Annotated in this window: 61 protein-coding genes (2 of these 61 running past the window's edge); 34 read left to right on the top strand and 27 right to left on the bottom strand. The window is 66.4% G+C overall.

Annotated features, from left to right (window positions below; genetic code table 11):
• On the top strand, nt 1-123 hold the 3' end of the coding sequence (locus U9J41_RS19760; RefSeq protein ID WP_322403873.1) for a hypothetical protein. The gene continues 345 nt to the left of window position 1, outside the view; 123 of the gene's 468 nt are visible here — the last part of the coding sequence; its start codon lies beyond the left edge, outside the window; it ends in the stop codon at nt 121-123.
• Between the two features lie 315 nt (nt 124-438).
• Here the strand turns inward: U9J41_RS19760 and U9J41_RS19755 are convergent, their stop codons facing one another.
• The 7 genes from U9J41_RS19755 to U9J41_RS19725 form a co-directional block, all read right to left on the bottom strand.
• Nucleotides 439-1,002 (bottom strand): sigma-70 family RNA polymerase sigma factor, encoded by a 564-nt coding sequence (locus U9J41_RS19755; RefSeq protein WP_322403872.1) that lies wholly within the window; start codon nt 1,000-1,002, stop codon nt 439-441.
• A gap of 74 nt (nt 1,003-1,076) precedes the next feature.
• Nucleotides 1,077-1,718 (bottom strand): DUF1109 domain-containing protein, encoded by a 642-nt coding sequence (locus U9J41_RS19750; RefSeq protein WP_322403871.1) that lies wholly within the window; start codon nt 1,716-1,718, stop codon nt 1,077-1,079.
• A gap of 112 nt (nt 1,719-1,830) precedes the next feature.
• Nucleotides 1,831-2,121, bottom strand: coding sequence for a pentapeptide MXKDX repeat protein (locus U9J41_RS19745; protein ID WP_322403870.1), 291 nt, complete (start codon nt 2,119-2,121; stop codon nt 1,831-1,833).
• A gap of 52 nt (nt 2,122-2,173) precedes the next feature.
• A complete protein-coding gene (locus tag U9J41_RS19740; protein WP_425260775.1) occupies nt 2,174-2,932 on the bottom strand; it encodes a molybdopterin-dependent oxidoreductase in 759 nt (252 codons plus the stop codon).
• 45 nt (nt 2,933-2,977) lie between these two features.
• Nucleotides 2,978-3,574: a cytochrome b/b6 domain-containing protein gene (locus tag U9J41_RS19735; protein WP_322403868.1), complete on the bottom strand. Its 597-nt coding sequence runs from the start codon at nt 3,572-3,574 to the stop codon at nt 2,978-2,980.
• A 352-nt stretch (nt 3,575-3,926) separates the two neighbouring features.
• On the bottom strand, nt 3,927-6,422 hold the full coding sequence (locus U9J41_RS19730; RefSeq protein WP_322403867.1) for a glycoside hydrolase family 31 protein: 2,496 nt from the start codon (nt 6,420-6,422) through the stop codon (nt 3,927-3,929).
• A 125-nt stretch (nt 6,423-6,547) separates the two neighbouring features.
• Nucleotides 6,548-7,555 carry a sulfate ABC transporter substrate-binding protein gene (locus U9J41_RS19725; protein WP_322403866.1) on the bottom strand — a complete coding sequence of 336 codons (1,008 nt, stop codon included), beginning with the start codon at nt 7,553-7,555 and terminating at the stop codon, nt 6,548-6,550.
• A gap of 242 nt (nt 7,556-7,797) precedes the next feature.
• Between U9J41_RS19725 and U9J41_RS19720 the strand changes: the two genes are divergently transcribed.
• Nucleotides 7,798-8,694, top strand: coding sequence for a flagellin N-terminal helical domain-containing protein (locus U9J41_RS19720; RefSeq protein WP_322403865.1), 897 nt, complete (start codon nt 7,798-7,800; stop codon nt 8,692-8,694).
• A 98-nt stretch (nt 8,695-8,792) separates the two neighbouring features.
• A complete protein-coding gene (locus U9J41_RS19715; RefSeq protein WP_322403864.1) occupies nt 8,793-9,650 on the top strand; it encodes a hypothetical protein in 858 nt (285 codons plus the stop codon).
• Between the two features lie 85 nt (nt 9,651-9,735).
• Here U9J41_RS19715 and U9J41_RS19710 read toward each other — a convergent pair whose 3' ends face one another.
• The 7 genes from U9J41_RS19710 to U9J41_RS19680 are packed head-to-tail and all read right to left on the bottom strand — an operon-like array spanning nt 9,736 to nt 16,054.
• Complete coding sequence (locus tag U9J41_RS19710) at nt 9,736-11,832, bottom strand: flagellar biosynthesis protein FlhA (protein ID WP_322403863.1); 2,097 nt, start codon at nt 11,830-11,832, stop codon at nt 9,736-9,738.
• Entirely contained in the window at nt 11,829-12,968 is a 1,140-nt protein-coding gene (locus U9J41_RS19705) for an EscU/YscU/HrcU family type III secretion system export apparatus switch protein (RefSeq protein WP_322403862.1), read from the bottom strand. The genes U9J41_RS19710 and U9J41_RS19705 overlap by 4 nt, the downstream gene beginning before the upstream one ends.
• Nucleotides 12,961-13,752 (bottom strand): flagellar biosynthetic protein FliR, encoded by a 792-nt coding sequence (fliR, locus tag U9J41_RS19700; RefSeq protein ID WP_322403861.1) that lies wholly within the window; start codon nt 13,750-13,752, stop codon nt 12,961-12,963. Before fliR ends, U9J41_RS19705 begins: the two co-directional genes overlap by 8 nt.
• Nucleotides 13,752-14,021, bottom strand: coding sequence for a flagellar biosynthesis protein FliQ (gene fliQ, locus U9J41_RS19695; protein WP_322403860.1), 270 nt, complete (start codon nt 14,019-14,021; stop codon nt 13,752-13,754). Before fliQ ends, fliR begins: the two co-directional genes overlap by 1 nt.
• Before the next feature lie 19 nt (nt 14,022-14,040).
• A complete protein-coding gene (fliP, locus tag U9J41_RS19690; protein WP_322403859.1) occupies nt 14,041-14,832 on the bottom strand; it encodes a flagellar type III secretion system pore protein FliP in 792 nt (263 codons plus the stop codon).
• Complete coding sequence (locus U9J41_RS19685) at nt 14,829-15,140, bottom strand: FliM/FliN family flagellar motor switch protein (RefSeq protein WP_322403891.1); 312 nt, start codon at nt 15,138-15,140, stop codon at nt 14,829-14,831. Before U9J41_RS19685 ends, fliP begins: the two co-directional genes overlap by 4 nt.
• Nucleotides 15,141-15,199: 59 nt before the next feature.
• On the bottom strand, nt 15,200-16,054 hold the full coding sequence (locus U9J41_RS19680; protein ID WP_322403858.1) for a FliM/FliN family flagellar motor switch protein: 855 nt from the start codon (nt 16,052-16,054) through the stop codon (nt 15,200-15,202).
• 353 nt (nt 16,055-16,407) lie between these two features.
• Here U9J41_RS19680 and fliE point away from each other — a divergent pair, with 353 nt between their 5' ends.
• From fliE to U9J41_RS19595, 17 genes are read left to right on the top strand one after another with little or no spacing between them, the layout of a single operon-like run.
• Nucleotides 16,408-16,755 carry a flagellar hook-basal body complex protein FliE gene (fliE, locus tag U9J41_RS19675; protein WP_322403857.1) on the top strand — a complete coding sequence of 116 codons (348 nt, stop codon included), beginning with the start codon at nt 16,408-16,410 and terminating at the stop codon, nt 16,753-16,755.
• Between the two features lie 17 nt (nt 16,756-16,772).
• The gene (fliF, locus tag U9J41_RS19670) at nt 16,773-18,527 is read left to right on the top strand and encodes a flagellar basal-body MS-ring/collar protein FliF (RefSeq protein WP_322403856.1); all 1,755 of its coding nucleotides are present in this window, start codon (nt 16,773-16,775) and stop codon (nt 18,525-18,527) included.
• Nucleotides 18,508-19,530 (top strand): flagellar motor switch protein FliG, encoded by a 1,023-nt coding sequence (locus U9J41_RS19665; RefSeq protein ID WP_056439161.1) that lies wholly within the window; start codon nt 18,508-18,510, stop codon nt 19,528-19,530. Before fliF ends, U9J41_RS19665 begins: the two co-directional genes overlap by 20 nt.
• Nucleotides 19,527-20,219, top strand: coding sequence for a flagellar assembly protein FliH (fliH, locus tag U9J41_RS19660; RefSeq protein ID WP_322403855.1), 693 nt, complete (start codon nt 19,527-19,529; stop codon nt 20,217-20,219). Before U9J41_RS19665 ends, fliH begins: the two co-directional genes overlap by 4 nt.
• Nucleotides 20,216-21,532: a flagellar protein export ATPase FliI gene (gene fliI / locus U9J41_RS19655; RefSeq protein ID WP_322403854.1), complete on the top strand. Its 1,317-nt coding sequence runs from the start codon at nt 20,216-20,218 to the stop codon at nt 21,530-21,532. The genes fliH and fliI overlap by 4 nt, the downstream gene beginning before the upstream one ends.
• Complete coding sequence (gene fliJ, locus U9J41_RS19650; protein ID WP_322403853.1) at nt 21,529-21,981, top strand: flagellar export protein FliJ; 453 nt, start codon at nt 21,529-21,531, stop codon at nt 21,979-21,981. The genes fliI and fliJ overlap by 4 nt, the downstream gene beginning before the upstream one ends.
• Nucleotides 21,982-21,995: 14 nt before the next feature.
• Nucleotides 21,996-23,414, top strand: coding sequence for a flagellar filament capping protein FliD (gene fliD, locus U9J41_RS19645; RefSeq protein ID WP_322403852.1), 1,419 nt, complete (start codon nt 21,996-21,998; stop codon nt 23,412-23,414).
• Between the two features lie 10 nt (nt 23,415-23,424).
• Nucleotides 23,425-23,814, top strand: coding sequence for a flagellar export chaperone FliS (gene fliS / locus U9J41_RS19640; RefSeq protein ID WP_322403851.1), 390 nt, complete (start codon nt 23,425-23,427; stop codon nt 23,812-23,814).
• Complete coding sequence (locus tag U9J41_RS19635) at nt 23,807-24,145, top strand: hypothetical protein (RefSeq protein ID WP_322403850.1); 339 nt, start codon at nt 23,807-23,809, stop codon at nt 24,143-24,145. Before fliS ends, U9J41_RS19635 begins: the two co-directional genes overlap by 8 nt.
• A 2-nt stretch (nt 24,146-24,147) precedes the next feature.
• On the top strand, nt 24,148-25,368 hold the full coding sequence (locus tag U9J41_RS19630; RefSeq protein WP_322403849.1) for a flagellar hook-length control protein FliK: 1,221 nt from the start codon (nt 24,148-24,150) through the stop codon (nt 25,366-25,368).
• Nucleotides 25,369-25,419: 51 nt separating this feature from the next.
• Nucleotides 25,420-25,881, top strand: a complete 462-nt coding sequence (locus tag U9J41_RS19625) for a flagellar basal body-associated FliL family protein (RefSeq protein WP_307188978.1) — start codon at nt 25,420-25,422, stop codon at nt 25,879-25,881.
• 23 nt (nt 25,882-25,904) lie between these two features.
• Nucleotides 25,905-26,636, top strand: a complete 732-nt coding sequence (locus tag U9J41_RS19620; RefSeq protein ID WP_322403848.1) for a FliA/WhiG family RNA polymerase sigma factor — start codon at nt 25,905-25,907, stop codon at nt 26,634-26,636.
• 24 nt (nt 26,637-26,660) lie between these two features.
• Nucleotides 26,661-27,551, top strand: a complete 891-nt coding sequence (gene motA / locus U9J41_RS19615) for a flagellar motor stator protein MotA (RefSeq protein ID WP_056439133.1) — start codon at nt 26,661-26,663, stop codon at nt 27,549-27,551.
• A complete protein-coding gene (locus U9J41_RS19610) occupies nt 27,526-28,539 on the top strand; it encodes a flagellar motor protein MotB (protein WP_322403847.1) in 1,014 nt (337 codons plus the stop codon). Before motA ends, U9J41_RS19610 begins: the two co-directional genes overlap by 26 nt.
• A gap of 29 nt (nt 28,540-28,568) precedes the next feature.
• A complete protein-coding gene (gene flgM / locus U9J41_RS19605; RefSeq protein WP_322403846.1) occupies nt 28,569-28,847 on the top strand; it encodes a flagellar biosynthesis anti-sigma factor FlgM in 279 nt (92 codons plus the stop codon).
• 4 nt (nt 28,848-28,851) lie between these two features.
• Nucleotides 28,852-29,280: a flagellar export chaperone FlgN gene (gene flgN, locus U9J41_RS19600; RefSeq protein WP_322403845.1), complete on the top strand. Its 429-nt coding sequence runs from the start codon at nt 28,852-28,854 to the stop codon at nt 29,278-29,280.
• Nucleotides 29,267-29,989: a glycoside hydrolase family 73 protein gene (locus U9J41_RS19595; protein WP_322403844.1), complete on the top strand. Its 723-nt coding sequence runs from the start codon at nt 29,267-29,269 to the stop codon at nt 29,987-29,989. The genes flgN and U9J41_RS19595 overlap by 14 nt, the downstream gene beginning before the upstream one ends.
• Here U9J41_RS19595 and flgA read toward each other — a convergent pair.
• Nucleotides 29,979-30,650 (bottom strand): flagellar basal body P-ring formation chaperone FlgA, encoded by a 672-nt coding sequence (flgA, locus tag U9J41_RS19590; protein ID WP_322403843.1) that lies wholly within the window; start codon nt 30,648-30,650, stop codon nt 29,979-29,981. The genes U9J41_RS19595 and flgA overlap by 11 nt on opposite strands.
• 114 nt (nt 30,651-30,764) lie before the next feature.
• Here flgA and flgB point away from each other — a divergent pair, with 114 nt between their 5' ends.
• From flgB to U9J41_RS19530, 12 genes are read left to right on the top strand one after another with little or no spacing between them, the layout of a single operon-like run.
• Entirely contained in the window at nt 30,765-31,124 is a 360-nt protein-coding gene (flgB, locus tag U9J41_RS19585) for a flagellar basal body rod protein FlgB (protein WP_322403842.1), read from the top strand.
• 10 nt (nt 31,125-31,134) lie between these two features.
• Nucleotides 31,135-31,539 (top strand): flagellar basal body rod protein FlgC, encoded by a 405-nt coding sequence (flgC, locus tag U9J41_RS19580; RefSeq protein WP_322403841.1) that lies wholly within the window; start codon nt 31,135-31,137, stop codon nt 31,537-31,539.
• A gap of 2 nt (nt 31,540-31,541) precedes the next feature.
• Nucleotides 31,542-32,207 carry a flagellar hook capping FlgD N-terminal domain-containing protein gene (locus U9J41_RS19575; RefSeq protein ID WP_322403840.1) on the top strand — a complete coding sequence of 222 codons (666 nt, stop codon included), beginning with the start codon at nt 31,542-31,544 and terminating at the stop codon, nt 32,205-32,207.
• A 41-nt stretch (nt 32,208-32,248) separates the two neighbouring features.
• The gene (locus tag U9J41_RS19570) at nt 32,249-33,433 is read left to right on the top strand and encodes a flagellar hook protein FlgE (protein ID WP_322403839.1); all 1,185 of its coding nucleotides are present in this window, start codon (nt 32,249-32,251) and stop codon (nt 33,431-33,433) included.
• A gap of 12 nt (nt 33,434-33,445) precedes the next feature.
• A complete protein-coding gene (locus U9J41_RS19565; RefSeq protein WP_322403838.1) occupies nt 33,446-34,171 on the top strand; it encodes a flagellar basal body rod protein FlgF in 726 nt (241 codons plus the stop codon).
• A gap of 34 nt (nt 34,172-34,205) precedes the next feature.
• Nucleotides 34,206-34,991: a flagellar basal-body rod protein FlgG gene (gene flgG, locus U9J41_RS19560; protein ID WP_322403837.1), complete on the top strand. Its 786-nt coding sequence runs from the start codon at nt 34,206-34,208 to the stop codon at nt 34,989-34,991.
• Nucleotides 34,992-34,993: 2 nt separating this feature from the next.
• A complete protein-coding gene (gene flgH / locus U9J41_RS19555) occupies nt 34,994-35,662 on the top strand; it encodes a flagellar basal body L-ring protein FlgH (protein ID WP_322403836.1) in 669 nt (222 codons plus the stop codon).
• Nucleotides 35,663-35,669: 7 nt separating this feature from the next.
• Nucleotides 35,670-36,839 carry a flagellar basal body P-ring protein FlgI gene (locus tag U9J41_RS19550; protein ID WP_322403835.1) on the top strand — a complete coding sequence of 390 codons (1,170 nt, stop codon included), beginning with the start codon at nt 35,670-35,672 and terminating at the stop codon, nt 36,837-36,839.
• On the top strand, nt 36,839-37,177 hold the full coding sequence (locus tag U9J41_RS19545; RefSeq protein ID WP_322403834.1) for a rod-binding protein: 339 nt from the start codon (nt 36,839-36,841) through the stop codon (nt 37,175-37,177). The genes U9J41_RS19550 and U9J41_RS19545 overlap by 1 nt, the downstream gene beginning before the upstream one ends.
• A 45-nt stretch (nt 37,178-37,222) precedes the next feature.
• Nucleotides 37,223-38,593 (top strand): flagellar hook-associated protein FlgK, encoded by a 1,371-nt coding sequence (gene flgK / locus U9J41_RS19540; RefSeq protein ID WP_322403833.1) that lies wholly within the window; start codon nt 37,223-37,225, stop codon nt 38,591-38,593.
• A gap of 11 nt (nt 38,594-38,604) precedes the next feature.
• The gene (gene flgL, locus U9J41_RS19535) at nt 38,605-39,516 is read left to right on the top strand and encodes a flagellar hook-associated protein FlgL (protein ID WP_322403832.1); all 912 of its coding nucleotides are present in this window, start codon (nt 38,605-38,607) and stop codon (nt 39,514-39,516) included.
• A 5-nt stretch (nt 39,517-39,521) separates the two neighbouring features.
• On the top strand, nt 39,522-40,559 hold the full coding sequence (locus U9J41_RS19530; RefSeq protein ID WP_322403831.1) for a hypothetical protein: 1,038 nt from the start codon (nt 39,522-39,524) through the stop codon (nt 40,557-40,559).
• A 143-nt stretch (nt 40,560-40,702) separates the two neighbouring features.
• Here the strand turns inward: U9J41_RS19530 and U9J41_RS19525 are convergent, their stop codons facing one another.
• Genes U9J41_RS19525 through U9J41_RS19505 form a run of 5 tightly spaced genes read right to left on the bottom strand, consistent with a single transcriptional unit; the run spans nt 40,703 to nt 45,550 of the window.
• Nucleotides 40,703-41,491, bottom strand: a complete 789-nt coding sequence (locus tag U9J41_RS19525; RefSeq protein ID WP_322403830.1) for a cyclic di-GMP-binding domain-containing protein, MshE-related — start codon at nt 41,489-41,491, stop codon at nt 40,703-40,705.
• Between the two features lie 24 nt (nt 41,492-41,515).
• Nucleotides 41,516-42,067 (bottom strand): DUF2059 domain-containing protein, encoded by a 552-nt coding sequence (locus tag U9J41_RS19520; RefSeq protein WP_322403829.1) that lies wholly within the window; start codon nt 42,065-42,067, stop codon nt 41,516-41,518.
• A 31-nt stretch (nt 42,068-42,098) separates the two neighbouring features.
• Complete coding sequence (locus tag U9J41_RS19515) at nt 42,099-43,718, bottom strand: OmpP1/FadL family transporter (protein ID WP_322403828.1); 1,620 nt, start codon at nt 43,716-43,718, stop codon at nt 42,099-42,101.
• 10 nt (nt 43,719-43,728) lie between these two features.
• Nucleotides 43,729-44,769: a transporter gene (locus U9J41_RS19510; protein WP_322403827.1), complete on the bottom strand. Its 1,041-nt coding sequence runs from the start codon at nt 44,767-44,769 to the stop codon at nt 43,729-43,731.
• 19 nt (nt 44,770-44,788) lie between these two features.
• Nucleotides 44,789-45,550, bottom strand: coding sequence for a C39 family peptidase (locus U9J41_RS19505; protein WP_322403826.1), 762 nt, complete (start codon nt 45,548-45,550; stop codon nt 44,789-44,791).
• 210 nt (nt 45,551-45,760) lie between these two features.
• On the opposite strand from U9J41_RS19505, the gene U9J41_RS19500 reads away from it, so the two are divergent.
• Complete coding sequence (locus U9J41_RS19500; RefSeq protein ID WP_322403825.1) at nt 45,761-46,612, top strand: helix-turn-helix domain-containing protein; 852 nt, start codon at nt 45,761-45,763, stop codon at nt 46,610-46,612.
• Between the two features lie 191 nt (nt 46,613-46,803).
• Entirely contained in the window at nt 46,804-47,961 is a 1,158-nt protein-coding gene (locus U9J41_RS19495; RefSeq protein WP_322403824.1) for an AraC family transcriptional regulator, read from the top strand.
• Here the strand turns inward: U9J41_RS19495 and U9J41_RS19490 are convergent.
• From U9J41_RS19490 to truB, 7 genes are all read right to left on the bottom strand, one after another.
• Nucleotides 47,906-48,373, bottom strand: coding sequence for a hypothetical protein (locus U9J41_RS19490; protein ID WP_322403823.1), 468 nt, complete (start codon nt 48,371-48,373; stop codon nt 47,906-47,908). The genes U9J41_RS19495 and U9J41_RS19490 overlap by 56 nt on opposite strands.
• Nucleotides 48,370-49,215: a hypothetical protein gene (locus U9J41_RS19485; protein ID WP_322403822.1), complete on the bottom strand. Its 846-nt coding sequence runs from the start codon at nt 49,213-49,215 to the stop codon at nt 48,370-48,372. The genes U9J41_RS19490 and U9J41_RS19485 overlap by 4 nt, the downstream gene beginning before the upstream one ends.
• Nucleotides 49,215-49,982, bottom strand: coding sequence for a hypothetical protein (locus tag U9J41_RS19480; protein WP_322403821.1), 768 nt, complete (start codon nt 49,980-49,982; stop codon nt 49,215-49,217). Before U9J41_RS19480 ends, U9J41_RS19485 begins: the two co-directional genes overlap by 1 nt.
• A gap of 139 nt (nt 49,983-50,121) precedes the next feature.
• Entirely contained in the window at nt 50,122-50,631 is a 510-nt protein-coding gene (locus U9J41_RS19475) for a DUF6160 family protein (protein ID WP_056439053.1), read from the bottom strand.
• A gap of 276 nt (nt 50,632-50,907) precedes the next feature.
• Nucleotides 50,908-51,453 carry a DUF6160 family protein gene (locus U9J41_RS19470; RefSeq protein ID WP_322403820.1) on the bottom strand — a complete coding sequence of 182 codons (546 nt, stop codon included), beginning with the start codon at nt 51,451-51,453 and terminating at the stop codon, nt 50,908-50,910.
• 221 nt (nt 51,454-51,674) lie between these two features.
• Complete coding sequence (typA, locus tag U9J41_RS19465; protein ID WP_322403819.1) at nt 51,675-53,510, bottom strand: translational GTPase TypA; 1,836 nt, start codon at nt 53,508-53,510, stop codon at nt 51,675-51,677.
• 191 nt (nt 53,511-53,701) lie between these two features.
• On the bottom strand, nt 53,702-53,748 hold the final stretch of the coding sequence (truB, locus tag U9J41_RS19460; protein ID WP_322403818.1) for a tRNA pseudouridine(55) synthase TruB. The gene runs 877 nt beyond the window's last position; the window shows 47 of its 924 coding nt (coding positions 878-924); its start codon lies off the right edge, out of view — the gene reads right to left on this strand; its stop codon occupies nt 53,702-53,704.

The raw sequence follows: 53,748 nt of genomic DNA, 5'->3' as shown, positions 1-53,748 counted from the left end.
GGTACGTCTGGGGTTACGATCAAACGGGACTGGACACACCCGGCGCTGCGCGCGGACGCGCGCCGCCATGCCGGCCTGGCGCTGCGCCGCGCCGCGCCGAGCGGGCGCTCGATTCCCGGATGACCTCGAACACGTGCGCGCACGCCATGCAGCCTACTGGAGCGGGGCCGGCCCCGCCGGCAATCACCCGGCGTCACCTGCCGGGACAGGCTTTACGGCAGCGCGGCGATGACGCCGCCGGCCGCCGGAACGAAGCCCCGCGTGAGCAGCATCCGCAGCCGGTCATGCCTTGCTGTCGGCGCGCCCGGGCGGGGCGCCGGCCTGCGTGAAGTACACGGTCTGGGTGGGATGCGCGAATCCGGTGTCTTCGTGCGCGAAGCGGTCAATCAGGGCCATATTGACTGCCTGCCGGATGTCCATGTACACCGCGTAGTCCGCTCAGCGTTCACCGCGGATACGGGCGGCCAGCGCCTTCAGTCCGCGGTGCACGCCGACCTTCACGGCCGATTCCGACATGCCGATGCGGCGAGCCGTCTCGGTGACGGACAATCCCTGCAGCTTCACCATGTCGATGGGCAGGCGCTGGTGGTCGGGCAACGCGTCGAGCAGCGCCGTGACATCGCGGCGCGCATCGCAGGCCTCCTCGGCCGACGCTTCGAACAAGTCAGCCGCATCGTCGAGCGGATCGTTGAGCGCGTCATGGCGCATGCGCGCGCGCAGGAAGTCCATCAGCTTGTAGCGCGCGATCGCATACACCCAGGCCGTCACCGGTTGATCGCGGCGGTAGGTCTGGCGGGCATTGTGCACGGCCAACAGCGTTTCCTGCACGATGTCTTCCACATGGTCCTGCATGTCGAACAAGCGCTTGCGCAGGAAGGCGCGCAGGCGTTTGGCCAACTCGTCGAGGAAGCGCCGGTACGCGCGCGCGTCACCGTCGAGGCCGGCAAGCAGCCAGGCTTGTAATTGCTCCTCGACGGGAGACCGTGGTCCGGTATCGTGCATCTGCGTGGGACGCGCCTGTTTTAGATCGATCGTTTCATCCGGCGTGCGCTGCCGGGCACGCTGAGCACGATACGCTACCACCGCAGCAGCACCTTGCCGAGCGCGGCGCCCAGCGTCGCCGGCACCAGCATGCCGAGCACGTACCAGACGCCCCAGAACGGCAAGGTCGTCTCCGGGCAATGCAGGCAATACACGAGCAATCCCTGCGCCCCCGCCAGCAACCCAGCCGCCGCCCCCGCCTGATGCAGCCTGGTCGGCGCCAGCCCGCGCAACGCCCAGAATACCGCGCAGAACGCAGGGATCGACAACACCGTCACGCATAGCGTGCACACGCGCCAGGTTTCGCCGAGCACCATGTGCGCCCGCAGTGCGGGCGGGACGGCGACCAGCGCGGCGCCCGCGCCGAGCCACAGCGCGGCCAGCGCCAGCGCCGACAACAGCCATCCGGTGCCGGCGCCGTACCCCGGACGGGCCAGGCGCATCGTCACCGACAATGCCGCACCCAGCACGGCCGCAGGGAAGGCCAGTTTCAGCCAGAACATCCCGGTCATTGCCACTTGCGCGAGATCGCGACGTACGCCCAGCAGCGCCACCATCAGGATGCCTGCGCCCGACAGGCCGAGCGCCAGCGCCAACGCGAAGCGCTTCTCGACCACGCGCGGGTCGACCGCATCCACGCCGGTCGCAAGCATCGCCACCAAATCATCCGTTTTCATGCCACTCCCTGATCACCACCGGCGGCGCGCAAGACTCATTGCCGGTCATTCGTCGCGCAGCGCGGACGTGTATTAGATCACAGCGCATGCGCGGAGGTGAGGCCCGGATCGGTCAATGGCCCATGGCATCCTTCGACATGCCGTCCTTCGACATGCCATCCTTTTTCATCCCATCCTTGCCCATGGCGTCTTTCTTCATGGCGTCTTTCTTCATGGCGTCTTTCTTCATGGCGTCCTTCTTCATGGCGTCCTTGCCCATGGCATCCTTTTGCATCGCCGGTTTCTTCATGGCGTCCTTGGCCATCGTGTCGTGAGCCATCGCGTCCTTCTTCATGGCGTCCTGGGCAAAGGCGGCGCCTGAGAGGAGGCTGGCCGCGATCAGGGTGGTGACGAATGCTTTCATGGTATTTCCTTTCTGGTGGATAAAACGTGAGGATGGTGCGAAAGTTGGGCGCTCAGCTGCCGCCGAACCAGTTGTAACCCTGGTCTTCCCAGTAACCGCCCGGATACGTGTTGGTCACGAAGATGGCCTGGATATGCTTGGGATTCTTGTAGCCGAGCTTGGTCGGCATGCGCAGTTTCATCGGATAGCCGTACCGCGGCGGCAGCGTTTGTCCGTCATAGGTCAACGCCATCAGCGTTTGCGGATGCAGCGCCGTCGCCATGTCGATGCTGGTGAAGTAATCGTCGGCGCACTTGAAGCCGACGTATTTGGCGCCCAGGTCGGCGCCGACCCGGCGCAAAAAATACGAGAACGGCACGCCGCCCCATTTGCCGATGGCGCTCCAGCCTTCCACGCAGATATGCCGCGTGACCTGCGATTGCTGCGGCATGGCGCGCAGCTCGGCCAGGGTCCATGGCTTGCGGTCAGCGATCAGGCCGGAGAGCTCGAGGCGCCAAGCATCGCCGTCGACGACCCGCACCTCGTCCTCGCCATAGTAGGCGTTGAACGGGAACGGGCGTGTGATCATGCTGTCCGGATACGTCGGCGCGAGGCGCGTCGGATCGAACAGGGCCGCCTGGGCCCGGTCGTTGAAGCGGGAAATCGATGCCAGCGCGCGCTCGATACTCGCTTCGCTGTCCGGCGTGCATCCGGTCAAGAGGCTGAGTCCGCCGAGCGTCAAGGTGCGCTGGAGAAAAGCGCGGCGCGATGGCTGGGCGACGCGCCGGATCGCGTCGGCCAGCATGTCGGCGCCGTCTCCGGGCACGGCCATGGTGCGGGGTTTGTCGGTTGTCATGTCGATGTCCTTGATCGGGAGTCAGCGGCCGCGCAGCATGGCCAGCAGCGTGCGGGGCACCAGGGCGACCATCGCCACATGCACCAGGACGAAGCCGCACAGGCCGGCCATGGCGAAGAAATGCACACGCCGCGCGCCCTCGTAGCCACCCACGAGCGTGCGCAGCAGCGGGAACTGCACCGACTTCCACAGCACGAGGCCGGACACCACCAGCACGATACTGTCCACCATGACGAACACGTAGGCCAGCCGTTGGACACTGTTGTAATGGCGCGGATCGGCATGGGAAAGACGGCCGCGCAGCGCGGCGGCCAGGTCGCGCCACACCTGGCGCGGCGCAATCGGGAAAAACCGGCGGCGGAGACGTCCCGACGCCAGGTTGAGCGCCAGATACAACAGACCGTTTCCGACCAGCAGCCACATGGCGGCGAAATGCCAGGCGAGCGCGCCGCCCAGCCAACCGCCCAGCGTCGCGGCGGGAGGAATGGTCACGCCCAGGAAACCGGTCGCGTCGTAGATGCGCCAGCCGCTGGTCACCAGCACCGACACGGCCGCGGCGTTCAGCCAGTGCGTCATCCGTAGCCAGGCGGGATGAATGACGGCGTCCGGGCTGGTCATTGCATCCTCCCTGTCCGGGCGAACGGCGTCAGGCAGGCGGTGGACGCAGCGGTCGAAGGCAGGCCGGCTGCCGGCCGTATGCTGCCGGCAAGCGCGGCAGAGAAACGCATGGTGGACATGTCGGGACGCTCATTTGATGATCACCATGGTTAGTTCGCGCGCGCCGCGCATCCGGTTACACCGTATCCGAAAAAAATTTGCGCGGCCCCATCGAGGGAGCGCACGCGCTGAATGGCGGGCTGGCGAAATCAGCCTTGAAACAGCGCGGCGACTGGCACGTCGAGGGGATCGGTAGCATCGACCCCATCGGAAAGGACAGGACCGGACGGCGCCGAACGCGTGCGGCCTGCGCTTACTGCCTGCGCACCACCACCGTCGCGGGTTGCGCCACATCGTCCAGCGTAAAGCTCACGGTGCGCGTGGCCGCATCGGCCCGGCCCGCCAGCGCGCGCCCGCCGGCGCGCACGTCGGCCTTGCCCTGCCAGCCGTGCACGGTGACGGCCACCTGGCGCCACCACGGCGCGAAGCGGCCTTCGCGCGGGCCGAACGCGATGGCGACGCCGTCCGGCTTCACGGTGCAGCTCACGGTCTGGCGCAGATAGCCGCCCTTCTCGAAGTCCATCGAATGGCCGTCGTCGAGATACAGCTCGCCCGTGCAGTCGGGGCCCGGATACACGTCCAGCATCAGCGGGCCGCGCGGCGTGTCGGCCGTGGACTGCACGACGTTCTGGCGCGGCAGGATCGTCCCCGCGCGCACGTACACGGGCAGGTGCGCGAGGCGCACGGTCTCCGTCACGAACGAACCGCCGCCGTGCGCCTCGCCCGTGGCCTGCGTGGCGGACTGGATCACCTGGTCTTGCGCGGCCGGCGCCGGCTGGCCGACGGGCAGTCCCGTCCAGTAATCGAACCAGCCGCCCTCCGGCAGGCAGGTGCGATAGGACTGGGGCGATTCGGGATGCGGCGGCGGCGACACGAGCAGCGCACGGCCCAGCGTGAAGGTCCACGACTGCTCGCACGGCAGGTTCAACGCCGACGGGTAGTCGTAGAACACGGGCCGCAGGATCGGGTCGCCGGTGCGCGCGTTCTGCTCGGCCAGCGCGTACAGGTACGGCATCAGCTTGTAGCGCTCCTCGACGAATTTGCGCCGGATCGCCAGGTGTTCCGGACCGTCGACCCACGGCTCCACGCGCGGCGTGCCCTTGGCCGAGTGATCGCGGAACAGCGGGTAGAACGCGCCGATCTCGAACCAGCGCGTGAGCAGGTCGGGACCCGGTCCGCCGGTGAAGCCGCTGACGTCGGCCGCGCCGTACGAAAAGCCGGACAGGCCCAGGTTGATGATCTGCTGGACCGACAGCTTCAGGTGGTCCCAGGTGGCGCTGTTGTCGCCGGTCCAGGTGACGGCATAGCGCTGGCCGCCGGCATAACTGGCGCGCGTCATCACGACGGCGCGCTCGCCCGGCGCCAGCTTGCGCAGCCCGTCGTAGGTGGCGCGCGTGTTCTGCATGCCGTACACGTTGTGGATCTCGCGGTGGTCGGCGGTTCTCGGCGCGAAATCGTCGGACGCGATGCGGTGGCGCGTCTCGTCCGGCATGGTCTTGGTCGGCGTATTGAAGATGGCCGGCTCGTTCATGTCGTTCCACGAACCGGCCACGCCCCACTGCACCTGCTCCTTGAACAGGCCGCCCCACCAGTCGCGCGTGGCGGCCTGGGTGAAGTCGGGGAACACGGACGGGCCGGGCCACACCGGCGCGACATAGGTCGTGCCGTCGGCGTTCTTCACGAAATGGTCGCCCTTCACGCCGCTGGCGTACGGCGCATAGCCCTGCTCCACCTTGGCCACGTGCAGGTCGGTGATCGTGATCACCTTGATGCCCTGGCGGCCCAGGTCGCGGATCAGGCCCGGCATGTCGGGGAACGCTTTTTTATCGACGGTGAACGGGCGGTTGCGGTCCTGCCAGTCGATGTCGAGCCAGACCACGTCGGTGGGCACGCGCTCGGCGCGCAGCCGCGCGGCGACGCCGCGCAGTTCGTCGGCCGACATATAGCTGTAGCGCGACTGCTGGTAGCCCAAGGCCCAGCGCGGCACCAGCGGCGCCTTGCCCGTCAGGTCGGTGTAGCGGCGCACCACCTCGGCCGTCGACGGGCCGTGGATCAGGTAGTAGTCGATCGGGCCGTCCGGCGCGCCGAACGCCAGCACGCCGTCCTCGCGGTGGCCGAAGTCGAACCAGCTGCGGTAGGTGTTGTCGAGGAAGACGCCGTAGCTGCCGCCGGCGCCGCCGACGCCGATGAAGAACGGGATCGACTTATAGATCGGGTCGTCGGCCGAGCCGAAGCCGAAGGCGTCCGTGTTCCAGTCGACGAAGCTCTTGCCGCGCCGGTCCAGGCCCCCGGTCTTGTCGCCGAGGCCGAAGTAATGCTCGGCCTGCGGCATCTGCTTGCGCAGCGTGAACGCGTGGCCGTCGACCTTGACGGGATCGATGGCGTCGGCCGAGATGACCTTGCCCGCCAGATCGCTCACCACGAGGCGGCCGTCGCGCACGTCGACGCGCAGCGTGCGCGTGGAAAATCCCGTCGGGCTGGCCTGCACGTGCACGCGGTGCGCGCGCACGTCGGCCGGCACGGCCCAGCTGGCGTCTTCCGGCAGCGTCCCGGCCGCGCCCATCGTCACGCGCAGGATGTCGTCGGTGAGCGCGAGCACGCGGATGCGCAGGCTGCCCTGGCGGACGTCCATGCCGTCGGCCTGGGCGGCGATGGTCGCCGGCTGCGCCTGGGCCGGCGCGGCGGCGAGAACGGACAGCGCCAGCGCGGCGGCGGCGATGCCCTTCTTGAGGGCGTGGTGGTCCTGCATACGGGTCTCCTGATCGGTCGATATTCGGGTTTATATCATTTCCTCGAACATAACCGAACGGATCTTGTGCGACGGCGCGGCTCGACATGAAAGCTGCCCCGCGCGTGAAGCCGGCGGGCGTCCGCTTATTTCGCGCCCGGCCGGTACAGCTGGTCGAACGTCCCGCCGTCCGCGAAGTGGATCTTCTGCGCCCTGCTCCAGCCGCCGAACACGTCGTCGATGGTAAACAGCTTCACGTGCGGGAACTGCGCGGCGTATTTGCGGCCGATCGTCGCATTGATCGGGCGGTAGAAATGCTTCGCGATGATGTCCTGGCCCTCATCCGTATACAAGAACCGCAGGTAGGCGTCCGCCACCTTGCGGGTGCCGCGCCGGTCGACCACCTTGTCGACGACGGCGACCGGCGGCTCGGCCAGGATGCTCTGTTGCGGCGCCACGATGTCGAACTTGTCCGGGCCCAGTTCCTTGATGGCCAGGATCGCTTCGTTTTCCCACGCGATCAGCACGTCGCCGATGCCACGCTCGACGAAGGTGGTCGTCGCGCCGCGGGCGCCCGAATCGAGGACGGGCACGTTCCTGAACAGCTTCGCCACGTAGTCGCGCGCCTTCGCTTCGCTGCCGCCCGGCTGTTTCAGGGCATTGCCCCAGGCCGCCAGGTAATTCCAGCGCGCCCCGCCCGACGTTTTCGGGTTGGGCGTGATGACTTGCACGCCCGGCTTGATCAGGTCGTTCCAGTCGTGGATGCCTTTCGGATTGCCCTTGCGCACCAGGAACACGATGGTCGAGTTGTAGGGCGAGCTGTTGTGCTGCAGGCGTTTCTGCCAATCCCTGGCGATCAGGCCCCGCTCGGCGATCGCGTCGATGTCCCCGGCGAGGGCCAGCGTGACGACGTCCGCGCCCAGGCCGTCGATCACGGCACGGGCCTGCTTGCCCGAGCCGCCGTGGGACGCCTTGAACACGACATTGTCTCCCGTCTGCGCTTTCCACCTGGCGGCGAACGCCTTGTCGACGTCCTGGTACAGCTCGCGCGTCGGGTCGTACGACACGTTCAGCAGGGTGACGTCGGCGGCATGTACGGTCGGCGCGACGAGCGCGACGGCCAGCAGGGCCTGGATCAGTTTTTTTGACAACATGTGTTCTCTCGTTCAAGGTTCTGGAAGCCATAGCGTAAAGAACACGCGTCGAACCGCGAACGAATCGTTTCAATTTTGCTTATCCGGTTTCGTCATATCCGCCCCATCTCGGGCACCTGAAAACTTTTTTCAAAAAATTTCCACTCGGCATTTAATGAGTCCGGCTGAACGGTCGTCTTGTACTTGTGAGAGCGCGAGATGCGCAACCTCCAAACAGTATCCAAGCCACTAGGAGCCATATCATGCTGAGCCTTCACACCAACGTCGCATCGCTTTCCGCACAAAATTCCCTGAGCCGCACCCAGTCGAGCCTCTCGACGTCGATGACCCGCCTGTCGACCGGCTACCGTATCAATTCGGCAATGGACGACGCTGCCGGCCTGCAGATCGCGACCCGCCTGAAAGCCCAGACCAGCGGTATGTCGGTCGCCATGCGCAACACCCAGAACTCGATCTCCATGCTGCAGACCGCCGACGGCGCGCTGAACGAAGTCAACAACATCCTGACCCGCATGAAGGACCTGGCCACCCAGTCCGCCGACGGTTCGTCGTCCGCCGATGACCAGACCGCGATGCAGTCCGAATACAACTCGCTGACCGACGAACTGTCGAACATCTTCTCGAACACCAAGTTCGGCGGCACCAAGCTGCTGAACACCGACGGCACGAGCAAACTGAGCACCGCCACCGGCATCACGTTCCAGATCGGCGCCGACAGCTCGGAGACCATGACCGCGAACTTCAGCGCCGAACTGACCTCGGTGAACAGCTCGATCTCGACCGCCACCAGCGCTACCTACGCAGGCGACGGCAGCCTCGCGGCCACCCCGTCCGCCGGCACCGACCTGACCACGACCGCTGGCGCCAACGCTGCGATCGGCAACCTGAGCACCGCGATCGACGCCGTGTCGACCCTGCGTTCGAAGCTGGGCGCCGTGTCGAACCGCCTCGACCACGTCTACAACAACCTGTCGAACATCTCGAGCAACACGCAGGCTGCAACCGGCCGCATCATGGACGTCGACTTCGCGACCGAGTCGTCGAGCATGACCTCGAACCAGATGCTGATGCAAGCTGGTACCGCCATGCTGAAGCAGACCAACAGCATGTCGTCGATGGTCATGTCCCTGCTGCAGTAATCGCAGGGCCAGGATTGGCCACCGCCCGGGCTGGTACAGCCGGGCATGCATGAAAGGCCAGCCACAAGCTGGCCTTTTCACTTTACACTGCCGAGATCATGGCCAGCATTTCCTTTCCCGCCCTTCCGCCGCCCGTCATGCCGGCGAGCGCCGCCGGTCCGCTGCCGGCAACGCCGGTCGGCGCGGTCGCGGCCGCCGTCCCGGTGGCACTATTGCAGGCCGAGCTCGAGGCGATCCCGCTGCCCCTGCCCGCCGCGCAGCCGACGCCCGTCCTGCCCGCCGGCGACGCTTTGCCCGACGCCGCGGCCATGCGCCCCGACCAGGTGGTGATGGCACGCCAACTCACCTGGCCGAGTCCGGACGGTGGCGCGCTCGCGACTTCATGGCGCGGCATGGTGCGCAGCTACGGCAGCCAACTGGTCACGCGCGCGATCCAGGCATCCCAGCAGCAGCGCGGTCAATTGCTGCCCAGCGCCCTGCTGCAGAGCGGGCTGGATGGACGCGTGCTGCGCCAGGCCGACCTGGCCACGCTGCCGCCCGACGCCTGGCGCTTCACCGTGCATCCGGGCGGTCCGCAGGCCCAGCACCTGCGCGTGATCGGGGAAGAGGAACAACAGCAGAAATCGCAGCGCCGGCGCCGCCGCACGGCCTTGCGCCTGGAACTGGTGCTGGCCGACGGCTCGGTCGTCACCGTACAGGCGGAGCCGCTGGCCGACGGCGTCATGCTCGAACTGTGCGCCCCCAACGCCGATACCCTGCTCCACCTGCGCGCCCTGCAGCCGCAACTGGAAGAAGCCGTGCGCCGCTCCGGCCTGCGCGTGCTCGGCTGGACCTGGCGCGACACCCTGCCGGAAGGCCGGGTGCACGCGCGCCTGCCGTCGACCGAGGCCGCCGCCGCGCTCAGCCTGCCCGTGTTCCGCGCGATGGCCGAACTGGCGCTGCTGCTGCCGGCGTAGGGTGAGCACCCCGTGCCCACGTGCGGCGTTTGCGTGACACGTACGTCCGCGCGGGCTCGGGGAGCCCGCCCGGCGAGGGGCGTGATCAACCCACGGTGCCGATGATCGAGACTTCGCGGTTTTCCGGGATCTCGTTATACGACAACACGTGCAGGCCCGGCGCGAACAGGCGCGCGTAGCGGGCCAGCAGCGGGCGGATCTGCGGCAGGACCAGCAACAGCGGCGGCGTGTGCTGCTGCTTCATCTGCTCGCGCGCCACCGGCATGTTCAGCTGCAGTTGCGACAGCAGCTGCGGATCGATCGGGTAGTTGTCCAGCACGACCTTGCCGCCATTGTTCTGGCGTGCCTGGTTCAGGGAACCGAGCAGCATGTTTTCCAGCTCCCCGGACAGGTTAAAGGCCGGCATGTCCTTCTTCTTGCCGTACAGGCCGGAGACGATCTGGCGGCGCAGCGCGCAGCGCACCTCGGCCGCCAGCAGGATCGGATCCTTCGTCGTTTCCGAGCTGTCCAGCAGGGTCGTCGCGATGACGACGATGTCCTTCAGCGACACGTGTTCGGCCAGCAGCACGCGGAACACGCGCAGCAGCTGGGTGTGCGTGAGCGCCTTGTCCAGCGCGCCGGCCAGCTTGGGCGACAGCGCCGTCAGGCGTTCCATCATCGCGGGCACGTCTTCGTGGCGGAACAGTTCCGACATATAGTCGCGCGCGATCTTGGACGTGTGCGTGGCGATCGCGCTCGGCACCTCGACGACCTGGTAGCCCTGCCCCAGCGCGTGCGCTTTCTGATCCGGTTCGATCCAGGTGACGGCCATGCCGAACGCGGGCTCGATGCCCGGAATGCCGTCGATCTCGCCGTACACGTTCGGCGACGGGATCGCCATCAGGCATTCCGCCACGACCTCGCCCTCGGCCACGACGGTGCCGTTGATCGCGATCGCGTACTGGTTCGGCCTTAATGTCAGGTCGTCGCGCACGCTGATCAAAGGCAGCAGCAGGCCCATTTGCTCCGAGAGGCTTTGGCGCACGCCCTTGATCCGTTTCGGCAGCACTTCGCCCTGTGCCTTGTCGAGCAGGTGCACGAGCTTGTAGCCGACGGTGATCGAGATCGGCTGCACGACCGGCAGCTGCTGCCAGTCGAGTTCCGGCGCGCGGTCGTCGCGCAGCGCCGCTTCGATGGCGGCCACGCTGGTGTCGTCCGGCGGCTTCACTTCTTCGCGCGCCAGCCTCCAGCCGACGTAGCCGATGGCGGCCGCGAACACGAGGAAGTAGAACGACGGCATGCCAGGCACCATCGCCAGGACCACCATCACGCCCGATGCCGAATACAGGACGGTGGGATTGGCCAGCAGCTGGCCGCCGACCTGCTGTTCGAAGTCGCCCGAATCGCTGATACGGGTAACGAGGATCGCCGCCGCCGCCGACAGCAGCAGCGCCGGTACCTGGGCCACGAGGCCGTCGCCGATCGTCAGCAATGCGTACTGGCGGAACGCGTCGGCGAACGACAGGTCGTGCATCAGCGCGCCGATGGCGACGCCGCCGATCATGTTGATGAGCAGGATGAGGATCGACGCGATCGCATCGCCGCGCACGAACTTCGAGGCACCGTCCATCGCGCCGTAGAAGTCCGCTTCGGACGCCACTTCCTTGCGCCGCAGCTGCGCTTTTTCCTGGTTGATCAGGCCCGCGTTCAGGTCGGCGTCGATCGCCATCTGCTTGCCGGGCAGCGCGTCCAGCGTGAAGCGCGCGGACACTTCGGAAATACGTTCGGAACCCTTCGTCACGACGACGAAGTTGATGATCATGAGGATCACGAAGACGACGATACCGACGACGAAGTTACCGCCGATGACGACATTGCCGAACGCCTCGATCACGTGGCCGGCGGCGGCGGTGCCCTCGTGGCCGTGCAGCAGCACGACACGCGTGGACGCCACGTTCAGCGCGAGGCGCAGCAGCGTGGTGCCGAGGATGACGGTCGGGAAGACCGAGAAGTCCAGCGGCCGCCTGGCCGAGACGGACGTCAGGATCACGATCAGCGCCGCCACGATGTTGAACGTGAACAGCACGTCCAGCACCACGGGCGCCAGCGGCAGCATGATCATCGCCAGGAGCGTCAGCAGGAACGCCGGCGTGGCGATCTTCTGGCGACGCACCTCGAGCATCAAGCTGTTCAGGAAATTCATGTCGGGGATACCTCACTCAAAGCGGCCGGCACGGCCACGTCATTCGGGAACCGGGGGGCGGCCTGGCGCCGGCCCGCACGGAAAGCATTCAACTGCAGCACGTAGTTCAGCACCTGCGACACGGCCTGGTACAGCGCGGCGGGAATCTGCTGCTGCACCTGGCTGGTGTTGTAGATGGCACGTGCCAGCGGCGGCAGCGCGATCGTTTCGATGTCGTGCCTGGCCGCGACCTGGCGGATGTACAGGGCCATCTCGTCGATGCCCTTCGCCACCACGAAAGGCGCTTCCGCACGCTTGATGTCGTACTTCAGCGCGACCGCGTAGTGCTCGGGATTCACGATCACCACGTCGGCGGTCGGCACGGTCTTGTTCACGTTGCGGCGGGCCATCTGCTGCTGGAGTTGGCGGATGCGCGCACGGATCTCGGGCTTGCCCTCGGTGCTCTTGTATTCTTCCTTCACTTCCTGCTTGCTCATGCGCTGGCCGCGGGCGAACAGGAATGCCTGCAGCGGCACGTCGATCAGCGCGAACAGCACGAACACGGCGACGAGCGCCATCAGGCCGTCGAACATCATGCCGCCGCCGTGCAGCAGCGCGTCGCTCAGCGGCATGCGCTGCAGGTCGACCCAGGCCGACACCGCCGAGCGCACCACGTGCACGAGCACCATCGACAGCACCGCCGCCTTGGCCAGCGACGTCGCGAATGTCGTCCAGTGCTTGCCGGAGGCCAGCTGGCCGAGGTTCTTCACGGGCGAAAAACGGTCGAACTTGGGCATCAGGTTGTTCGTCGAGAACACCAGCCCGCCCGGCACGATGCTCGCCACCACGATCGCGAACGGCACGCCCAGCAGGGGCAGCACCATCTTCACGAGCAGCACGGCGGCGTCGCTCCACACGACGGACATCGCGTTCTCGACCGCGCCCGCCGCGCCCAGTGGCGCGTACACGAGCCGGAACAGGGAACGGAACGACTCGAGGTAGTCCGGCAGCAGGTACACGAACAGCTTGAGGCTGACCAGGATACCGACCGCGGTCGCCAGGTCCTTCGAACGGACGACGTGGCCCTGCTCGCGCGCCTTCTTCAGCTTCTGGGTCGAGGCCTTTTCTGTCTTGTCGCCGGAGGTGCCGTCAGCCATGCGCCGCCCCCATCTGCTGCTGGAGCATCTCCAGCACCTGGTTGGTCATCTGCACGTAGTGTTCGGGGATGAAGCGCACGACCTGCACCAGCATCATCAGGCCGAACAGCGTCACCAGCGAAAAGCCCAGCGAGAACAGGTTCAGCGACGGCGCCACGCGGTTCAGGAAGCCGAAGCCGATCTGCACCACCATCGTCGAAAACACGATCGGCAGCGCCAGCAGGATCGCGGCCGAGAACACCCAGCCCACGTTCAGCGCCACCGTCTGCAGCAGCAGATTGCCCGCAGTCGATGCTGTTGCGCTGCCGACCGGCCAGGCCAGGAAGCTCTGGCCCAGCACGCCGGCCAGCACGAGGTGGCCGTCGACGGCGAAGAACACGAGGATCGCCACGAGGCCCAGCAGGGTCGAGATCACGTCCGACTGCTGGCCGTTGATCGGGTCGTTCATCTGCGCCATCGAAAAGCCCACCTGGCTCGAGACGAGGAAGCCGAGCATGTTCACGACCGCCATCGTCAACTGCAGCGCGAAGCCGATCACGCCGCCGATCACGGCCTGCTCGACCATCACGACGACGCCGGCCAGCGAGAACGGGTCGGGCATGACGGCGCCCTTCGTCAGCGGCAGCATCAGGAAGGCGAGCACCACGGACAGCAGCGCGCGCACCGGCACCGGCACCAGCGCGTCGCCGATGACGGGTGCCGTCGACAGCAGCGCCATGACGCGGCAGAACGGCCACCACAGTGCGCTGATGAACGGCAGCAGCAGGTGGGAGACTTCCAGCATCAGCCGACCAGGGTCGCGGCGCGCTGGAACACGCTCACGCAATAGTCCATCAGTTTGCCGGTCATCCAGTGACCGGCGAGGATCAGGGCCACCAGCGTCACGAGCAGGCGCGGCAGGAAGCTCAGCGTCTGCTCGTTGATCTGGGTGGCGGCCTGCACGAGGGCGACGATGACGCCGGTCACGAGGCCAGGCAACACCAGCACCATCACGAGCAGCATCACCAGCTGCAGGGCTTCGACGATGAAGTCGACGGCGATATCAGGAGTCATACGAGTAGGTTGCAGCCGGCTAGATGCCGTGGATGCTGCCGACGAGAGTATTCACGGTCAGGGTCCAGCCATCGACCAGCACGAACAGCAGCAGCTTGAACGGCAGCGAGATGACGAGGGGCGAAAGCATCATCATGCCCATGGCCATCAGCACCGACGACACCACCAGGTCGATGATCAGGAACGGAATGAACAGCATGCAGCCGATCTGGAATGCGCTCTTGAGCTCGGACAGCACGAAGGCCGCCAGCTTCACGGTGAAGCCGCGGTCCATCGGCTTCATCTCGGCCGGTTCGCCGGACAGGTGCGCGATCTGGGCCAGCGCGGTCTTGCTGGTCTGCGCGAGCATGAAGCGCGACAGCGGCACCTCGGCGATCTTGAGCGCCTGCTCCAGCGAGATCTTGTCCTTGTCGTAAGGGACGAACGCGTCGTTCCAGACCTGCATGCCGACCGGGCGCATGACGAGCAGCGTGAGGATCAGCGCGACGCCCGTGATGATCCGGTTGGGCAGGCCCTGCTGCAGGCCGAGGGCCTGGCGCAGCAGCGACAGCACGATCACGAAGCGGGTGAAGCTGGTCATCATCATGACCATCACGGGCAGCAGCCCGAGGATGGTCATCAGCACCAGGATCTGCGACTTCACCGTCAGGCCGCTGGTCGAACCGGGGATGATGCCGGGAAGGACGTCCTGCCCCGCCGGGGCGGCCCAGGCGCTCGCGCCGGCCAGCAAAAGAACGGCGCCGGTCAAGATTGCCGGCGCATGGCGGCGCAGGGGAGCCAAAACCGCGGCGCCGCGAACCTGCAACGTCATGACGTGATCAGGTCCAGGTTGAGGCCGTCCAGATCGATCACCTTGAGGCCGTACTGCTCGCCCGCGACGACCACTTCGGCGCGCCCGATGGCGGCGCCGTTGACCTTGATGACGAGCGGCTCGCCCGCCATGGCGTCGAGCGGCAGCACGCTGTCCGGGCCGATCGCCATCAGTTCCTGCAGCGAGACGCGGGCCGAGCCCACTTCCAGCGTCAGCGTCACGGGGATGCGGCGCATCATCTGCGGCAGGCGCGCCGACGCTTTCGACGCGGCCGCGGGCTTGCCTTCCGCGGCGGATTCGCCGGCCATCGGCGTGTCGTCGATGAGGATGTCGTCTTCAGCGAATTGATCGTTCAGGTTCATGATGATTACTCGGCGTCTTCAAAAGAGGTTAAACACAGCTTGCCCTTGTGCTCGGCGACGGCGGCGGTAAACAACCGGGCCTCGTCGAGCAGGACGTCGGCCCGGCCCACATTCACCGGAATCACATCGCCCACTTTCAGGTCGAACAGTGCGCCCAGGGTGATTTCCTTGCTGACCAGGCGGCCGTCCAGCTTGACCTGGAGCTTGGTCTCGAGCGGCTCGGCCGGACCGCGCGCGGCGGTCGAGCGGCCGGTTTCCGGGCGCAGCGTGCCCAGAATGGTGGCCATCAGTTGCTGATCGGGCGCGATCCAGAACTGGCCGGTGTTGTCGTTGTTATCACGTACCCGCACGCGCACGGCCCAGTTGCTCTCGCCGGGCATTGCCGAAGCCACCACGGCATTGGCGTGGACGGGTCGCGGCGCGACGTCCATTGCAACATTGGCAGCGACGCGTGCATACAACAAATCCACCATTTGTTGCGTCAGGACGACGCCCAATCTTTCCTCGGTGGCCGTCACGCGCTCCGTTTGCGGGTCGCGTTGCGTTGCGCCTGCGCTACGTCCGCCGTAGCGCCGTTCCAACAGTGTCAGTAATAAACCACGCTCGAAAGTAACCGCGACGGTGCCCAGCGCACCCAGAACGGCCATCCAGCGCAGGTTATGTTCTTGCGGCACACGGCCGAATTCAATGTGTTCGAGACGCCAGCCGGCCCAGTAACGACGGGCGCTACCCTGCATCGCGGTGTCCAGGTCCTCCTGAAGACGCGCCGCAAACTGGGGCAGCATATGTACCGGACGCCCTAGCAGGCAGGGGTCGAGCACTTGGTGCTGCAGGGTGGTATCGGGATTTGCAATCGGCATGGTCAAATTAAAAAAATGATAAGCAGAGATGCTTTCTTTTCATTCCTCTGGGCAACTATTATAACCGGGAAACTGTGTCACGCCATTTGATTTTCCCCTTTGAATTCGCCATTGCCCTACGGTAAGATGCAGTTACTGCGCTGGGAAAAACAAAAATTCACTCTGGGTCACTGACGAAACCGCAGGTATTCTCTCCGGTTCTGGCCGAGAAACCAAGCCACAATATGACGTTTGAAATTTAACAATTTTCCAAATGTTAATATTTGTTGCAACAAATGCAATGCCAATCGTCGATAGCAACATTTACTAAAAGTCACAACCCGCAAACTTACAGCATGGGAGCGATGAACACGATGGGAACTGAACTTGCCGGCCAAATCCGGGCCGACCTGGCAGCCCTCACCAACGACGCCAGCCGCCTTGCCGTCGTGGCGCCGTCGGTGGATGCCGGCCACCCCGCCCTGGCGGATGGCAGCGGCAACTTCTCCTTCGCGCAGAGCATGAAGAATGCCCTGGTCAGCGTGGACCAGGACCAACAGGTGGCCAACCAGAAGATGGAAGCCGTGGACAGCGGCAAGAGCGACGACCTGGTCGGCGCCATGCTGTCGTCGCAGCAGGCCAACCTGTCGTTTTCGATGCTGATGCAGGTTCGTAACAAAGTCATGGGCGCCGTCGACGAGCTGCTCAAGCTGCCCGTCTGACAGGAAAAACTCCGATCGTGATTGCCACCCTCAAGTCCGCCTTCGGCGGCAAGCGCCTGGCCCTGCCGCCCGCGCTGACCAAGAACCTGACCCCGATGCTGGTGCTGGCCATCGGCATTACCGCGGCGGTCATGCTGTACATGTGGAACGACCAGGCCGGCTACAAGCCGGTGTTCGGCGCCCACGAGAAAGTCGTCGCCAGCGACATGATGGGCGTGCTCGATGCCGAGCACGTCCCCTACCGCATCCATCCGGATTCCGGCCAGGTGATGGTCCCGACCGGCCAACTGGGCAAGGTGCGCATGCTGCTGGCCGCCAAGGGCGTGACCGCGCAGCTGCCGGCCGGCCTGGAGCTGATGGACAAGAACGACCCGCTGGGCGTGTCGCAGTTCGTGCAGGACGTGCGCTTCCGCCGCGGCCTGGAAGGCGAGCTGGCGCAGTCGATCCTGACGCTGGACGCCATCGCCGCGGCACGCGTGCACCTGGCAATCGCCAAGTCGTCGTCGTTCGTCGCGAGCGACGGCGATAAATCGTCGGCGTCCGTTGTGATAGCGGTAAAGCCGGGCCACAACCTGTCGAACGAACAGATCGCCGCGATCGTGAACCTCGTCGCGGGCAGCGTCGCGGGCCTGGCCCCGAGCCGCGTGTCGCTCGTCGACCAGGGCGGCAACTACCTGTCGTCGCGCGTGGACCTGACCGAAGGCTTCGACGGCGCCGCCCAGGGCGACGCCGCCGCCAAGCGCTACCAGGATGACGCGCGCGCCAACGTGGCCGGCCTGCTCGGTCCCGTGCTCGGCACCGACAACTTCAAGGTCAGCGTGACCGCCGACGTCGACAACGACAAGATCGAGGAAACGCAGGAGAAGTACGGCGCGGACCCGAAGGTCACCAGCGAAGCGATGCGCGAAGAGATGGAAAAGAGCCGCATGGCGCTCGGCGTGCCGGGCACGCTGTCGAACCGTCCGCCGGTCGCGAGCAATCCGCCGGCCGATCCGAACGCCGCCGCCAGCGCGAACGGTGCCGCCGCGCCGAACGCCCAGCCAGACGACGGCAGCGCGCGCAAGAACGCGACGACCCGCCAGTACGCCTACGACCGTGCGATCACGCAGATCAAGCGCTCGCGCGGCCGCCTCAAGAAGCTGTCGGTGGCCGTGGTGCTGAACAACGCCAAGTCGGCGACGCCGAAGACGGGCTGGAGCCCGGCCGAGATCGCCAACATCGACAAGATCCTGCGCGGTGGCCTGGGCATCGACACCACCCGCGGCGACGTGCTGACGGTGTCCTCGCTGAACTTCCCGGCGCCGATCCCGGTCGAGCCGTGGTACCAGGAACGCGACAACATCGTCGACATGGCCGGCTACGCGATGTACGCGATCGGCGCCCTGCTCGGCTGGCTCCTGGTCCTGCGTCCGCTGATGCGCATGCTGAACAAGCGCGTCGCGCCGCAGACTGCCGCTGCGCCGAACCTGGCGACCGTCCAGGCCGGCGCAGGCAATGCCCTGCCGGGCGCGCACAGCGCCGGCGCATTGCCGGCACCGGCCGGCACGGCGGCGCATGCCACGGCGGGCGCACTGCCTGCGCCGGAGACGGCCTCGACGAGCGGCACGCTGCCGGTCCAGGCGCTGCTCGAGGAATACGATTTGCCCCCGGCCGGTTCGGCCGTGGATGTGATGGTCGACCACCTGAAGGTCCTGGCGGGCAAAGAGCCGGAGCGGGTGGCGGAAGTGGTCAAACAATGGGTGCAAAAGAAAAATGGCGGATCTGAACAATAACGACGTGCAGGAAGCAGTGCTGAGCCCGGTCGAGCAGGCTGCGATCGTGCTGCTGTCCATCGGCGAAGAACCGGCCGCGGCCGTTCTGCGCTGCCTCGAACGCGAAGAATTGATCGAGCTGACCCAGGTGATGAGCCGGATGAGCGGCATCAAGGTCGACGCCGTGAAGAACTCGATCCAGAAGTTCTTCGACGACTACCGCCAGCAAAGCGGCCTGCACGGCGCGTCGCGCAGCTACCTCAAGCGCTCGCTCGACCTGGCGCTGGGCAGCGAAATCGCGAATTCCGTGCTCAACACGATCTACGGCGACGCGATCCGCCCGATGATGGCGCGCCTGCAGTACGCGTCGCCGAAGTGGCTCGCGGACTACATCGCCGCCGAGCACGTGCAGATGCAGGCCGTGTTCCTCGCGTTCCTGCCGCCCGCGCTGGCCGGCCAGATCATCGACGCGCTGCCGGAAGACGGCCGCGAACTGGTGCTGCTGAACCTGGCGCGCCTGGAAGAGATCGACCGCGACCTGCTGTCCGAGCTGGAAGAGCTGGTGCAGCGCTGCCTGTCCGCGCTCGACACCCAGAGCGCCACCGTGGAAGGCGTGCGCCAGGCGGCCGACATCCTGAACCGCCTGCCGAACAACCGCGCTACGATGGTCGAGCTGCTGCGCGCGCACGATCCGGACGTCGTGTCCAGGATCGAGATGTCGATGTACGACTTCTTCATCCTGTCGAAACAGACCGAACAGACCATCACGCGCCTGCTCGACGAGATCCCGCTGGAGCAGTGGGCGATCGCGCTCAAGGGTGCCGAACCGGCCCTGCGCGACGCGCTGCTCGGCGCGATGCCGAAGCGCCAGGCGCAGAGCTTCGAGGACCTCATGAAGCGTTCCGGCCCCGTGCCGATGTCGCGCATCGTGCAAACGCGCCAGGAGATCATGGCGCAGGTCAAGGAGCTTGCCGACAACGGTGAGATCGAAGTCCAGCTGTTTGCCGAGGCGACCGCCGAATGAAGCAGTTCCGGCCTTACCACTTCCCGCCGCTGGCGCAGTTCATCGCTGCCGGCGCGGCCAAGGGCGCGCAATCGTCGTCCTCGGCCACGCCGACCGAAGACTGGCAGAGCGCCGTGGCCGACGGCTACCGCCAGGGCCAGCGCGAAGGCTATGAAGTCGGCCTGGACGAAGGCCGCGCGGACGGCTACGACGCCGGCCATGCGGAAGGTGTCGAGCGCGGCGTCGACGAAGGCCGCCAGCAGGCGCTGACCGAGCTGGAAAAGATGGCCAAGCCGGTCGACGCGATGCTGCGCAGCCTGAGGAAGATGAAGACCGAATTCCGCAACGCGCAGCGCAAGGAAGTGGTGGACCTGGTCGGCAAGATCGCCCGCCAGGTGATTCGCGCCGAGCTGGCGCTGCAGCCCGTGCAGATGCTGAACCTCGTCGACGAAGCGCTGGCCGCGATGCCGCCGACGCGCGACGACGTGGAAGTCTTCATGAATCCGGAAGAACTCAAGCGCATCCAGGAGCTCGATCCGAAACGCGCCAAGAAATGGAACCTGATGGCCGATCCGGGCCTGGACCTGGGCGAATGCCGCGTGCGCGCGGGCGACCATGAAGTGGACGCCGGCTGCCAGAACCGCCTGGCCGCCTGCATGACGCAGGTCCGCGAAAGCCTGGACGGCGCCGCCAGGGAGGACGCCGAATGAGCGCCCTGGCCGAAACCCTGCGCGCGCTGGAGATCAAGGCCCCGCCGGTCGCGACGCCCACCGGGCGTCTCGTCGCCGTGCAGGGCCTGCTGCTCGAAAGCGTGGGCTGCCGCCTGCACACGGGCCAGCGCTGCCGCGTCGAGACCGTCGACGGCACCTGGCTCGATGCGCAGGTCGTGGGCTTTCGCGACAAGGTGACGTACCTGATGCCGTTCAAGCAGGCCGACGGCCTCGTGACCGGCGCCCGCGTGCTGCCGGCCACCGGCCCGTCCAGCATCCAGATCGGCCCGTCGTGGATGGGCCGCATGGTGAACGGCCTCGGCGAGCCGATCGACGGCCGCGGCAAGCTGGGTGGCGAAGAGACCCTGTCGACCACGCCGCCCAAGGTCAACCCGCTGCGCAAGGCGCCGGTGGAAGAGCCGCTGGACGTGGGCGTACGCGCGATCAATTCGATGCTCACGATCGGCAAGGGCCAGCGCGTCGGCCTGATGGCAGGTTCCGGCGTCGGCAAGTCCGTGCTGCTCGGCCTGATCACGCGCCAGACCGTGGCCGACGTGATCGTCGTGGGCCTGATCGGCGAACGTAACCGCGAAGTCCGCGAGTTCATCGAGAAGTCGCTGGGCCCCGAGGGCCTGAAGCGCGCCGTCGTGGTGGTGGCGCCGGCCGACGAGTCGCCGCTGATGCGCGTGATGGCGACGGAACTGTGCCACTCGATCGCGGCGCATTTCCGCGACCGCGGCCAGAACGTGCTGCTGCTGTGCGATTCGCTGACCCGCTACGCGATGGCGCTGCGCGAAGTCGCGCTGTCGCTGGGCGAGCCGCCGGCTACGCGCGGTTATCCGCCGTCGGTGTTCTCGAACCTGCCGCAGCTGGTGGAATCGGCCGGCAACGGCGAAAACGAGAACGGCAGCATGAGCGCCATCTACACCGTGCTGGCCGAAGGCGACGACCAGCAGGACCCGGTCGTCGACAGCGCCCGTGCGATCCTCGACGGCCACATCGTGCTGACGCGCGAACTGGCCGAACGCGGGCACTACCCGGCGATCGACGTCGCGCAATCCATCAGCCGCTGCATGGCGCAAGTGGTCGCCCCGGAACACGCGCTGGCCGCGCGCAAGCTCAAGGCCGCGCTGGCGAAGCATGCGCGCGTGCGCGACCTGATCCCGCTCGGCGCTTATCAACCGGGGGCCGATCCTGAAACCGACCGCGCCGTCAAGCTGCATCCGCATATCGAAGCATTCCTGTGCCAGGGCACGCGCGAAGACGCGCCGTTCGCGGGTTGCGTCGACCAGTTGAAAGCGATGATGGCATGAGCAAGCGCGAAACGATCACCAGCCTGGATACCCTCGTACGCGTACGCAGCACCGAGGTCGAGCGCATGCAGACGGCGCTGGCCAAGAAAGAAGCGACGCGTGTGCGCTACCAGACCAGCGTGGACCGCCTGACGGCCCTCGCCGAAGGCAGCGGCCCGTCGGGCGAGCCGGCCGGCGCGCGGCCGCTGTCGCCGGCGCTGGCCATGAATTGCGGTAATTATAAGCAGGCCGTGTTCGCCCTCGCGGACACCCATCGCACCGACCTGCAGCTGCACGAGGCCGACATGGCCGTCGCGCAGCAGAACCTGGCCCACGCCTGGACGCGGCGTGAACTGCTGGGCAAAGTGCTGGAGCAGCATGAGGTCGCGTACGCGCGCGCGCAGGAACGCACGCAGCGCAAGCGCGAGGATGAGATTGCCACGCAGTCGTGGCTGGCAAAGAACGCATAAGCAGGAGAACCGATATGGCAACGAGCGCGATCACCGCACCTACCTACGACCCGACCAGTACCGCCAAGGCGCTGGCCGACCAGTACGTCTCGGGTATGCAGACCCAGCTGACCAACCAGACCACGACGGCGACCAACACCGCCAAGGCCCTGAGCACGCTGAGCGACGCGATCTCGGCCTACCAGACCGCGCTGGCCGGCATGACGGGCATCGGCCACTCGATGCTCGCACAGAGCGCGACCCTGTCCGACACGACGTTCGGCACGGCCACCGCCAGCTCGACCGCCGCCGCCGGCGCCTACAGCCTGTTCGTGCAGCAAGTGGCGACCAGCAGCCAGGTCTCGTACGACAGCCTCGCCGACGGGTCGCAGCTCGGCGGCCAGCTGACCATCAACCTCGCGGACGAAGGCGCGAACGTGAACACGGCCAACTTCGCCGTCCAGCTGGACGGCACCGCCGACACGGACGGCGACGGCAAGCTGAGCGTGCGCGAACTCGCGGCCGCCATCAACAACGCCAGCGGCAACGCGGGCAAGGTCTCGGCCGGCGTCATCACGGTCAGCGGCGCGCCGCGCCTCGTGTTGACGTCGACGAACACGGGCGTAGCCAACACCGTTTCGGTGGACGCGACCACGGCCACCGACGCCGGTCTGCAGACGGGCTTCGCGTCGCGCACCGTCATGACGGCCGCGCAGGACGCCATCGTTTATCTGGGCGACCCGACCAATCCGGCGACCGCGATGATCCAGCAGGCGTCGAACACGTTCACGAACATCGACGGCGTGACATTCACCGCGACCCATGCCCAGGCGGCAGGCAGCGCGCCGATCACGTTGACGGTCGCCGGCAACACCAGTGGCACGACGGCGAACGTCCAGGCGTTCGTCGACGCCTACAACAAGCTGAAAACGGCGCTCGACGGCCTGGTCAGCGCGGGCGACCCCAAGAACAACGTCGCCGCCGGCGCGTTCGCCCACGATTCGGGTGTGACGGCCCTGCGCAGCCGCATCGTCGACCTGCTGCGCCCGGCCGGCGTGCTGTCGCTGGCCAGCTACGGCATCACGGCCGCGCGCGACGGCACCATCAGCCTGGACTCGACCCGTTTGCAAAAGCAGCTGGCCGTGAATCCGACCGGCCTCGACACGTTGATCGGCACCGCCAGCACGTCGGCGCCGACCGGCATCGCGGGCGCCCTGAACACGTATTTGAACACGTGGAGCAACCTGACCACCGGCCAGATCCAGCAGCGTACGGACGCGAACTCGAAGCTGCAATCGGACCTGACCCAGCGCCAGACGGACATCGACGCCAAGTACGACTCGGCCTACCAGCGCTATCTGAAGCAATACACCGCCCTGCAGACCCTGCAGGCGACGATGCAAAACAATTCTTCGATGTTCAGCTCGCTGTTCAGCAGCAGCTCATCCAACTGAGAGATTCGAGATGTCTTATACCGAAGCCTACAGCAGCTATCACGCGACCAGCCTGGACGCGCAAACGTCGCGCGCCTCGCCGATCGAGCTCGTGCTGGTGCTCACCGACGGCTTGCTCGACGAACTGGCGCGCGCCCGGGCCCACATCGTGGCCAAGCGCTACGAACAGCGCGCGGGCAGCATCAACAAATGCGTCGACATCATCAATGGCCTGTCCAGCTCCCTCGATTTCGAGGGCGGCGGCCAGGTCGTGGCCAACCTCGCCAACCTGTATGACTTCTGCGTCACGCACCTGCATGGCGCCGGCATCAAGCAGGACCCGGCGATGGTCGACGAAGTCGTGAAGATCATGACCACAATCCGCCAGGGCTGGGCCGGCGTACAGGCACGCAATGGCTGACGCGAACGCCCCGCAGGCGCGGCTGGCCCGGTTGGCTCAGCTGGGCGACGCCCTGCAGGCCGCGGCAGCCCGCGAGGATTGGGACAGGCTGGGCGAACAGGCCCGCACCCTGCTTCCGGCACTGCGCAAGCTTGCCGCGCAGGGTCCGTGGACTGCCTCCGAACACGCCGCGCTGGAACGCGTGGTCGCCCTGCACGACGCGGCTGCCCAGGGCGTCGCCTCCGCCGCCCGCGCGCTCGAAGCGCGTCTGGAAGAGATGCGCGCCAACAAAGACGGCTGGATCGCCTACGCGATGTACAGCGAAACCGAACCGGACGTAAGCCAAGAATGACGATGATGCTCAACACCGTAACCCCGTCCGCATCGGCCCAGCCGGCCAAGCAAGCGAACGCGCCGGCTCCCGCCAAGGACGCGCAGGCCACGGCGGCGTCCGCCAAATCCGCAGCGCCCGCCAAATCCGCGACGCCTGCGAAGCCCGCGGCTGCCGACGCCGCCCCGGCACCGGCCCAGCCGTTCGCGCGCTGGCTCGGCCTGCAGGAAAGCGGCGCCGCCGCCCAGGCGCTGGCGGCAGCCCAGCCGGCCGCAGCGGGCACGGACGACGGCACGGCGCCGGCAGCCGCCGGCGCGCCGGCCGCGGCCGACGGCAAGTCGGCGGACGACGCCAAGACCGCAGCCACGCCGGACGGCTCCCTGCTGGCCGCGATGGCGATGCCGCTGATGCCGCTGTCGCCGCAACAGGTCACCCAGGCCGTGCAAGCCGCCCAGGGCGGCGCGCATGGCAGCGCCGACGATGCCGGCAAGTCCGACACGCCGGCCCAGCCGCTGGCGGTCTCCGGCCAGGACGGCCGCCGCGCGGCAATCGCCCTGCCCCAGGCCGCGCTCGCGCAGGCACTGCAGGCAACGCAGGCGGCCCAGCCGGATGCGACGGCTGCGAACGTGCACCTGGCCGTCCAGGGCAATGCCGCCAACGGCAACGCCGGCACCGGCACCGGCGGGCAGGACGCCAGCACGGACGGCTCCGCCACACAGAACGCGCAAGCCGGCACCAACACCGCCGCGGCTGCGGCCGTGCCGGGCGCCATGACGCTGCCGTCGGCCCAGCCGGCCGCCGACACCGTCAAGCTGGCCGGTCCGCCGACCGCATGGCGCCAGACGCTGCAGGAAACGCTGGGCGACCGCCTGAACGTCCACGTCGGCAACAACGTGCAGCAGGCGACGATCAGCATCGAACCGCCCCAGCTGGGACGCATCGACATCGCGATCCGCCACAGCGCCGGCACGCTGGAAGTGAACATCTCGGCCACCAACGGCGACGTGCTACGCCAGTTGCAGACCGTCAGCGACAACCTGCGCAACGACTTGTCGCAGCGCCAGTACACGGAGGTCGCCGTGACAGTGACCCCGGCACCCAAGAACAATGCGGCGCCGTTCGGCGATCCGCAACAGCAGGGCCGCGGCCGCCAACAGGGCCGCGACCAGGAAAACGAGCCCGGCCGCGGTCTGGCCGAGGCCGGCAATCCCGCGTCCGTGTTCCATCTCGGCCGCGACTCGTAAGCAATCGACGCATCCACAGCGCCCTGTGGCGTGAGTAACAACATGAGCAAAATGAAAATGATTATCGCCATCGCCGGCGCCGTGATCGTCAGTGCGGCCGGCGCAGGTGGCGCGGTGTGGTGGTTCATGCCCAAACCCGCGGCGGCCGCCGGCGCGGCGAAGAAGGCAGAATCGGACAAGCCCAGGGACGGCAAGCCGGTCAAGTACGTGACCCTGGACAAGGTCATCGTGATGCTGCGCCGCGGCCCTGAAGACACCGACACGCACTACCTGTCGACCGACCTCGTGCTCTCGACGGAAGTGTCGAAGGAAAAGGAAACGAAGGAAAACCTGCCGCTGCTGCGCAGCCTGGCGGTGCGCACCTTGTCGGCCTACACGATGAAGGAAGCGGCCAACATGACGGTCGAGCAGTACGCCGACCAATTGAATAAATCCTTCGACGCCAATTATGAGCACGAGCACACGGAAAAACCGTTCGTGCAAGTCATGATCGGCAAGCTGATCATCGAATAACCATCGGGGACAACGTGGGTTACATGACCGACTACGCCGACAGCTACGCCAGCAGCGAATATGCCGACGCCGCCATCCACGCGGCCATGAGCGCGGCCGAGGAGCAGAAGCACCTCGTCGCCTACGCGCCGCTCGTCAAGCGCATCGCGCGCCAGCTCACGTCGCAGGTGTCGGGCGCGATGGGCCGCGAGGACATGGAACAGATCGGATTGATGGGCCTGCTTGAAGCGCTGCGCCGCTACGGCACCCCGGACACCGGCTTTTCCAGCTATGCCTCGCTGCGCGTGCGCGGCGCGATCCTCGACGAACTGCGCCGCCAGGACTGGCGTCCGCGCGCCGTGCGCCAGGACAGCCACAAGATGCGCGACGCCGTGCGCGCCCTCACCCGCAAGCTCGGCCGCGAACCGAACGACAAGGAAGCGGCGGACGCGCTCGGCATCAACCAGGAAGAGTGGCGCCAGTTCCTGCTGGACGACTGCGCGGAGGAACTGCTCAGCTTCGACGACATGCTGCAGGAAGCGACCGAACGCGCCCACAGCGCCCCGGGTCCGGAAGAGCAGTTCATGGTGCGCCGCAGCCTCGAGCAGGCGCTGGGCGCGTTGAACGAACGCGAGCAGCGCGTCGTCCAGATGATTTATGAATTCGAGCTCAGCTACAAGGAAATCGCGGCCGTGCTCGACCTGTCCGATGCCCGCGTCTGCCAGCTCAACAAAAGTGCGCTGGCCAAGATGAAAGCGGCGCTGGCCCAGGCCTGAACGACCACAAGAAAGGTAATAATAATCATGCAAATCCTCGGCATTCTCATCGTGCTCGGCGCCGTGTTCGGCGGTTTTACGATGATGGGCGGCACAGTGAACGCCATCTGGCAGCCCACCGAGCTGATCGTCATCTGCGGCGCCGCCATCGGCGCCCTCGTGCTGGGCAATCCCAAGCACGTGCTGGCCGAACTGTTTTCCCAGACGAAAAGGATCACGCGCAAACACAGGCACGATTCCGAGTTCCAGCGCCAGTTGCTGCTCCTGATGTACGAACTGCTGCAGACGGCCGCCGGCGGCCTCAAGGCGCTCGACGCCCACGTCGAAGCGCCCAAGGACAGCCCGATGTTCCAGCGCTATCCGCTGATCCTGGAAGAGCCCAAGCTGCTGGCGTTCATCGTCGACAACTTCCGCCTGATGGCCATGGGCAAGATCAACGCCCACGAGCTGGAAGGCGTGCTCGAGCAGGAGCTCGACGCCATCCACGAAGAGCTGACCCAGCCGTCCAAATCGCTGCACAAGATCGCCGAGGCAATGCCGGGCTTCGGCATCCTCGCCGCCGTGCTGGGCATCGTGATGACGATGAACTCCGTCGGCGAAGGCGCCGACACCGCCGAGATCGCGGAACGCGTCGGCGCGGCGATGGTCGGTACGTTCATCGGTATCTTCATGTGCTACGGCGTGCTCGATCCGATCTCCGGCATGATGAAGCAGCTGGTCAATTCCGAAGCGTCGACGATGGAAACCGTGAAGGTGGTGCTGTGCACCCACGTGGCCGGCAAACCGCCCCTGCTGGCGATCGACGCGGGCCGCCGCCTGATCCAGCTGAATACCAAGCCCAGCTTCGCCCAGCTCGAAGCCTGGATCAACGCGATGGCCGACGGCGACGATGCCGGCGCCAAGCGCAAGGCCTGATCCGGACCTGGAGCAATCAGTGCAAGCAACCAAAAAAGGCCCCGAGAAGCACCACGAAGCCACCATCGTCAAACGTGGTGGCGGCAAGCATCACGAGGACGAACACGGCGGCGCGTGGAAGGTGGCGTTCGCCGACTTCTGCATGGCGCTGATGGCCCTGTTCCTCGTGCTGTGGCTGATCGCCGCACGCGACGCCCAGCAGGCCAAGGCGATCATTCGCGACAACACGGCCAGCGGCCTGATCGACGGCACCGGCGGCAAGCCGGAAGTCAAATCGAGCCCGGCCGGCAGCCTGATCGAGCGCTTCCAGCTCCCCAGGAGTAACGGCGGCAGCCAGGGCCCGAGCACCGGTAACAAATCGAACACCCCGGCCATGCGCACGAAGTACGAATCGCCGTCCGAACTGGCCGCGCTGGCGCATCAACTGGAACAGATGAGCGTGGACGCCGGTCTCGCGTCGAACCTTGCCACCGTGATCACGCCGGACGGTTTGCGCGTGATGCTGCACGACACCGACCGCCAGGGCATGTTCGTGCGCGGCAGCCCGCTGCCGACCGCCCGCTTCGCAAAACTGTTGCGCGCGATGGCACCGCTGTTCGAAAAAATGGAAAATCAGATGTTGATCGTAGGCCATACTGATTCCGTGCAGTACACTAACGCGGGACCGGCGAGCTATTCCAACTGGAGCCTGTCGGTCAACCGCGCTCTGGCTGCGCGGTCCGAGCTGCTTATCGGCGGCATGCGGGGCGAAACCATCCTGCAACAGGTCGGCATGGCCGACCGCGCCCCGATCGATGCGGCCCATCCAGATGCTGCGGCCAACCGCCGTATCGAACTCTTGATCCTGACCAGCAGGCAGGCCGCTGCCGTCAAGACCATGTTCGGCGCGCCGCCGGCGACCGACTCCCTGACAGAGGACGCGTCCACGTCCCGGACGGACGATGCAGAGCTCAAGGACCTGCGCAGCCAGATGGTAAAGAAACCATGACGATTCAATCGAAAACCCGAGGACCACGCATGAAGATCTCCAGCGCCTCCACGCCTTCCGTCTCGATCGCTCCGCAGGCAGGCGGTGCCGCCGCGCCGGCCGCGGCCCCCGCCGCGCCCGCGGGCACGGATGCCCTCGAATCCGCCGTGCTGCAGCCGGCGCAGAACGCGATCAAGGCCCTGCCCGACTTCGATGCCGCCCGTGTGGCCGAGCTGCGCGACGCGCTGGCCAAGGGCGAGCTGCCGTTCGACGCGGGCCGCCTGGCCGGCCTGATCCAGCGCTTCCACGGCAGCGGCAACAAGGCTTGACACCATGAGCCGCCTGACCCGCGACCAGGCCGTCGCGCGCCTGCTGGACGGCGTCCAGGCCGACCTTGGCGCCTGCGGGACGATCCGCGACCTGCTGGAACGCCAGTTCCAGGCCGCCCTGCGCCACCGCGGCGCGGAGCTCGCCACGCTTGCCGGACAACTCTCGCCCGAGCTGGACGCGATGGAACAACGCCGCCAGCAGCGCGTGCAGCTCGTGCGCGCCCTGCTGGGCCCGCACGCGACGATGGACGACCTGTTCGGCAGCCTGCCGACGTCGCTGCGCACGCGCGGCCGCAACGACTGGGAAACGCTCGAGACGCTCGTGCGCGACTGCAAGCAGGCGACGACGCGCAACGGCAACCTGATGGCCGAACAATTTACGATCATGCAACGCCTGCTGCACGGCGAAGACGATACCTATGCGCCACGCTGAATTCACGACGGCTATCCCCGCCCTCACCCCGACTTCGGCCACCGCGCCGACTGCGCCTTTAAGCAACGGCGGCGGCAAGTTCGGCGGCATCTTCAACGAGGTCGAGGGCGAGGTGTCCGACTTCATCCAGAATGGCGGCGGCGATTTCGCGACGAGCGCGACGCTCAGCGCCGAGGGCCGCATGTGGGCCGCGCGCAGCCAGGGCGCGACGGCCGCCGTCATGGGCGACGGCGCCGACACGTCGCCCGACCAGCAGGCTTTCCTGGCAAGCATCGCCCCCTGGGCCAAGGAAGCAGCCGACAAGCTGGGCGTGGCGCCGGAGCTCGTGTCCGCGCACGCCGCGCTGGAATCCGGCTGGGGCCAGCGTCCGCTGCGCAATGCGGACGGCAGCTCGACCTATAACCTGTTCGGCATCAAGGCCAACGCCGGCTGGCGCGGCAACGTGGCCGAGTCGGCCACCACGGAATACGTGGGCGGCGCCGCGCTCAAGACGAGCGCACGCTTCCGCGCCTATCCGGACCAGGCCAGCGCCTTCCGCGACTATGCACAAATGCTGATCGACAATCCGCGCTTCCATGGCGCGCTCGGCGCCGGGAACAATGCCCATGCGTTCGCCGCGGGCCTCGCGAAGGGCGGCTACGCCACCGACCCGGCCTATGCGGCCAAGCTGTCCCGCCTGGCCGGCAAATTACAAAACGTCAGCGGCTGATCTGCATGTCGATCGGCTCAACCGTGCCAGGTCCGGCGACACGCATGCGGACGACCTGCCCGCTGCCGGCATTGCGCACCCGCACGACAGCCCCTTTTCCGCCCGCGTCCAATGCTTCTCCGGCCATGCTGACTTCGATGCCTTCGCGCCGCGCGACCATCGTCACCGCATCGCCGCGTTTCACCAGGATCGGTGTGGCGAGCTGTCCGCTGCGCAGGATGTCTCCTGGACGCAACATACGACGAGACATTTGTCCGACCGCATCGGCCGGATTACTGACCGGATCGGCAATGTTCGAAATATCACGGCGCTCGATCGTGACTTGTGCATCCGTCAACGCCTCGTTGGCCGCGACCGGCGCCGCCGCGATCGCGACCATGGCCGACACGCGCGCGCGGACGACGTATTCGTACCGCCATCCGGGCGTGTCCGGACAGCGCGCCACGAAGCGCATCCTCTGGGGAGAACGGGTATCGAGCGGTTCGATGGCCACCTGCTGGCTGCACGGCGGCGCCGCACGCGCGGCCACGACGGCAATGTCGAATTGTGGTTCGGTCAAGCCGGACGCCGCCATCTGTCTTTCGAGTTCGGCACGGGCGGCTTGTTCAATTTGCATCGGAATCGACGGCGCTGCTGCTTGCGCGAACGCAGAAAACAGCATCAGTGACGAAGCGGCAAGGGTTGCCTTACAGAAAGCAATCATTAGAGAATAGCGGCAGCGGAAAAACCTGATTCTACCAATCACACAGAAGTTCAACCGACAGGAGTTCCTGACATGACGATTAATTTCAAAGACGCACTGGGTGTGCATGCCGACGCGCTGGAATTGCGCGCCGAGCGCACCAAGGTGTTGGCGGCGAACATTGCGAATGAAAGCACGCCCGGCTACACCGCACGCGACATCGATTTTGGCGCCATGATGCAGGATCGCATCGACACCGAGAACGGCGAGCTCAGCCTGAGCGACGACCAGCCGCTGTACCGCGTGCCGTTCCACCCGAGCGCCGACGGCAACACCGTCGAGATCGGCGTCGAGCAAGCCGCCTTCGGCCAGAACTCATCCGATTTCAATACCAGCCTCACCTTCATCAACATGCAGTTGCGTGGTCTGGCGAAAGCCATCAACGGTCAATAACAGGTCAACAATGGGCTTCAAGGACATTTCCCAGATCGCCGGTTCGGCGATGTCGGCGCAGTCGGTGCGCCTGAACACGATCGCCAGCAACCTGGCCAACGCCGACGTCGCGGCCGGTTCCGAAGCGGAAGCTTACCGCGCCCGCAAGCCGGTCTTCGCGTCCGTCATGGACAACGAAGGCAGCGCGGGCGTGCAGGTGCTCGACGTGGTCGAGAGCGCCGAGCCGCTGCGCCGCGTGCACGAGCCGGACAATCCGAAGGCCGACGCCGACGGCATGGTCTATTACACGAACGTCAACGAAGTGTCCGAGATGGCCGACATGATGTCCGCCAGCCGCGCCTTCGAAACCAACGTCGAAGTCCTCGGACGTATCAAATCCATGCAGCAGTCGCTGCTCAAGCTGGGAGATTCCTGATCATGGTGACCACCACCTCCACCACCAACAGCCAGTTCGGCACGACGGCGAACACGGCTGCCGACAAGGTGTCGACCCAGGCGCCCACCGACGCCAACAAGGACATGTTCACCAAGCTGCTGGTGGCGCAGATCCAGAACCAGGATCCGCTGTCGCCGCAGGATCCGACCCAGTTCGTCAACCAGCTGTCGCAGCTGTCGCAGACCGAGGCGCTGCAGAACCTGTCGTCGACGACGACCGCCAGCGCGACCGTCCTGCAAAGCCTGCAGACGCTGGCGATGGGCGGCCAGGTCGGTTCCGACGTGACCGTGGCGACGAGCACCATCAAGGTCGACGGCAACAAGGTGAACGGCACCGTGCAGCTGAACGGCCTGAGCGCGGGCACGGACCTGATCCTGACCGGCACCGACGGCCAGCAGCACACGATCAACCTGGGCGCCGGTTCGGGCGCCCAGTCGTTTTCCATCGACCCGGACGCCCTTGGCCTGGCGCCCGGTTCGTACACGATCCAGGCCAAGCCATCGGACGGCAGCTCGCCCACGGTCGAAGTGGCGGCGCGCCTGAACAGCGTGCGCGTCAACGGCACGCACGTCGTGCTCCAGGTGGCGAACATCGGCGAGGTCGATCCCTCGTCCGTCACGGGTTTCAACGGCAAGACGGGCTCCTGAACGGCGCCGTCCCTCTACCGCAACGCATTTAAGGAATCGACATGAGCTTCGACATCGCACTGTCCGGCATCCAGGCCATCAACGAACAACTGAACACCGTCTCGAACAACATCGCCAACGCGGCCACCTACGGTTTCAAGGCCAGCCGCGCCAACTTCGCGTCGGTCATGGCGGGCACCCAGCCCAACGGCGTGGAAATCGGTTCGGTCACGCAGAACATCAGCCAGAACGGCAGCACCCAGACGACCGGCCGCGCCCTCGACGCCGCCATCGACGGCCGCGGCTTCTTCGTCAGCGTCAACAACCAGGGCACCACGCAGTATTCGCGCGTCGGCATCTTCTCGACCGACGCCAAGGGCGTCCTGATCGACAGCAACGGCAACAAGGTGCAGGGCTACGGTCCGTCCAAGAACGGCACGCTGGGCGCGATGGGCGACGTGCAGGTGCCGACCGGCCAGATCCCGGCCGTCGCGACCACCGGCGTTTCCTACGTCGGCAACCTGTCCGCCGACTGGACCCCGCCGACGACGACCACCTTCGACGCCACCGATTCGTCCAGCTACAACATGGTCAAGCAGTCGCTCGCGTACGACTCGCTGGGCACGCAGCACACGGTGTCGCAATATTTCGTCAAGACCGGTACCAGCGCGATCGACGTGTATTACGGCGTCGATGGCGCCGCGCCGGACCCGGCGACCAAGGTGAGTCTCGCGTTCGACGCGGGCGGCCAGCTGACCGGCACCACGTCGGGGACGGTGAGCTTCACCGGCACCGGCGCCACGGCCTCATCCGTCAAGATCGACTACACCGGCACGACCTCTTTCGCCGGCGAAGCCACCACCACCACCAACCGCAGCGACGGCTATGCATCGGGCGCGTTCGTGGGCCTGACGATGTCGCCCGACGGCTCGCTCGTGGCCAAGTACAGCAACGACCAGTCGCAGGTGGTCGGCACCATCGCCCTCGCCACCTTCGCCAACGAAGGCGCGCTGTCGCCCATCAGCGAGACCAGCTGGGTCGCCAATGCCGATTCCGGTGCCGCCCTGACCGATGCGCCGGGCGTGGGCCTGGCCGGCAAACTCGCGACCGGCGCGCTGGAAGGCTCGAACGTCGACATCACGTCGGAACTGGTCGGCCTGATGACGTCGCAGCGCAATTACCAGGCGAACTCGAAGGTGCTGACCAGCGAAAGCCAGATGATGCAGGCCCTGATGCAAGCCCTGTAAGCTTGACGCCCCATGGATAAACTGATCTTCACCGCCGTCTCCGGCGCCGAGCGCCTGATGCGCTCGCAGCAGGTCCACGCCAACAACCTGGCCAACCTCGACACCGCCGGCTATCGCGCCAGCACGGAAGTGGCGACCCAGGAGCAGCTGGGCGGGTTCGGCTACGACGACCGCCACATGTCGTCGATGCAGGCCGACATGATCTCGACCCGCGCCGGCGCCATCCACGAAACCGGCCGCCCGCTCGACGTCGCGATCGGCGGCCAGGGCTACCTCGCCGTGCAGTACGGCGACAGCGAAGCCTATACCCGTTCCGGCGAAATCGAAATCGGTGCCGATGGCGCGCTGTCGGTGCACGGCCATCCGCTGCTGGGCGAAGGCGGCCCGATCGTCCTGCCGCAGCACACCGCGGTCGAGATCGGCACGGACGGCACGATTTCCGTGCTGACGGAAGGCGCCACGCAGATGCAGGTCGTCGACAAGCTGAAGCTCGTGAACGCCACGGGCGCCGAACTGACGAAAAACGACGCCGGCCTCATCGTCTCGCGCGACGGCGGCAGCCTGCCGACGGATCCGGACGTGAAAGTCCGCCCGCGCGCGCTCGAAGGCAGCAACGTCTCGGCCATCGAGGAAATGGTCGCCACCATGAGCCTGAACCGCAGCTTCGAGGTGCAGATGCGCCTGTTCAAGGCCAGCGACAGCATGAACGAAACCGGCAACAAGCTGATCGCCGGCTGACCCACGTCCCTTACAGAATCAGGAGAGAGAAACCATGAATCCAGCAATGTGGATCAGCAAGACCGGTGTGCAGGCCCAGGATGCGAAACTGCAGGCCATCGCGAACAACCTGGCCAACGTGAACACGGTCGGCTTCAAGCGCGACCGCGTCGTGTTCGAAGACCTGTTCTACCAGGTCGACAAGCAGCCGGGCGCCCAGACGGCCGACAACACCGTCAGCAACGGCGTCCAGCTGGGCAACGGCGTGAGCATCGTCGGCACGCAGAAGGTGTTCACCAACGGCAGCATCCAGACCACCAGCCAGCCGCTCGACGTCGCGATCACGGGCAACGGTTTCCTGCAGGTGCGCCGTCCGGACGGCCAGCCGGCCTACACCCGCGCCGGCCAGCTGCAGGTCGATTCGAACGGCGTGCTGGTCAATGCCCAGGGCCTGCCCCTGGTGCCGCAGATCACCATCCCGAACAACGCGACCGGGATCACCATCGGCGAGAACGGCATGGTCAGCGCGACCGTCCCGGGCACCATCGCCCCGACGGAACTGGGCCAGCTGACCTTGACGACCTTCGTCAACCCGGCCGGCCTGCAGGCCATGGGCGAGAACCTGTTCCAGGAAACGGCCGCCAGCGGCACCCCGAACGAAGGCAAGGCCGGCGACGGCGCCTTCGGCAAGATCAAGCAGGGTGCCCTCGAAGGCTCGAACGTGCAGGTCGTCGAAGAGATGGTCGACATGATCGCCGCCCAGCGCACTTATGAAATGAACACCAAGGTGTTGTCGGCTGCCGACAACATGCTGCAATACCTGTCCCAGGCTTCCCGCTGACCATGAAACGCTTCGCCCTCGCCGCCGGGATGGCGGCCAGCCTCGCGCTGACCGGGTGCGCCTCGCGCGTGCCCCTGAAGACCACCGCCCCCGCGGACGACACCCTCGCCCTGCCGAAAACGCAGCCGGCGCGCGGCGGCGTCGCGGGCGGCGTGTTCACCGCCGACACCGTCTCGCTGACCTCGGACGCGCGCGCGTTCCGCGTGGGCGACGTCGTCACCGTCCTGCTGCAGGAAACGACCCAGGCCAGCAAGAAGGCCGGGACCAGCTTCAGCAAGGGCTCGACCGCATCCGTCGCCCCCGTCAACCTCCTCGGCAAGACGTTCGGCCGCACCGGCATCGACATCAGCGGCGACCGCAGCTTCACGGGCGACGCCACCAGCACCCAGCAGAACGCGCTGTCCGGCGCCATCACGGTGCTCGTGCAGGAAGTGCTGCCGAACGGCCTGCTGCGCGTGGCCGGCGAAAAACGCCTGCAGTTGAACCAGGGCGAGGAATACCTGCGCATCAAGGGCTATCTGCGCGCCGCCGACATCGACAACGAGAACCAGGTGTCCTCGCTGCGCGTGGCGAATGCCCGCATCGCCTATTCCGGCCAGGGTTCGCTGGCCGATGCCAACACTCCCGGCTGGCTGACCCGGTTCTTCACCGGTCCATTCATGCCGTTCTGAGGACGCAATGATCCGACTCTTCCGTTCCGTTTCCCTGGCCGCGCTGCTGGCGCTGCCCGTGCTGGCCCAGGCCGCGCCGGCCGTGCCGAAGTCCGCGAGCGTGGCCCCCGCCGGCCTCGACGCGGCCATCCTCGCCCGTACCCAGCCGCTGCGCAACCTCGTCAGCGTCGAAGGCGTGCGCGAGAACCCGCTGGTCGGCTACGGCCTCGTCGTCGGCCTGAACGGCAGCGGCGACTCGACGCAGGTGAAGTACTCGAGCCAGTCGGTCGTCAACATGCTGAAGCAGTTCGGCGTCAAGCTGCCGGATGGCGAGGAAGCGAAGAACAAGAACGTGGCCGCCGTCATGGTGTCGGCCGTGTTCCCGCCCGGCTACCGCCGCGGCCAGGCGATCGACGTGACCGTCTCGTCGCTGGGCGATGCGAAAAGCCTGCGCGGCGGCACGCTGCTGCTAACCCAGCTGCGCGCGGCCGACAACGAAGTCTATGCGCTGGCCCAGGGCAACCTCGTCGTCGGCGGCCTGAACGCGTCCGGCAAGAGCGGCTCGTCGGTGACGGTGAACACGCCGACCGGCGGCCGCATCCCGAACGGCGCCCAGATCGAGCGCGAGATCCCGACCGACTTCGCCACCCGCCCGGCCGTGCTGCTGCGCCTGCGCCATCCGAATTTCGACACCGCGACCAATGTCGTGAATGCGATCAACCGCCGTTTCGGCCAGGTCGCCACCACGGCCGACGGCACCAGCGTCGAGGTCGTCGCCCCCACGAATCCGACCGAGCGCGTCGCCTTCGTCGCCAAGCTCGAGAACATGGCGGTGGAAGCGGGCGAGGAAGTGCCCCGCGTCGTATTCAATTCGCGCACCGGCACCGTCGTGATCTCCGACGGCCTGCGCGTGAAATCGGCCGCCATCACCCACGGCTCGCTCAAGGTCGTGATCTCGGAAAGCTCGGCCGTCAGCCAGCCGGGGCCGTTCTCCAAGGGCCAGACCCAGGTGACGCCGCAATCGAAGGTCTCGGTCGACCAGGGTTCGGGCCAGATGTTCCACTGGCCGGCCGGCGCCCGCCTGCAGACCATCATCGACACGGTCAACAGTCTCGGCGCTTCGCCGGACGACATCATGGCCATCCTGCAGGCGCTCGACCAGGCCGGCGCAATCGAAGGCGAACTGGTGGTGATCTGATGCTCAACAACGTCAATGCCATCGAACCGGGCAAACCGGACCAGGCCGCGGAACAGGACAAGGTCGCGCCCGCCGCAGATAAGGCCTATATTGCCAAGGCCACCAAGGCCGCCGTCGAATTCGAGAGCTTTTTCATCTCGCACATGCTGCACCAGATGCGCGAAAGCACGCGCGCCATCGCGCCGGACGACAGCCCGACCAAGGACAAGGTCAACCAGGACATGACCGACATGGTGGACAACATGTTGGCGGGAAATATGGCGCACCAGCGGGCCTTCGGCGTCGCCGACGCGATTTTGCGGCAGATATTGCCGGCACCGCTTAATAAATCGTCTTGAATGGTCGCCTGTTAATACTGATCACGCACACGAGAGACTCGCACGATGAGCATCCTGAACAACGCCCTGTCCGGAGCGGTCGCTTCGCAACTGGCCCTGTCGGCCAGCAGCCAGAACATCGCCAACCTGCAGACCAAGGGCTACACCCGCCAGTCGGCGCTGCTGAGCGCCGTCGCGCCCGCGGCCGGTTCGGCCCAGGCCGGCAACGGCGTGCGCGTGACCGAACTGATGCGGTTCTCCGACAGCTACAAGACCCAGCAGATGTGGCGCAGCGCCTCCGACCTGGGCGCGCACTCGCAGACCCAGCCGTATCTGACCCAGCTGGAACAGGTGATGGGCGACGACACCGCCAGCCTGTCGAGCGGCGTCGACGCCTTCTTCGCGGCGCTGAACTCGGTGGCGGGCGTCGATCCGACGTCGACCCCGCTGCGCCAGCAGGTGGTGACGGCGGCCGGCCTGCTGTCGCAACGCTTCAACAGCCTGAACAATGTGTACAACGCCCAACTGCAGTCGGTGCGCCAGCAGCGCAGCGCGCTGGTCGATTCGGCCAACAGCGCGATCGCGTCGATCGCGTCGCTGAACGCCCAGATCGCCAACGCCAACGCCACCGGCAGCAACGCCTCGGCCCTGGTCGACGCGCGCGACCTGGCCATCGACGGCCTGGCAGGCCAGATGGGGCTGGAAGTCAGCGACCAGCCGGACGGCACCCGCAATGTCTCGCTCAAGTCGGGCCAGTCGCTCGTGCTGGGCGGCGTGGCCGGCAAGCTGTCCGTCACCGGCGGCGCCGCGCAGACGTTCAGCCTGACGTTCGCCGGCAGCTCGTTCGATCTCGATACGACCAAGGCCGGCGGCCAGCTGGGCGGGCTGTCGGCCTATGAACAGGACACGCTGCTGCCGCTGCAGCAGGGCGTAGCCGACATGGCCCAGCAGATCGCCGAGAAGGTCAACACCCAGCTCGGGGCCGGTTTTTCCATGGACGGCGCTCCCGGCAAGCCGCTGTTCGTCTACACCCCGGGCAACACCTCGAACATGCTGCAGGTGGCGGATGGTTTCCAGACGTCGGACCTCGCGTTTTCGGGCGACGGCACGCCGGGCGACACCGGCAACCTGCAACAACTGGTCGACATCAAGAGCCAGTCGATCACGCTGACCAAGATCGGCACCGTGATGATCGGCGACGCCGACACCCAGCTCGTCGGCCGCCTCGCCGTCGACAGCCAGCAAAACAAGAGCGCCCTCTCCACCGCGCAGACGATGCGCGACCAGTCCGAAGCGGACTGGCAGTCGACGAGCGGCGTCAACCAGGACGAGGAAGCCGTGCACCTCGTCGAATACCAGAACATGTACCAGGCCAACATGAAGGTGATGTCCGTCGCGAACGCGCTGTTCGACGCCACCTTGCAGATGATGGGTTAAGGGAGAGAAGCATGCGTATCGCCACCAGTCAATACCAGGCGATGATGACTCAATCGCTCCAGATCAACCAGGAGCGCATCACCTATGTGACACAGCAGATGGCCAACGGCAACCGCATCCAGGTGCCGTCGGACGATCCGGTCGACAGCGTGCGCCTGTCGCGCCTGAAACGCGAGGAATCCACGATCACGCAATACCGCAGCAACATCGCCGCCGTGCAGGAACGCATGGCGAAGAACGAAGGTTCGCTGCAAAACATGGTCAACGACATGAATTCGGGCCGCGACCTGCTCGTGTGGGCGTCGAACGGTTCCAACACGTCGCAGGACATGAACGCGATGGTGACCTCGCTGACCTCGCTGCGCGACAGCCTGATGTACAACGCGAACTCGAAGGACCAGGAAGGCCGCTACATCTTTTCCGGCACCGTGACGGATACCCCGGCCATCGCCTACGATGCCAGCGCCGCACCCGGCTCGCGCTACAGCTATTCCGGCAATACGAACGACCAGATGGTCGTCGTGGGCAACGGCATCACCCAGGTGGGCAACCAGAACGTCAGCGGCCTGGAAACACTGCTGAACCAGCTCGACCAGACGATCAGCACGCTGTCGGCCAGCAACGTCGACGCCAACGATCCGACCGTGCGCAGCACGCTGAAGGACAACCTGGACGGCTTCGATACGGCGATGGGCCTGATCGGCGGCAAGGTCGCCGTGATCGGCGGCCAGCAGAACATCCTCAAGACGATCGACGCCAACCACGAGAACGTCAGCCTGGCCAACCAGACGGCGATCCTCGACATCGGCCAGCTCGACGTCGGCTCCGCGGCGATCGAGTTGAACGGCTACCAGACGGCCCTCGAGGCCAGCTACAAGGCCTACAGCAAGATCGGCAACCTGTCCCTGTTCTCGGCGCTCTGACGGCCATGGATACCACACTTCGACCCACGTCCGCCGGCGGAACCGGCACCCTCGGCACCCGGACGACGGCATCGTCCCCGCTCCTGCCGGCCCGCGCGACCGACGTCGCCGCCGACGCGACGGCGGCCAATGCCGCGACCGCCCCGGCGACCGCGGCGCCCCTGCGCAGCAACGGCGCCGCGGCGAAAATCGCCGGCGGCCTGCAGGACCAGGTGGCGCGCGCCCAGCAGGCGCTCGACTACCTCGACCGGGTGGCCACCCAGCTCGAAACGCTGAAGGGCGAACTCACTGCCAAGCTGGCCGGCACCCGCGCCGGTTCGCGCCTGCAACTCGAGGTGCATGCCCGGCAGCTGACCCAGACGCTGTCCGCGCGCAAGAAGGATGGCGGCGGCGGCGTCGACAGCAACCTGAATTACTCGACGAAACCGGCCGTGCAGCGCTTCCGCATCCGCGGCCTCGACATCGCCGGCATCAAGAAAAGCGCGCCGCAGACCATTTCGTTCTCGGTCGGCGGTGCCGGCGGGCCGCAGATGTCCGTCAACATCGAGCCGGACCAGTCGAGCGCGCAAGTCGCCCGCGCCCTCGACCGTGCCCTCGCCCCGATGGGCGTGCACGCTAGCCTGGACGACAACGGCGAACTCGTGTTCTCGACGCCGGAATCGAACTGGTCGTCCGTCAAGGACAGCATCGCCGTGAGCGGCCGCGGCCGCGTGACGACCGACGAAGTGCCGGCGAACCTGGCACCCCAGCAATGGAACGTGAGCGCGGACACCGGCAACGCCGACGCCCTGCGCCAGAGCCTGCGCGAAGTGGTGCAGGCCCTGGAACGCGTGCACCGTTCGCAGGCCGCGGCCAGCAGCGCCGTGCAGGCCGCCACCTCCCAGGTGGCCGCGGCCGAGACGCCGCCGCCGGACGTGACGCTCGCGGCCGACGACTTCGGCAAAGCCGCCGCCAGCACGGATTACGAGTCGCTGCTGGCGCTGACCTCGGCGCTCGTCGGTGTCAGCCGCGATCGGGTGCTGGCGCTGCTGGGCCTGCGCTAACATCACCGCCCTTCTCCGTGGTCGCCGGCCTCGCCGGCCGCCTTGGCGGGGATCCAACTCCGGCCTGCGCTGTCGAGACGCCGGCAAAATCGGGTCCCGGGCTTTGCCGGGAGTCGTTTCCGGCAGTGCCGGGAACGACGCGCTTACCGCGTGATCGGCTTCACGCTGATCGTCGTCCCGCGCAAATCGATATCGTGGATCTCGATGCTGCCGAACGTCGGCCCCGGATGGCTGCCCACGCGGATGTTGCGGAAGCTGATCTCGCCGATCGTGCTCGGCAGCCGCAGCGTGACCGAGCCGTCCTTGTTCAGGGTCGCGTGCGAATTGTCCGGATCGTAGCTGACGTCGCGCACCGTGGTGTCGGCCGACAGCATCAGCGCGAGCGGATTGAACAACGTCGCGAGCTCACCCAGCACACGCACACCGTCGTTCGGCAGCGCGTGCTGCACGGCGGTCTGCAGGCCGTGCTGGCCGCCCTGCGCGCCCAGGGCGATCAGGCGCAGTTCGGCCTGGCGCGCCTGGTCGCGCAGCGCGTCGTCGTCGCGGCCCTGCGCCGTCACCTCGCCCAGTTCAGCATCGGACAGCGCACGCAGGCCGCGCCCGAATTCCCGTTCGCCCTCGCGCTCCCCGCCTATGCGCGTGGAGACGCCCGCCGCCGGTGCCGCCGCCACCGCCGCATAGGCGTGCAGGGGCCCGAGCAATGCCGTCGCAAGTGCCGCCGCCATGCGCAGGCTGCGCTGGCGCCGCACGGCGCCGCGCACCTGCGCCTGCGTGATCAGCTTCATGTCGGCCAGGATCTCGCCCAGCCGGCGTCCGCTCTGCGCCTGCGCGCGGATTGCCGCGTCCAGCTGTTCCTGCGAGATCAGCTTCTTCTCGATCAGGATCTGGCCGAGCCGGGACCTGTTGGTACTGCGTGTCGTCCAGTCGCTCATCCCCGCCTCCTCAGGTCGTGGTCGTTACTGCCCGACGGCCGCGCGCAGCTTGAGGCCGACGCGATTCTGCAGTGCCGTCATCTTGGGCTGGATCTGCGCCGCATTCGCCTTGGCGACGTTTTCGCCGACCGCCTTCTTCAGCTCCGGCACGACGCCCTCGAACTTGGCCAGCACGGGCGATTCGAGAATGCCCGCCAGCTGCTTCAACTCGTCCTCGCTGAATTTCTGCGCCAGCAGCTGCGCCACGCTGGACTGCACGATCGCGTGCGTGCTGGTGCGCAGGGCCGGCCCTTCCTGCTCGATGAACTTCGTCGCTTCCGCGGTGATGTCCTTCATCGTCGCGTCCTGTTTCTCGGCCGGCACGCGGCTCTGCACCACCACGCGCGACTGGCGCAGCATGTCGGCCACGGGCGTCTGCAGCATCTGCAGGCCGACGGCGTCCAGCGCCATCTTGTCCAGCACGCGCTGCACGAGCGCCTGCTTGGAGGCCGGCACGCCATTCATGCCTTCCGCGTTCGCGCCGCCCGCCAGGCCGATGCCGGCGCAGGCCATCGTCACACACATCTTTCGAAACATCGTCGTCTCCACAGGAAAAGTCAAAGCGAATTCAAAACGGCCGCGTGTACGAGGCGCCCGCGTACTTCACGATCAGGCTGCCGGACACGTTGGTGGCCGCATAAGGGTTGTAAATCAGGTTGAAGAAATTGTCGCAGTTGAGGTTGCAGTCGCTGCGCGCCGGGATGTTGTACGTGCCCTTCATGTAGCTGCCCGTCAGGTTGACTTCCCCGCCGTCGTCGAAGCGGTAGCGCAGGCCCACGCTCCTGAGTTTCGTGTCGGGCAGCGGCGCGAGAAGACTCATCTGGTTGCCCGGGATGGAGCTCTTGCGCGGCTCGTAGCCCAGGCGCAGCGCGAGTTTCTTCGTCAGGTTGATCTGGGTGCCGAAGCTATAGTTGACGACGCTGCGGAACCCCATCTTGAACGTGGCCTGGCTCGAATTCGCATAGCCGAACAGGCGCGCCATCTCGAGCAGCTTGACGCTGCGGTCGAATTCGAACGTCAGCTGGTTCCACTGGGCCCAGTCGGCATAGCTGACGTCCGCGTTCAGCTGGACGTAATCGGTCAGCATCAGCTTCATGCCGGCCTGCACGCGCCACGGGAACGGGATCCTGGCCGTCATGTTCCCCGACTGGTATTCCGGGATCTCCTGCGGCATGCCGGTGACGGCGCCGACGATCGGCCCGAGCAGGCTGGAATTCAGCCCGCGCACGAAGCTGCGCAGCATCGGGTCGCTGTGGAACATGTACGACCCGGTGTAGGTCGTGCGCGCGCCGCCCTGGTACACGAGGCCCAGCGCGAACCACTTCTTCGGCTCCCACAGCACGCCCACGTTGACCGTCGGATCGAACGATGCGCGCAGGTCGAAGTCGATGTTGGCCGCGCGCTTGAACGGATTGACCATGCCTTCCGGACCGCCGCCGCACAGGCCGAACGTCAAGGTGTCGATCACGGTACCGTTGCCGTTCGGGCAGACGGCCTTCTGCAGCTGGCCGACGGTGCCCAGCAGCTTGTTGGGCGCGCGGAAGTCGGTGTTGATGGCGAAGGCGGAATAGGCGATCGGCACCGAGATGCCGATCTTCAGGGTGTCCGACACCTTGTACGCGGCCGCCGGCGACAGGTACACGAGCCGCTGCAGCTGGACCAGGCGGCCGTCGAAGCGGGCCGGGTCGTCCGGGTCCTTGGTGCGGTCGATGCTCATCGCGGCCGACAGATAGACCATCGTGCCGAAGGTCCAGCGCGAACCGGGCGCGTTGTACGACATGCCCATGCCCGGCACCAGCACGGCCGGCAGGCGCGCCTTGGGGACGCCGTAAAACGGGATGTAGAGGGCCTGGCGCACCGGCCCGCTCGATTTGCCGTTGATCGGGTCGTCCTTGAAGCCGCCGATGTCGATGTCGGGCGCCGAGACGAAATGGTTCGGGTTGCGGATCGCCGCCATGAACACGGAATCGATGTGATGCGTGCCCGTCAGGCGCGCGAGGCCGGCCGGGTTGAAGTGGATCGATTCGATCCCGGGCGGATCGGCCGTCACCGCATTCCCCATCGCCATCGCGGTGGGACTGGTGGCGAGGTTGTCGGTGACGCCGGCATGCGCGCCCGGCGCCAGCGCGGCGGCCAGCCCGGCGAGCGCCAGCGCGCGCACGGCGATCGAAGACGGCACGGCGGTCATGGGATCGGCCTCACAGCGACAACGGCAGGCTCATGGTCAGCGACAGGTTCGGCGCGGCCGCGGTGAGGCCGGCGCCGACCGTCACGTTGACGGTGGTCTTGGGCGACATGCGGTAGCCCGCGCCGATCGACAGGATGCCGGCGCTCTGCGTCTGCGTCTGCGCCTTGGCGCCGTTGTCGAACGTGAGCGTGGAACGGGCCTGGATCGATTCCTGGAACGAGAACGACGTCGTGATCTTGTACGACAGCGCGTACGCGAAGCCGAGGCCGAAGCCGAAGCTGGCGCCCGGCTTCACCTGGCGCAGCGTGGCGCCGTACAGCTGCTGGCTCAGGTGCTTGGCCGCCAGGCTGTAGCCGACGTTGAAGGAGCCGAACAGCGCGACCGGGTCGACGATGCGCGTCATGTTGGCGCCGAGGTTGAAGCTGTTGACGCCGGACCCGGTGGCCACGCCCTTGTTCACGTCGACCTTGTACGGACTGGTGCCCGTCGCCAGGCGCGCGCCGGCCGTGACCGTGTACGCGACCTCGTCGCGCTTGACTTCCTGCGGCTGCCAGCGCACGCCGAGGCCCAGGTCGCCGATCGTGTGCGAGACGCCCGAAAAGCCGGCCGAATCGGAGTAGCGGCTGATCATGGGCACGGTGACGTTCGCCGTCAGGTTGTTGCGCACGCCGTAGTCCGCCATGATCGTGTTGGTGATCGTGTGCGAGTTCGTGTTCTCGATCGAGAACAGCGTGGCGGTGCCGGACGACAGGTCGGTGTTGATCTTTTCCTGGCCGATGTAGGTGTAGCCCAGCTCATAGTTCACCTGCACCTTGCCCTTGCGGATCAGCGAGTACTGCTTGTCGACGGCGGTCAGGGTTTCCTTCAGCAGCGTCGCGTTGTCGGCATCGCCCTCCTTCTTCGCCAGCGCATTCCGCACCGCGTCGGCGGAGGCGGGCTGCGCGTCGGCGGGCGGCGTGGAGGCGCCCGCCGTATCCTGCGCCAATGCAGGCAACTGGGCGAACAGGCCGGCGCAAGCCAGCGCCGGCACGAGCATCGTGGAAATCTTCATGGTGTCCTTCGTGGTGGGTCTATTGTTTGCGGATCGAGATCCCGCCGAAACCGTTCAGCAGGCGCTCGTTCGCCAACTGCGTGTCGATGGGGCGCTGCAGCCCGCGGTCGCGGATGCGGTCCATGTCGACCACGCCCAGCTCGTTGTCGGCCAGCGCCAGCTTGGCGACGGCCGGGTGGCCCTTCGGCGGATAGGCGATGAACAGCGTGTTGCGGTCCCACAGGGTGGCGAATTCCTCGACCGAGAACGTGATGTTGCCGGCCGACGGATCGGCCAGGAACACGAGGCCGCCGCGCACGCCGCGCAGCACGACGAAGTGCTTGAAGCCGGCGTAGTCGATCGGCACGATGCCCGGCGAATCGAGGGTGAGCAGGTCCGACATCTCGGCGTGGAAGCCCGCGCTCTGGACGTGGATCGACGCGAGGTAGCGCTTCATGTCGAGCAGCGAAAAGCCGCGCCGCTCGATGATCTTGTCCTTCTCGCCGAAGGCCATCATGCCTTCCATCGACTGCTGCTCGGTGACGTCGATACCCAGGTGGTACTTGAGGATGGTGACGAGGGCCGCCGAGCCGCAGCTGTAGTCGTAGGCCTGGTGGACGATGTTCTTGAACTTGAGTTCGGAGAACGGCTCGATCGCGACGTTCGGCACGCCGGTGGCGGCCACGGACATGGTCGTCGGCAGGTCGAAATGGTCGAGCGGACGGTCCTGCGCCTCGTGCTTGGCAAGCACGCCGGCCCCGCCCACGAGGACCGCGAGGATCCCCAGCAGGAATGTGAACATGGTGTCTCCCTGGGACGCTTCATGCAGCCCCTTGTGGCCCGGCTCCGTGCGCATGCGTGGCGTCCGGATGCCTGGATTTCATGCAATGTCGACGTGGCGTTTTGGCCACGTTTATTGCAGTTTTTCTATATTCTGGGTGCAGGCAAGGCTTGCCGATGTTATAAAACGCTATCGTTTTTATAAAAAACCGCTCATTCAGATTGGGGCACCGTGCATACTTGGGACAGGATCAGCAATGCCTTGGGCGAGCCGGTGATCAGCGTCGAGATCGGCGGCGTGCCGATGCGGGCCGAACGCTACATCTTCCAGCTGGGCGGATGCGAGGTGCCACCGCTCGATTCGATGGTGCTGGCCTGCCACATGGGCGGCGCGCGCGCCACGGCCGGGCGCAACCCGGGCCGTTCGTTCGACTTCCTGGCCGGCGCCTCGACCGTGTTCCAGCCCGGCTTCGCCAGCCGCTGGACGTTCTTCGGCGCCATCGACATGGCCATGTTCCACTTTCTCGATCCGAACCACGAGATGGTGCGCCAGTTGCAGCGCCTGCTGGCCGCGCGCGCCAAGTCGCCCACGTTTTCCGACCCGCTCGTGCACGCGTCCGCCCAGCAGGTGCTGGCGGAAATCGCGCGCAGCAGCACGCCGAACGCGGGCTTCGTCGAGCGCGCCTCGGCGCTGATGGTCGAGCAGGCCTGCCGCGTACTGGAAGGAAAGACGGGCCGGCACCTGCCGCCGGACGCGCTCCAGCTCGGCCGCCTGCAGGGCGTGCTGGAATGGATCGGCCAGAATCTGTCGAGCGAACTGTCGAACGCCGAACTGGCGGAGCGCGCCGGCGTGTCGGAATCGCACTTCCGCCGCATCTTCCAGGAAGCGATGGGCATGACACCGCACCGCTATGTGTTGCGTTTACGCCTCGAACGGGTCCACGAATTACTGACCCGCACCAGCTTCTCCATCGCCCGTGTTGCGGCGCAATGCGGCTTCAACAGCCAGAGCCATATGACGGCCTGCTTCGCGGCCGCGTACGGCATCACGCCCGCTCGCGCGCGCCAGCAGGCACGCGCCTGACCGCTCGCGCCGCCGGCGAAAAACGCACCGTTTGCGTTGCGTCAAATAAAAAAACTTGCCTATCGAAAATGAGCAATTTTTGATAAAGACGGGATCATTTTCCGAAGCATTGAGTTTTCGCATGCACACATAATAAAAAACGGCACCCGGGCACAAGAACCAAAAGACACAAAAGAACCCGCGGCCACTCAATGAGTAAGGAGACCAAGCATGAGACCAGCGCAGGACGCGTCCGCACGTACGCGGTCGCCAGCGTGAAGTACCTGTCCGCCACGGACGTGGTGCAACGCATCAAGGCCTGCCTCGGCGCCGAGGGCATCGACGTCGAGGCCCTGTTCGCCAACGCCGGCCTGGAACGGTTCGAGCATGGCGTGCAGGCAGGGCGCGCGGCCGACCTGCTCGCGTTGTCCGACCAGTTCAGCACGCTCTGGGACAGCCTTGCGGCCGCCAGCGGCGATCCGCTGATCGGCTTTCGCGTGTTCGCCCCCGACCCGCTCAGCTGGCTCGGCGTGCTGGGCCACCTGATGCTCGCTTCTCCCACGCTGCGCCAGGCGGCGGACAGCCTGACCCGCTACATGCCGCTCGTGTCGCCCGTCGTGCGCGCCACGATCGAGCCGAAGGCGGACCGGGTGCGCGTCGGCCTGAACCTCGTCGGCGGCGCGCGCCAGGTGCCGCAGGCGCGCTACGACTTCACCTGGAACCTGCTGCTGGCGACGATGCGCTTCGTCGGCAGCCGGCCCGACCTCAAGCCGACCCTCGTCGAATACGCCTATCCGGCCCCCGTCGACACGGCGCCCTACGCGCGCTGGTTCGGCTGTCCGGTGCGCTTCGGCGCGCCCGCCAACGCGCTGGAATTCGCCAACGCGGACATCACGGCGCCGATTCCCACCGCGAACCCGCTCGCGGCGGAAGGCCTGTTCCGCCTGCTCGACGAACGCCTCGCGCAGGCCGAACGCACGAGCGTGGCCGCGCGCGTGCGCGAGCTGCTGCCCGCGATGATCGACCAGGGCGGCGCGCTGCGCGATGCCGTCGCACGGCGCCTCGCGATCAGCGAGCGCACCCTGCAACGCCGCCTGGCCGACGAAGGCACCGACTTCTCGACCCTCGTCGACGAAGTGCGGCGCACGATCGCCCAGCAATACCTGGGCAGCGACCGCATCAGCGTCAAGAACCTCAGCTACAAGCTGGGCTTCGCCGACCCCAGCGCCTTCCACCGCGCCTGCCTGCGCTGGTTCGGCAAGGCGCCCGGCGAGTTCCAGCAGGACCGCATCAACGCCCATGGCCAGGCCGCCGTCAATGGGACCACAGGCGCAGCTGGCCCTGCATCTGCAGCTCGCCGTTCAGGGTGACCTGCCCCAGGCTCTGCGTCACGGGCGCGCGCGGATCGGCCTGCACGCTGAGCGATTCGAAGCCGGTGTCCGTGAAGCGCGTGTACGCCGGCAGGGTCAGCGCCAGGTAGTTCGTGCCGTCGGCGGCCGTCTGCGGGCTGATGTTCAGGCCCACCATCTGGATCACCCCGCCGACATTCTTCAGCACCGTGTACGTCGTCCGTCCGTCGACCACCTGGCCGATGGTCAAGCGGCTGTCGCTCGTCGTGCCGGCGCCGGGCCGGTTCAATTGCAGGCGCACGGCGAAGCTGATGCCGTCGGCGCCGCGCACCTGGGCCAGTTCGTCGTCGGCGAGCGGCTGCGGCGCCGCCCACACCGCCCGGCACAACAAGGCGGACGCCAGGATGGCGAGGAGGCGCAGGCGCGTACTCACTGGCGGAACTTGACGTCGAGGTACTGCAACTGGATCGACCCGATGCGCGCGCTGCCCAGGTCCATGCTCGCGCCGGCGTCGCTGCGGAAGCTGATGTTCCCGATCTGCAGCGTGCCGCTGGGCGCCGCCTGGCCGGCGTCAGGCCAGCCGATGCCGATGTGCAGGCTCGCATTGCCCGCCGCATCCGTGCGCGCATTGAAGATGCCGGCCTGGTTCGTCGCGTCCGCGATCTGCCACGGCGCCGTTGGCGCGGACCCGTCCGCCGTGGCCGCGCCGATCTTCACGTTGGACAGCACCATCGCTTCGCTGGTGGCGTCGCGCCCGTTCGGCGCCAGGGTCAGGCTGCCCAGTTCGAGGCGCGTGGCGAGACCGAACGCGAGGCCGTCGCCGGCGACCGGGGTCGTCCACTGCAGGCCGCCGCCGTAGTACACGAGGTCCGTCAGGATCACGCTGCCGTTCTTGACGTCGAAGCCGCCGGCGTTGACGCCGAAGTCGTAGGCGATCTGCCAGACTTCGCGGCCGGCCGTGTTCTGCGGGAAGGCGATGTTGATCATGTCGGCGCGCCCCGGACCGCCCGCGACCACGTCGAGGCGGTACGGATCGGCGAACGGCGCGTCCGTGTTGTCGGAGCGCGAGGCGGCCAGGTTGCCGATGCCGAGGCTGTCGCCGCCGGGCGTGGTGTAGCGCAGCTCGGCGTTGCCGGCCATGGCGAAATTCGACAGGTTGAAACTCATGCCGTCGCGTCCCGCCACCCTGGCGAGCGCGCTGTCCGGCAGCGGCTCGAGCGCGAACGCGAACGCCGGCGCGCACAACAGGACGGTGGCCGCGGCGCGCGCCAGCATCAATGCCCCGCCGCGTTATTGACCGGCACGGCGCCGGTGAGGTTCAGCGCGGTCAGCTTGTCGCGCCAGTTCAGCCAGATGCCGGCCTGGGCTTCCGTCAGCGCGGGCATGCCGGGCGCGGCCTGGAATTGCACGGGTGTCTTGAGGATCGATATCCAGAAATCGCGGCTCGGGCCGTTGGCGTCGCCGGCCGTCACGCCGCCCACGCTGGACAGCGGCGTGCAGCCGGCGCAGGTGCCGTCCCAGCGCTTGCCGCCGCCGGCGTCGTTCATGCTGTCGACGATGCCGGCCGCGCCCGCGTCGATGCGCATCGAGCCGGACAGCGTGGCGATCTTCGTGCCGATGTCGCCGGCGATGCCGTCGAAGCCGAGGCGCATGCCGACGATCTCGCGCTGGCTGTCGACACCGGTGTTCTTGTAGACGAATTCGAAATAGGGATTGGTGATCTGCACGAGCCGCTGGGCGGCGCTGGCGTCGGTGCGGCCGAATTGCAACGCACTGATGTCGAGGTCGGCGCCCGTGCCGTTGCGCGGCGCGTACGTGTATTCGCCCAGGCGCATATTGGCCAGGTTGGCGTTCAGGGTGACGTCGGCATCGAGGGCGATGCGGGTGAAGTCGACACCGTTGTAGCTGGAATTGCTGACCGTGAACAGGCCCTGGCCGCTGACCCGGGACAGTTCGTTGTCGGACATCGGATGCATCTGGGCCGATGCCGCGCATGGCAACAGCGAGAGCGCCACGAAGGACGCGGTGAGCAATATGCGCATGTTTGAACCCGAAAAACGAAGAGCAACGACGCGAGGCCAAAAAACGGCCCGGGGCAAGCCCGCGGGCCGTCCATCACCCAACCCGTGATGCAGAACCTGTCCCGGTAGGCGGGGGACTCCTGCCTGCCGGGATAGGTTCTTAGTGCGCCCAGATGTAGACGGTGGTGCCTTGCAGCTTGATGTCGTTGGCGGCGAACGAACCGTACGAAGCGGTCGAGTTGCCCATCTTGATCGAGTCGACCGACATGCTCAGGTTCTTGACGGTATCGACTTGCGGGATGGCGATCTTGACGACGTCGCCAGCCGGCATGAAGGCCGCGAGGCCCGCGCCGCCGCTCACGCCCAGCACGCTCGATGCGCCCGATGCGGCGCTGGCTTCGGTCTGGAACGTGGCGTTGTTGATGATGTCGATGGTGGCGGCGATTGCACCGGTGATCTTGATGTTGTTGAAGCTCACCGAACCACCCGCGGTGTCGGTATCCGTGTAGACGAAGGAACCGATGTTCACATGCAGGTCAGCGGCGATCGACACACCGTCACGGCCGGAGACCTTGGACAGATCGGCATCGGCGATCGGGGTCAGGGCCGATGCGTACGAAGCGATCGAGGACAGGGCAGCGACGACGGTCAGTTGTTTCAGCAGTTTCATGGTATCTCCAGTGTTATTGTGATCGACGAGAATTTTTTCGGCTTGCCCGCGCGTCCGCTTTTCCTCTGCGGCTTGTGGCCAATCGGGACGGCAGCGTCGGACTGCTTGGCTTAACTGAAATCTCTTTATTGGAAGTCAATTAAGTGGAAACAATGTTATTACTTCCGATTCAATCACCACATCCTTTTGTCCTTGCTCAGGAAGCCAAATCGATGGATTCCTGAGCCAGTCGTTTGACACATCCAGGCACGCGTTGTGGCGCGCGCCCGAACGCGATCAGTGTGCCCAGATGTAGACGGTGGTGCCCTGCAGCTTGATGTCGTTGACGGCGAACGAACCGTAGGAAGCGGTCGAGTTGCCCATCTTGATCGAGTCGACCGACATGCTCAGGTTCTTGACGGTGTCGACTTGCGGGATGGCGATCTTGACGACGTCGCCCGTCGGCTGGAAGGCGGCCAGGCCCGCGCTGGCGCCCGGTACGGCCAGCGGCGAGATCACGCCCAGGGTCGTGTTGGCATTGACGCTGCCGTCGGCGTTATAGGCGCTGACTTCGCCCTGGAACGTGGCGTTGTTGACGATGTCGATCGTGGCGGCGATCGCACCGCTGATCTTGATGTTGTTGAAGCTCACCGAGCCGCCGGCCGTGTCCGTGTCCGTGTAGACGAAGGAGCCGATGTTCACATGCAGGTCGGCGGCGATCGACACACCGTCACGGCCGGAGACCTTGGACAGATCGGCATCGGCGATCGGGGTCAGGGCCGATGCGTACGAAGCGATCGAGGACAGGGCGGCAACGACGGCCAGTTGTTTCAGCAGTTTCATGGAGTCTCCAGTATTGTTTGAGTGGCGGAACGCGAACTTAATCGGGTATCAATTAAGTGGAAACAATGCTAATACTTTCCGTTTGCTAACAGCAGTCCGGCGGTCATGTCCGCGGAGCCAAATCGATGGCCTGGCGAGCCAGCCTTTGACGCGGTCCTGCGTACCGGCATAAAAAAACCCGCTGCGGGCAGCGGGTCTTTGTGGTGCGGCAGAAAACGCGATTATGCGGCTTCGCGGCTGGCCTTCTTGCGCTCATGTTCCTTCAGGAAACGCTTGCGCAGGCGGATGCTCTTCGGCGTGATCTCGACCAGTTCGTCGTCCTCGATGAACTCGACGGCGTATTCCAGCGACATCTGGATCGGCGGCACCAGGCGCACGGCTTCGTCGGTACCGGACGAGCGCACGTTGGTCAGCTGCTTGCCCTTGATCGGGTTGACGACGAGGTCGTTGTCGCGCGAGTGGATGCCGATGATCATGCCTTCGTACACCGGCGTGTTGTGCTCAACGAACATGCGGCCGCGGTCCTGCAGCTTCCAGATCGCGTAGGCGACGGCGGCGCCGTCATCCTGCGAAATCAGCACGCCGTTGCGACGGCCGGCCAGTTCGCCCTTGGAGTTGTCCACCGGCGCGTAGGCGTCGAACACGTGGCTCATCAGGCCCGTGCCGCGGGTCAGCGTCATGAAGTCGCCCTGGAAACCGATCAGGCCACGGGCCGGGATGCGGTATTCGAGACGCACGCGGCCTTTGCCGTCCGATTCCATGTTCTGCAGGTCGCCACGGCGGCGGCCCAGCTCTTCCATCACGCCGCCCTGGTTGACTTCTTCCACGTCGACGGTCAGGTTCTCGTACGGCTCGCACTTGACGCCGTCGATTTCCTTGTACACGACGCGCGGACGCGACACGGCCAGCTCGAAACCTTCGCGGCGCATGTTTTCCAGCAGGATGGTCAGGTGCAGCTCGCCGCGGCCCGACACTTCGAACACGGTGTCGTCCGGCGTCGGCAGCACGCGCAGGGCGACGTTCGCCTTCAGTTCGCGCTCGAGACGTTCACGCAGCTGGCGGCTGGTGACGAACTTGCCTTCGCGGCCGGCCAGCGGCGAATTGTTGACCATGAAGTTCATCGTCAGGGTCGGCTCGTCGACGGTCAGCATCGGCAGCGCTTCCGGGGTGTCCACGGCGCACACGGTCGAGCCGATGCCGATGTCTTCGATACCGTTGATCAGCACGATGTCGCCGGCAACCGCCTCATCGACCAGCACGCGCTCCAGGCCCTTGAAATTCAGCACCTGGTTGATGCGGCCCTTGATCGGGGTCGATTCCGGGCCGTTCATCACGACGACGTCCTGGCCGGCCTTGATGCGGCCGCGGCTGATGCGGCCGATGCCGATCTTGCCCACGTACGACGAGTAATCCAGCGACGTGACCTGCATCTGCAGCGGGCCGTCCGGATTGTCGTCGCGCACCGGCACGTATTTCAGGATGGCGTCGAACAGCGGCTTCATGTCGCCGTCGCGCACGCTTTCGTCCAGGCCGGCGTAGCCGTTCAGGCCCGACGCGTAGACGATCGGGAAGTCCAGCTGCTCGTCGGTCGCGCCCAGCTTGTCGAACAGTTCGAACGTCTGGTTGATCGCCCAGTCGGCGCGCGCGCCCGGACGGTCGATCTTGTTGACGACGACGATCGGCTTCAGGCCCAGCGCGAGCGCCTTGCGGGTCACGAAGCGGGTCTGCGGCATCGGGCCTTCCTGGGCGTCGATCAGCAGCAGCACGGAATCGACCATCGACAGCACGCGCTCGACTTCACCGCCGAAGTCGGCGTGGCCCGGGGTGTCGACGATGTTGATGTGCGTGCCTTCGTACTCGACGGCGCAGTTCTTCGACAGGATGGTAATGCCGCGTTCCTTCTCGAGATCGTTCGAGTCCATCACGCGGGTGTCCACCTGCTGGTTTTCGCGGAAAGTGCCCGATTGACGCAGCAGCTGGTCCACGAGAGTGGTCTTGCCGTGGTCAACGTGAGCGATGATTGCGATATTACGAATCGCGCGTTTGGTGTTAGACATATGCGTTTTTCAACAGTAATTGTTGCGTGATGGACGGATGAGCACGAAGCTTTCGATTCCGAGAACCCACTAGTATAGCATGCTTGCGGCCCCTGCCGCGTCGCAGCGGGGGAGAAAGCCGAGCATACCGGCGAAATATTGAATGGCGATGACGTGGGGACGCGCCCCATGTGCGCGCGGTGCCGCCGTTTTCAAGCCTGCGGCCGCGCGATCAGCCGTTCCGGCGCCAGCACGCCGT

Source organism: Massilia luteola (assembly GCF_034420155.1).
Taxonomy (GTDB): Bacteria; Pseudomonadota; Gammaproteobacteria; order Burkholderiales; family Burkholderiaceae_D; genus Telluria; species Telluria luteola.
The sequence above is the reverse complement of the archived record's forward strand: the minus strand, read 5'-3'. Positions and strand labels throughout refer to the sequence as shown.

What these genes read in the sequence shown, in the direction of transcription:
- U9J41_RS19755 (WP_322403872.1), bottom strand. Translation starts at nt 1,002, where the DNA reads ATGCACGATACCGGACCACGGTCTCCCGTCGAGGAGCAATTACAAGCC.
- U9J41_RS19750 (WP_322403871.1), bottom strand. Translation starts at nt 1,718, where the DNA reads ATGAAAACGGATGATTTGGTGGCGATGCTTGCGACCGGCGTGGATGCG.
- U9J41_RS19745 (WP_322403870.1), bottom strand. Translation starts at nt 2,121, where the DNA reads ATGAAAGCATTCGTCACCACCCTGATCGCGGCCAGCCTCCTCTCAGGC.
- U9J41_RS19740 (WP_425260775.1), bottom strand. Translation starts at nt 2,932, where the DNA reads ATGGCCGTGCCCGGAGACGGCGCCGACATGCTGGCCGACGCGATCCGG.
- U9J41_RS19735 (WP_322403868.1), bottom strand. Translation starts at nt 3,574, where the DNA reads ATGACCAGCCCGGACGCCGTCATTCATCCCGCCTGGCTACGGATGACG.
- U9J41_RS19730 (WP_322403867.1), bottom strand. Translation starts at nt 6,422, where the DNA reads ATGCAGGACCACCACGCCCTCAAGAAGGGCATCGCCGCCGCCGCGCTG.
- U9J41_RS19725 (WP_322403866.1), bottom strand. Translation starts at nt 7,555, where the DNA reads ATGTTGTCAAAAAAACTGATCCAGGCCCTGCTGGCCGTCGCGCTCGTC.
- U9J41_RS19720 (WP_322403865.1), top strand. Translation starts at nt 7,798, where the DNA reads ATGCTGAGCCTTCACACCAACGTCGCATCGCTTTCCGCACAAAATTCC.
- U9J41_RS19715 (WP_322403864.1), top strand. Translation starts at nt 8,793, where the DNA reads ATGGCCAGCATTTCCTTTCCCGCCCTTCCGCCGCCCGTCATGCCGGCG.
- U9J41_RS19710 (WP_322403863.1), bottom strand. Translation starts at nt 11,832, where the DNA reads ATGAATTTCCTGAACAGCTTGATGCTCGAGGTGCGTCGCCAGAAGATC.
- U9J41_RS19705 (WP_322403862.1), bottom strand. Translation starts at nt 12,968, where the DNA reads ATGGCTGACGGCACCTCCGGCGACAAGACAGAAAAGGCCTCGACCCAG.
- fliR (WP_322403861.1), bottom strand. Translation starts at nt 13,752, where the DNA reads ATGCTGGAAGTCTCCCACCTGCTGCTGCCGTTCATCAGCGCACTGTGG.
- fliQ (WP_322403860.1), bottom strand. Translation starts at nt 14,021, where the DNA reads ATGACTCCTGATATCGCCGTCGACTTCATCGTCGAAGCCCTGCAGCTG.
- fliP (WP_322403859.1), bottom strand. Translation starts at nt 14,832, where the DNA reads ATGACGTTGCAGGTTCGCGGCGCCGCGGTTTTGGCTCCCCTGCGCCGC.
- U9J41_RS19685 (WP_322403891.1), bottom strand. Translation starts at nt 15,140, where the DNA reads ATGGCCGGCGAATCCGCCGCGGAAGGCAAGCCCGCGGCCGCGTCGAAA.
- U9J41_RS19680 (WP_322403858.1), bottom strand. Translation starts at nt 16,054, where the DNA reads ATGCCGATTGCAAATCCCGATACCACCCTGCAGCACCAAGTGCTCGAC.
- fliE (WP_322403857.1), top strand. Translation starts at nt 16,408, where the DNA reads ATGGGAACTGAACTTGCCGGCCAAATCCGGGCCGACCTGGCAGCCCTC.
- U9J41_RS19665 (WP_056439161.1), top strand. Translation starts at nt 18,508, where the DNA reads ATGGCGGATCTGAACAATAACGACGTGCAGGAAGCAGTGCTGAGCCCG.
- fliH (WP_322403855.1), top strand. Translation starts at nt 19,527, where the DNA reads ATGAAGCAGTTCCGGCCTTACCACTTCCCGCCGCTGGCGCAGTTCATC.
- fliI (WP_322403854.1), top strand. Translation starts at nt 20,216, where the DNA reads ATGAGCGCCCTGGCCGAAACCCTGCGCGCGCTGGAGATCAAGGCCCCG.
- fliJ (WP_322403853.1), top strand. Translation starts at nt 21,529, where the DNA reads ATGAGCAAGCGCGAAACGATCACCAGCCTGGATACCCTCGTACGCGTA.
- fliD (WP_322403852.1), top strand. Translation starts at nt 21,996, where the DNA reads ATGGCAACGAGCGCGATCACCGCACCTACCTACGACCCGACCAGTACC.
- fliS (WP_322403851.1), top strand. Translation starts at nt 23,425, where the DNA reads ATGTCTTATACCGAAGCCTACAGCAGCTATCACGCGACCAGCCTGGAC.
- U9J41_RS19635 (WP_322403850.1), top strand. Translation starts at nt 23,807, where the DNA reads ATGGCTGACGCGAACGCCCCGCAGGCGCGGCTGGCCCGGTTGGCTCAG.
- U9J41_RS19630 (WP_322403849.1), top strand. Translation starts at nt 24,148, where the DNA reads ATGATGCTCAACACCGTAACCCCGTCCGCATCGGCCCAGCCGGCCAAG.
- U9J41_RS19625 (WP_307188978.1), top strand. Translation starts at nt 25,420, where the DNA reads ATGAAAATGATTATCGCCATCGCCGGCGCCGTGATCGTCAGTGCGGCC.
- U9J41_RS19620 (WP_322403848.1), top strand. Translation starts at nt 25,905, where the DNA reads ATGACCGACTACGCCGACAGCTACGCCAGCAGCGAATATGCCGACGCC.
- U9J41_RS19610 (WP_322403847.1), top strand. Translation starts at nt 27,526, where the DNA reads ATGCCGGCGCCAAGCGCAAGGCCTGATCCGGACCTGGAGCAATCAGTG.
- flgM (WP_322403846.1), top strand. Translation starts at nt 28,569, where the DNA reads ATGAAGATCTCCAGCGCCTCCACGCCTTCCGTCTCGATCGCTCCGCAG.
- flgN (WP_322403845.1), top strand. Translation starts at nt 28,852, where the DNA reads ATGAGCCGCCTGACCCGCGACCAGGCCGTCGCGCGCCTGCTGGACGGC.
- U9J41_RS19595 (WP_322403844.1), top strand. Translation starts at nt 29,267, where the DNA reads ATGCGCCACGCTGAATTCACGACGGCTATCCCCGCCCTCACCCCGACT.
- flgA (WP_322403843.1), bottom strand. Translation starts at nt 30,650, where the DNA reads ATGCTGTTTTCTGCGTTCGCGCAAGCAGCAGCGCCGTCGATTCCGATG.
- flgB (WP_322403842.1), top strand. Translation starts at nt 30,765, where the DNA reads ATGACGATTAATTTCAAAGACGCACTGGGTGTGCATGCCGACGCGCTG.
- flgC (WP_322403841.1), top strand. Translation starts at nt 31,135, where the DNA reads ATGGGCTTCAAGGACATTTCCCAGATCGCCGGTTCGGCGATGTCGGCG.
- U9J41_RS19575 (WP_322403840.1), top strand. Translation starts at nt 31,542, where the DNA reads ATGGTGACCACCACCTCCACCACCAACAGCCAGTTCGGCACGACGGCG.
- U9J41_RS19570 (WP_322403839.1), top strand. Translation starts at nt 32,249, where the DNA reads ATGAGCTTCGACATCGCACTGTCCGGCATCCAGGCCATCAACGAACAA.
- U9J41_RS19565 (WP_322403838.1), top strand. Translation starts at nt 33,446, where the DNA reads ATGGATAAACTGATCTTCACCGCCGTCTCCGGCGCCGAGCGCCTGATG.
- flgG (WP_322403837.1), top strand. Translation starts at nt 34,206, where the DNA reads ATGAATCCAGCAATGTGGATCAGCAAGACCGGTGTGCAGGCCCAGGAT.
- flgH (WP_322403836.1), top strand. Translation starts at nt 34,994, where the DNA reads ATGAAACGCTTCGCCCTCGCCGCCGGGATGGCGGCCAGCCTCGCGCTG.
- U9J41_RS19550 (WP_322403835.1), top strand. Translation starts at nt 35,670, where the DNA reads ATGATCCGACTCTTCCGTTCCGTTTCCCTGGCCGCGCTGCTGGCGCTG.
- U9J41_RS19545 (WP_322403834.1), top strand. Translation starts at nt 36,839, where the DNA reads ATGCTCAACAACGTCAATGCCATCGAACCGGGCAAACCGGACCAGGCC.
- flgK (WP_322403833.1), top strand. Translation starts at nt 37,223, where the DNA reads ATGAGCATCCTGAACAACGCCCTGTCCGGAGCGGTCGCTTCGCAACTG.
- flgL (WP_322403832.1), top strand. Translation starts at nt 38,605, where the DNA reads ATGCGTATCGCCACCAGTCAATACCAGGCGATGATGACTCAATCGCTC.
- U9J41_RS19530 (WP_322403831.1), top strand. Translation starts at nt 39,522, where the DNA reads ATGGATACCACACTTCGACCCACGTCCGCCGGCGGAACCGGCACCCTC.
- U9J41_RS19525 (WP_322403830.1), bottom strand. Translation starts at nt 41,491, where the DNA reads ATGAGCGACTGGACGACACGCAGTACCAACAGGTCCCGGCTCGGCCAG.
- U9J41_RS19520 (WP_322403829.1), bottom strand. Translation starts at nt 42,067, where the DNA reads ATGTTTCGAAAGATGTGTGTGACGATGGCCTGCGCCGGCATCGGCCTG.
- U9J41_RS19515 (WP_322403828.1), bottom strand. Translation starts at nt 43,718, where the DNA reads ATGACCGCCGTGCCGTCTTCGATCGCCGTGCGCGCGCTGGCGCTCGCC.
- U9J41_RS19510 (WP_322403827.1), bottom strand. Translation starts at nt 44,769, where the DNA reads ATGAAGATTTCCACGATGCTCGTGCCGGCGCTGGCTTGCGCCGGCCTG.
- U9J41_RS19505 (WP_322403826.1), bottom strand. Translation starts at nt 45,550, where the DNA reads ATGTTCACATTCCTGCTGGGGATCCTCGCGGTCCTCGTGGGCGGGGCC.
- U9J41_RS19495 (WP_322403824.1), top strand. Translation starts at nt 46,804, where the DNA reads ATGAGTAAGGAGACCAAGCATGAGACCAGCGCAGGACGCGTCCGCACG.
- U9J41_RS19485 (WP_322403822.1), bottom strand. Translation starts at nt 49,215, where the DNA reads ATGCTGGCGCGCGCCGCGGCCACCGTCCTGTTGTGCGCGCCGGCGTTC.
- U9J41_RS19480 (WP_322403821.1), bottom strand. Translation starts at nt 49,982, where the DNA reads ATGCGCATATTGCTCACCGCGTCCTTCGTGGCGCTCTCGCTGTTGCCA.
- U9J41_RS19475 (WP_056439053.1), bottom strand. Translation starts at nt 50,631, where the DNA reads ATGAAACTGCTGAAACAACTGACCGTCGTCGCTGCCCTGTCCTCGATC.
- U9J41_RS19470 (WP_322403820.1), bottom strand. Translation starts at nt 51,453, where the DNA reads ATGAAACTGCTGAAACAACTGGCCGTCGTTGCCGCCCTGTCCTCGATC.
- typA (WP_322403819.1), bottom strand. Translation starts at nt 53,510, where the DNA reads ATGTCTAACACCAAACGCGCGATTCGTAATATCGCAATCATCGCTCAC.